The 57487-nt window shown below is 67.8% G+C and carries 45 protein-coding genes and 1 riboswitch (2 of these 46 only partly in view); of the genes, 22 read left to right on the top strand and 23 right to left on the bottom strand.

The features are described from left to right. On the bottom strand, positions 1–2122 hold the 5' portion of the coding sequence (locus ACVOJ1_RS13305; protein WP_346480529.1) for a methyl-accepting chemotaxis protein. It extends 5 nt beyond the left edge of the window; 2122 of the gene's 2127 nt are visible here — the first part of the coding sequence; the start codon lies at positions 2120–2122; the stop codon falls past the left edge of the window. A gap of 235 nt (positions 2123–2357) precedes the next feature. Between ACVOJ1_RS13305 and ACVOJ1_RS13300 the strand changes: the two genes are divergently transcribed. Beyond that, positions 2358–3317: a L,D-transpeptidase family protein gene (locus tag ACVOJ1_RS13300; RefSeq protein WP_193396768.1), complete on the top strand. Its 960-nt coding sequence runs from the start codon at positions 2358–2360 to the stop codon at positions 3315–3317. Positions 3318–3321: 4 nt separating this feature from the next. Next, positions 3322–3963 carry a M23 family metallopeptidase gene (locus tag ACVOJ1_RS13295; protein WP_164151601.1) on the top strand — a complete coding sequence of 214 codons (642 nt, stop codon included), beginning with the start codon at positions 3322–3324 and terminating at the stop codon, positions 3961–3963. Positions 3964–4301: 338 nt separating this feature from the next. On the opposite strand, the gene ACVOJ1_RS13290 is transcribed toward ACVOJ1_RS13295, so the two are convergent. The 5 genes from ACVOJ1_RS13290 to hflK form a co-directional block, all read right to left on the bottom strand. Then, on the bottom strand, positions 4302–4658 hold the full coding sequence (locus ACVOJ1_RS13290; RefSeq protein WP_340043882.1) for a hypothetical protein: 357 nt from the start codon (positions 4656–4658) through the stop codon (positions 4302–4304). 150 nt (positions 4659–4808) lie between these two features. After that, on the bottom strand, positions 4809–6101 hold the full coding sequence (locus tag ACVOJ1_RS13285; RefSeq protein ID WP_053518619.1) for an adenylosuccinate synthase: 1293 nt from the start codon (positions 6099–6101) through the stop codon (positions 4809–4811). Positions 6102–6377: 276 nt separating this feature from the next. Beyond that, positions 6378–6563 carry a DUF2065 domain-containing protein gene (locus tag ACVOJ1_RS13280; protein ID WP_053518621.1) on the bottom strand — a complete coding sequence of 62 codons (186 nt, stop codon included), beginning with the start codon at positions 6561–6563 and terminating at the stop codon, positions 6378–6380. A 65-nt stretch (positions 6564–6628) separates the two neighbouring features. Next, positions 6629–7492, bottom strand: coding sequence for a protease modulator HflC (gene hflC / locus ACVOJ1_RS13275; protein WP_053518623.1), 864 nt, complete (start codon positions 7490–7492; stop codon positions 6629–6631). Beyond that, positions 7489–8622 carry an FtsH protease activity modulator HflK gene (gene hflK / locus ACVOJ1_RS13270; RefSeq protein ID WP_164151596.1) on the bottom strand — a complete coding sequence of 378 codons (1134 nt, stop codon included), beginning with the start codon at positions 8620–8622 and terminating at the stop codon, positions 7489–7491. Before hflK ends, hflC begins: the two co-directional genes overlap by 4 nt. A 151-nt stretch (positions 8623–8773) precedes the next feature. On the opposite strand from hflK, the gene ACVOJ1_RS13265 reads away from it, so the two are divergent. Both ACVOJ1_RS13265 and pilH read left to right on the top strand, forming a co-directional pair. Beyond that, complete coding sequence (locus tag ACVOJ1_RS13265) at positions 8774–9769, top strand: YhdH/YhfP family quinone oxidoreductase (protein WP_346480528.1); 996 nt, start codon at positions 8774–8776, stop codon at positions 9767–9769. Between the two features lie 88 nt (positions 9770–9857). Next, positions 9858–10229: a twitching motility response regulator PilH gene (pilH, locus tag ACVOJ1_RS13260; RefSeq protein ID WP_053518630.1), complete on the top strand. Its 372-nt coding sequence runs from the start codon at positions 9858–9860 to the stop codon at positions 10227–10229. 118 nt (positions 10230–10347) lie between these two features. Here pilH and ACVOJ1_RS13255 read toward each other — a convergent pair whose 3' ends face one another. Then, a complete protein-coding gene (locus tag ACVOJ1_RS13255; protein ID WP_053518631.1) occupies positions 10348–11232 on the bottom strand; it encodes a DnaJ C-terminal domain-containing protein in 885 nt (294 codons plus the stop codon). A gap of 261 nt (positions 11233–11493) precedes the next feature. Between ACVOJ1_RS13255 and ACVOJ1_RS13250 the strand changes: the two genes are divergently transcribed. Together ACVOJ1_RS13250 and ACVOJ1_RS13245 are read left to right on the top strand one after the other, a co-directional pair. After that, positions 11494–11976 (top strand): peroxiredoxin, encoded by a 483-nt coding sequence (locus ACVOJ1_RS13250; protein WP_065182640.1) that lies wholly within the window; start codon positions 11494–11496, stop codon positions 11974–11976. Between the two features lie 29 nt (positions 11977–12005). After that, positions 12006–12581: a ferritin-like domain-containing protein gene (locus ACVOJ1_RS13245; protein ID WP_065182639.1), complete on the top strand. Its 576-nt coding sequence runs from the start codon at positions 12006–12008 to the stop codon at positions 12579–12581. 43 nt (positions 12582–12624) lie between these two features. Here the strand turns inward: ACVOJ1_RS13245 and pbpC are convergent, their stop codons facing one another. The 7 genes from pbpC to prpB form a co-directional block, all read right to left on the bottom strand. Continuing rightward, positions 12625–15006 carry a penicillin-binding protein 1C gene (pbpC, locus tag ACVOJ1_RS13240; protein WP_346480527.1) on the bottom strand — a complete coding sequence of 794 codons (2382 nt, stop codon included), beginning with the start codon at positions 15004–15006 and terminating at the stop codon, positions 12625–12627. 49 nt (positions 15007–15055) lie between these two features. Beyond that, a complete protein-coding gene (locus ACVOJ1_RS13235) occupies positions 15056–19963 on the bottom strand; it encodes an alpha-2-macroglobulin family protein (protein WP_346480526.1) in 4908 nt (1635 codons plus the stop codon). 179 nt (positions 19964–20142) lie between these two features. Beyond that, the gene (locus ACVOJ1_RS13230; RefSeq protein ID WP_193396762.1) at positions 20143–21603 is read right to left on the bottom strand and encodes a bifunctional 2-methylcitrate dehydratase/aconitate hydratase; all 1461 of its coding nucleotides are present in this window, start codon (positions 21601–21603) and stop codon (positions 20143–20145) included. A gap of 55 nt (positions 21604–21658) precedes the next feature. Further along, a complete protein-coding gene (gene prpF / locus ACVOJ1_RS13225) occupies positions 21659–22843 on the bottom strand; it encodes a 2-methylaconitate cis-trans isomerase PrpF (protein ID WP_346480525.1) in 1185 nt (394 codons plus the stop codon). 51 nt (positions 22844–22894) lie between these two features. Next, on the bottom strand, positions 22895–25513 hold the full coding sequence (gene acnD / locus ACVOJ1_RS13220; protein ID WP_346480524.1) for a Fe/S-dependent 2-methylisocitrate dehydratase AcnD: 2619 nt from the start codon (positions 25511–25513) through the stop codon (positions 22895–22897). 98 nt (positions 25514–25611) lie between these two features. After that, complete coding sequence (gene prpC / locus ACVOJ1_RS13215) at positions 25612–26769, bottom strand: bifunctional 2-methylcitrate synthase/citrate synthase (protein WP_346480523.1); 1158 nt, start codon at positions 26767–26769, stop codon at positions 25612–25614. Positions 26770–26805: 36 nt separating this feature from the next. Further along, positions 26806–27699: a methylisocitrate lyase gene (gene prpB / locus ACVOJ1_RS13210; RefSeq protein WP_053518670.1), complete on the bottom strand. Its 894-nt coding sequence runs from the start codon at positions 27697–27699 to the stop codon at positions 26806–26808. A 155-nt stretch (positions 27700–27854) separates the two neighbouring features. Between prpB and prpR the strand changes: the two genes are divergently transcribed. Further along, positions 27855–29438 (top strand): propionate catabolism operon regulatory protein PrpR, encoded by a 1584-nt coding sequence (prpR, locus tag ACVOJ1_RS13205; RefSeq protein WP_193396775.1) that lies wholly within the window; start codon positions 27855–27857, stop codon positions 29436–29438. Between the two features lie 47 nt (positions 29439–29485). On the opposite strand, the gene aacA is transcribed toward prpR, so the two are convergent. Together aacA and pdxH are read right to left on the bottom strand one after the other, a co-directional pair. Further along, complete coding sequence (gene aacA / locus ACVOJ1_RS13200; protein ID WP_262100865.1) at positions 29486–29953, bottom strand: aminoglycoside 6'-N-acetyltransferase; 468 nt, start codon at positions 29951–29953, stop codon at positions 29486–29488. Further along, positions 29950–30549, bottom strand: a complete 600-nt coding sequence (gene pdxH, locus ACVOJ1_RS13195) for a pyridoxamine 5'-phosphate oxidase (protein WP_263175306.1) — start codon at positions 30547–30549, stop codon at positions 29950–29952. The genes aacA and pdxH overlap by 4 nt, the downstream gene beginning before the upstream one ends. 40 nt (positions 30550–30589) lie before the next feature. On the opposite strand from pdxH, the gene ACVOJ1_RS13190 reads away from it, so the two are divergent. Then, positions 30590–31417, top strand: a complete 828-nt coding sequence (locus tag ACVOJ1_RS13190; RefSeq protein WP_065182630.1) for a kinase — start codon at positions 30590–30592, stop codon at positions 31415–31417. Positions 31418–31423: 6 nt separating this feature from the next. Here the strand turns inward: ACVOJ1_RS13190 and ACVOJ1_RS13185 are convergent, their stop codons facing one another. Beyond that, entirely contained in the window at positions 31424–31627 is a 204-nt protein-coding gene (locus ACVOJ1_RS13185; protein WP_053518657.1) for a dodecin family protein, read from the bottom strand. Positions 31628–31725: 98 nt separating this feature from the next. Here ACVOJ1_RS13185 and ACVOJ1_RS13180 point away from each other — a divergent pair, with 98 nt between their 5' ends. The 5 genes from ACVOJ1_RS13180 to mdtD all read left to right on the top strand — a co-directional run bounded on the left by ACVOJ1_RS13180 (position 31726) and on the right by mdtD (position 36307). Next, positions 31726–32268: a shikimate kinase gene (locus ACVOJ1_RS13180; RefSeq protein WP_065174808.1), complete on the top strand. Its 543-nt coding sequence runs from the start codon at positions 31726–31728 to the stop codon at positions 32266–32268. Beyond that, positions 32265–33377: a 3-dehydroquinate synthase gene (gene aroB, locus ACVOJ1_RS13175; RefSeq protein WP_128987990.1), complete on the top strand. Its 1113-nt coding sequence runs from the start codon at positions 32265–32267 to the stop codon at positions 33375–33377. Before ACVOJ1_RS13180 ends, aroB begins: the two co-directional genes overlap by 4 nt. 79 nt (positions 33378–33456) lie before the next feature. After that, on the top strand, positions 33457–33696 hold the full coding sequence (locus ACVOJ1_RS13170; protein WP_053518663.1) for a WGR domain-containing protein: 240 nt from the start codon (positions 33457–33459) through the stop codon (positions 33694–33696). Between the two features lie 36 nt (positions 33697–33732). Continuing rightward, complete coding sequence (gene hemE, locus ACVOJ1_RS13165; protein ID WP_065182628.1) at positions 33733–34806, top strand: uroporphyrinogen decarboxylase; 1074 nt, start codon at positions 33733–33735, stop codon at positions 34804–34806. 91 nt (positions 34807–34897) lie between these two features. Further along, the gene (gene mdtD / locus ACVOJ1_RS13160) at positions 34898–36307 is read left to right on the top strand and encodes a multidrug transporter subunit MdtD (RefSeq protein WP_065182627.1); all 1410 of its coding nucleotides are present in this window, start codon (positions 34898–34900) and stop codon (positions 36305–36307) included. Between the two features lie 21 nt (positions 36308–36328). Here the strand turns inward: mdtD and ACVOJ1_RS13155 are convergent, their stop codons facing one another. Beyond that, on the bottom strand, positions 36329–39859 hold the full coding sequence (locus ACVOJ1_RS13155; RefSeq protein WP_065182626.1) for a hybrid sensor histidine kinase/response regulator: 3531 nt from the start codon (positions 39857–39859) through the stop codon (positions 36329–36331). Positions 39860–39955: 96 nt separating this feature from the next. Next, on the bottom strand, positions 39956–43504 hold the full coding sequence (locus tag ACVOJ1_RS13150; protein ID WP_263175314.1) for a sensor histidine kinase: 3549 nt from the start codon (positions 43502–43504) through the stop codon (positions 39956–39958). 164 nt (positions 43505–43668) lie between these two features. Between ACVOJ1_RS13150 and ACVOJ1_RS13145 the strand changes: the two genes are divergently transcribed. From ACVOJ1_RS13145 to ACVOJ1_RS13135, 3 genes are read left to right on the top strand one after another with little or no spacing between them, the layout of a single operon-like run. Continuing rightward, complete coding sequence (locus tag ACVOJ1_RS13145) at positions 43669–44313, top strand: YceI family protein (RefSeq protein ID WP_053519879.1); 645 nt, start codon at positions 43669–43671, stop codon at positions 44311–44313. Beyond that, positions 44310–44882, top strand: a complete 573-nt coding sequence (locus tag ACVOJ1_RS13140) for a cytochrome b (protein ID WP_065182624.1) — start codon at positions 44310–44312, stop codon at positions 44880–44882. The genes ACVOJ1_RS13145 and ACVOJ1_RS13140 overlap by 4 nt, the downstream gene beginning before the upstream one ends. 3 nt (positions 44883–44885) lie before the next feature. Next, on the top strand, positions 44886–45458 hold the full coding sequence (locus ACVOJ1_RS13135) for a YceI family protein (RefSeq protein WP_053519881.1): 573 nt from the start codon (positions 44886–44888) through the stop codon (positions 45456–45458). 69 nt (positions 45459–45527) lie between these two features. On the opposite strand, the gene ACVOJ1_RS13130 is transcribed toward ACVOJ1_RS13135, so the two are convergent. Beyond that, positions 45528–45713 carry a thioredoxin domain-containing protein gene (locus ACVOJ1_RS13130; protein WP_053519891.1) on the bottom strand — a complete coding sequence of 62 codons (186 nt, stop codon included), beginning with the start codon at positions 45711–45713 and terminating at the stop codon, positions 45528–45530. Positions 45714–45854: 141 nt separating this feature from the next. Between ACVOJ1_RS13130 and ACVOJ1_RS13125 the strand changes: the two genes are divergently transcribed. Together ACVOJ1_RS13125 and ACVOJ1_RS13120 are read left to right on the top strand one after the other, a co-directional pair. Beyond that, complete coding sequence (locus ACVOJ1_RS13125; protein WP_053519882.1) at positions 45855–47237, top strand: L-serine ammonia-lyase; 1383 nt, start codon at positions 45855–45857, stop codon at positions 47235–47237. A 74-nt stretch (positions 47238–47311) separates the two neighbouring features. After that, positions 47312–48307, top strand: coding sequence for an alpha/beta fold hydrolase (locus ACVOJ1_RS13120; protein ID WP_065174805.1), 996 nt, complete (start codon positions 47312–47314; stop codon positions 48305–48307). A 190-nt stretch (positions 48308–48497) separates the two neighbouring features. Here the strand turns inward: ACVOJ1_RS13120 and ACVOJ1_RS13115 are convergent, their stop codons facing one another. From ACVOJ1_RS13115 to metX, 3 genes are read right to left on the bottom strand one after another with little or no spacing between them, the layout of a single operon-like run. Then, on the bottom strand, positions 48498–49565 hold the full coding sequence (locus ACVOJ1_RS13115; protein ID WP_346480522.1) for a homoserine dehydrogenase family protein: 1068 nt from the start codon (positions 49563–49565) through the stop codon (positions 48498–48500). Beyond that, on the bottom strand, positions 49562–50797 hold the full coding sequence (locus ACVOJ1_RS13110; protein ID WP_262218583.1) for an O-succinylhomoserine (thiol)-lyase: 1236 nt from the start codon (positions 50795–50797) through the stop codon (positions 49562–49564). The genes ACVOJ1_RS13115 and ACVOJ1_RS13110 overlap by 4 nt, the downstream gene beginning before the upstream one ends. Continuing rightward, on the bottom strand, positions 50794–51825 hold the full coding sequence (gene metX / locus ACVOJ1_RS13105; protein ID WP_197571440.1) for a homoserine O-succinyltransferase MetX: 1032 nt from the start codon (positions 51823–51825) through the stop codon (positions 50794–50796). Before metX ends, ACVOJ1_RS13110 begins: the two co-directional genes overlap by 4 nt. Before the next feature lie 77 nt (positions 51826–51902). Next, a riboswitch (SAM riboswitch) is annotated at positions 51903–52021 on the bottom strand. A gap of 135 nt (positions 52022–52156) precedes the next feature. Between metX and ACVOJ1_RS13100 the strand changes: the two genes are divergently transcribed. From ACVOJ1_RS13100 to ACVOJ1_RS13085, 4 genes are all read left to right on the top strand, one after another. Continuing rightward, positions 52157–53041, top strand: coding sequence for a M23 family metallopeptidase (locus ACVOJ1_RS13100; protein ID WP_262218580.1), 885 nt, complete (start codon positions 52157–52159; stop codon positions 53039–53041). A gap of 66 nt (positions 53042–53107) precedes the next feature. Beyond that, on the top strand, positions 53108–54712 hold the full coding sequence (locus ACVOJ1_RS13095) for a peptide chain release factor 3 (protein WP_053519888.1): 1605 nt from the start codon (positions 53108–53110) through the stop codon (positions 54710–54712). Positions 54713–54825: 113 nt separating this feature from the next. After that, positions 54826–55464 carry a PAQR family membrane homeostasis protein TrhA gene (gene trhA / locus ACVOJ1_RS13090; RefSeq protein ID WP_053519889.1) on the top strand — a complete coding sequence of 213 codons (639 nt, stop codon included), beginning with the start codon at positions 54826–54828 and terminating at the stop codon, positions 55462–55464. A gap of 85 nt (positions 55465–55549) precedes the next feature. Next, positions 55550–57487, top strand: the 5' portion of a protein-coding gene (locus ACVOJ1_RS13085) for an AsmA family protein (RefSeq protein WP_193396752.1). The gene runs 36 nt beyond the window's last position; the window shows 1938 of its 1974 coding nt (coding positions 1–1938); the start codon lies at positions 55550–55552; its stop codon lies off the right edge, out of view.

Raw genomic sequence — 57487 nt, 5'->3', positions numbered from 1 at the left:
CCGCGCGTGCTGCCACCGTGCGGACTGCACCGCTCTGCTCGATATGGAACACCGCGACCGACGCGGTCAGCGTATTGGCCTGCTCTTCCAGCGCGCGGCTGGCGGCAGTGGCTTCTTCCACCAGTGCGGCATTCTGCTGGGTCACCTGATCCATCTGCACCACCACCTGATTGACCTGTTCGATGCCGGCCGCCTGTTCCTTGCTCGCCGCAGCGATGTCACTCATCAGCTGGTTGGTGCGTGCGCTGGCCTGTGCCAAGCGGGCAATGGCCGCTTCCGACTCGACCGTGACCGCCAGACCGCTCTGCACCTTGCCTGCCGCCTCTTCGATGAGTTCCTTGATCTCCTTGGCGGCGATGCCCGCACGCTGCGCCAGCGTGCGCACTTCACTGGCGACCACGGCAAAGCCGCGGCCCTGCTCACCCGCGCGGGCAGCTTCCACCGCAGCGTTCAAGGCCAGGATGTTGGTCTGGAAGGCGATGCCATCGATGACCGTGGAGATTTCCGAGATGCGCGCCGAGGACTGATCGATCTCTCCCATCACAGATGCCATCTGTGCCATTGCCTGTTCGGTGGCCCGCACCGCCGCGCCGGCAGCGTGTGCCTCGCTGTCGGCCTGGCGGGCCAGCTCGGCATTCTGGCGGACGGTCGAGGTGAGTTCTTCCATCGATGCCGCCGCTTCTTCCAGGTTGGCGGCCTGCTGTTCGGTACGGCGGGACAGGTCGCTGTTGCCGGCGGCGAGCTCCTGCGCGGCATTGTTGATGCTGTCGGCAGCGTCCTGGATGCCGCGCACGATGCCGGTCAGCTGGGCCGTGGTGGTGTTGGCATCGTCGCGCATGCGGGCGAACACGCCGTCGTAGTGACCGTCCATGCGCGCAGTGAGGTCGCCCCCGGAGACCGCGCGCAGCACATCGGAGACGTCGGCGATGCTGGCCTGCGAACTGGCCATCATGCCGTTGAGCTGCTCGACCATCGCCCTGAACTGATACTGGAACGCACTGGCATCCCCACGCACGCTGAAATCTCCGGCGCGCGCCGCGCGGACCAGGTCGTCAATCTGGGTGTTGACTGCCAGCAGGCTCTGTTTCACTGCGGCCAGGGTGCGGGTCAGCGTACCCTTCTCGCCGGGATAGTCCGGAAGGTCGCGGCTGAGGTCGCCGATGGCATAGCGCTGCATGACCTCGGCCATCAGCAGTTCCACCTGCACGTGTGATTCCACCAGGCTGTTGGTGGCCTGCACCATGCGCCCGAAATCGCCCGGAAACGCGCTGGCGTCCATGCGGTAGCGGATCGCACCCGCCTCGTGCTGCTCGGCCATGTGCATCTGCGCCCCGATGGCGGCCTGCACGCTCTGCCGCACGCTGGCCATCGCCTCGCCCAGCCGGGTCAACTCGTCACGGCCGCCGAGGCGGAATTCCTGGTCCAGCTGGCCCTTGGACAGGCGCTCGGCCAGGTTCACCGCGCGTGCCAGCGGACCGGTCAGGCTGCGACCGATCATCACCGAGGCGGCAATGCCGACCAGCAGGGCCACGCCTCCCAGCACCAGCAACTGCAGCAGACTGCGTTCACCCAGGCGGATCGCCTCGGCGGCGGCCTCGCGGCTTTCCTTCTCTTCGAAGTCGACTCCCTCGGACAACGCCTTGTTCCAGCCGTTGGCCGCTTCCTGCACCGGCCCCAGGGTCAGTGCCACGGCAGCGGGGTAGTCGCCCTGCTCCATCAGTTCGCTGGTCTGCTTGTTGAGCGGGCGCGCAAGGGCGCGCTTGGCCGCGATGGTTTCAGCGATGGCCTTGCCCTCTGCATCGCCCGGCAGTGCCTGATAGGCGGACCAATCCGCCTCGTAGCGCTTGACCAGGTCGGCAATGCGCTTCTCGTCGCTGCCGCGGTCTTCGCCCTGGCGGATCAGCATTTCGCGACGCACTACCATCATCTGGTTGTTGGCATCGAGCATCTGCGACAGCAGGCGTACCTTGGCCACACTGACGTCGACCACCTGCTGCATCGCGCGCTTCTGCACGGCACTGGCGGTGGCGCCGGTGGCCACCACGGCCGCGACCAGCAGCAGCAACAGGCCAAAGCCCAGCCCAAGACGCCAGGCAACCCTGACATTCCTCAAGTAATCCATGGGTACATCCAAAACGGGGGGATGCGCCCGTATCGGCCGCGCCACCGGCAATCTTGATCGGCAACAAGCACGGGCGTCGGCAGCCGTTCACCTTGGTGAGGCCCCGCCCCGTACTTCTGCGACAAGGGCCTGAGCCACGCCGGGGCTGCCCTGCTCATGCCGGCATCAGGTTGCTTTCACGGAGGCTGCGCAGCCTCTGCGGGCAGGGTGGAGCTGCCATCTGCCGGAGATCTCCATGCCCGTGTACCGCCCCGCCCTGCTCGCCCTGTCCTTGCTGGTGTCGCCCGCCTTCGCGCAGGTACCGCCGCCGGCCCAGCTGCCGGAGCCCATTGCCGAGAAGGCCGGACCCGATACAGCAGCCCGCTCGCCGCTGCACGCCCAAGTGTTGCTGGATCGCGCCAATTTCTCCCCGGGCGAGATCGACGGTGAAGTCGGCAGCAACCAGCATCGGGCCGTGGCCGGCTTCCAGGCGGCACACGGCCTGACGGTGAGCGGAGAGCTGGACGACAGCACCTGGGAGGCTCTCCAGGCCGAGACGATCGCGCCGCTGGCCAGCTACACGCTGACGGCCGAGGATGTTGCCGGTCCGTTCCAGTCCATTCCCAAGAAACCCGCCGCACAGGCAAAGCTGAAGTCGCTGGGTTACAGCAGCGTCGAGGAAGCGCTCGGTGAACGCTTCCACGCGTCCCCTGCCCTTCTGAAGTTGCTCAACCCCGGCGTCGATCTGGCCAAGGCCGGCAGCCGCATCCAGGTGCCCAACATCGCCCCCGCGACATTGCCGAAGGCGGCGAAGATCGTGGTCGACAAGTCCGATTCCACTCTTCAGTTGCTGGATGCGCAGGGCAAGGTGATCGCACAGGTGCCGGTTTCGTCCGGCAGCCAGCACGATCCGCTGCCGATCGGTGAATGGAAGATTCTCGGCGTCCATCGCGACCCGCCGTTCCACTACAACCCCAAGCTGTTCTGGGATGCGCGCAAAGGCGAGAAGAAGGCCACGCTGCCGCCCGGTCCGAACAATCCGGTCGGCCGGGTCTGGATCGATCTGTCCAAACCCCACTATGGCCTGCACGGAACGCCGGTACCCGGGCATGTCGGCAAGACCGAATCGCATGGCTGCGTGCGCATGACCAACTGGGATGCACTGCGCGTGGCCGATGCGGTGGATACCTCCGTCCCCGTGGTGATGCAGGAGTGAGCCGATGCGACTTTCGCAGTTGATCGTGCTGGGCGTGCTGGTGGGTGTGGGAATGGGCTGGTGGCTGCGCCGCGATGCGGGTGAGCCAGTAGCGGTTGCCCGGCCTGCAGCACCACCTGCGGTGGCTGCGGCGCCGGAGGTTGCGGCTGCGACGCCGCGTGTGGGCGCTGCGGCCCCCACGGCGGTGCCGCCGTCCAGCGCCACCGATGCGCCAAGCGGCCTGCTGCTGCCGGTGCAGGGCGTACTGCCTTCGCAGCTGCGCGATACCTTCACCGATGCCCGCAGCGAAGGGCGCGTGCATGATGCAATCGACATCATGGCCGACGCAGGAACTCCGGTGCTGGCAGTGGCCGATGGGACGGTGGAAAAGCTGTTCGACAGCAAGCGTGGGGGGCTGACGATCTACCAGTTCGAGCCGAGCGGGCACTGGTGCTACTACTACGCCCACCTGCAACGCTATGCCGATGGCCTGGCCGAAAAGCAGGTGATCAAGCGTGGCGAGGTGATTGGCTACGTAGGCAGCACCGGCAACGCCAGCGCCGAGGCCCCGCACCTGCATTTCGAAGTGCACGTGCTGGGGCCGGAGAAGCAGTGGTGGAAGGGGGAATCGATCAATCCGTACCCGCTGTTGCAGGCGGGAGGGTAGCGCGTGTGCCGCGTGGGAGAGCCAGTCGCAGTGATGCCCGATTTGGGCACGATCCTAGCCGTATTGGGTATCTGACAAGTACCCCGCCGGGCATGGCCCGGTGCTACCGGCGTCGCCACCGCCGCAGCGCGATGCTGGCGGTCGCCAGCCCGCCACCAGCAAGCAGTAACAGCAGTGCCAGGGGCTGCCAGAAGAAGAACGGCCACAGACCTCCAGCACGGTCAGCCGGAGCCCGGCACGCCCGAACGCGCGCCAGCGCGGAAGTCAGTCTGAAGCGCGTGAACCCACCCGATACCTCGCCAGATGGCGAGGCCAGGCATCGCACATGCGGAAGGGGGTCAGGCCGGCCTGACTTCTCTGCAGACCAGCTCGGCAAGTTCGCGGCAGGCGAAGAACAGCCCTTCCACCCCACCTTCGTCCAGGTGCCTGCGCGGCGTCGCCATGGTGGCGCAACGGTTGGCCGCATGCAGCATCTCCACCGCGGTGAGGATGCCCACGGCCGCACGGTCGATCCGCGCCAAGGACTGACGTCGTCCGTCGGACAGGTTCTCCTCCGGCCACAACATGCCATCGGAGCCCTCGCCATCACGGATGCGGGTGAGGCAGCCCTGGAACGTGCTGAGATCGTCGGCGGGATTGGCGTCGTCGTTGATGGGCTCAACAACATGGAACGGCGGGGTCTTGCGAGCGGTCATGGTGTCGGCTTCCGTGGCTGTACTTGACAGCGCCACCGCCGACAGATGAAACCGGCCCAAACTGAAGCGCCGCGACCCCACAGGGAGTCGCGGCGCTCTTTTTTCAATTGAACAGCGTTACCACCACGCCGGACATGGCCCGGCGCTACCTCAGGCGAACGGATCCTGCAGGACCATGGTGTGGTCGCGATCGGGGCCGGTCGAGACGATGCTGATCGGGCAGCCCGCCAGCTCCTCCAGCGAACGCAGGTAGGCGCGCGCGGCCGGCGGCAGGTCATCCCACTGGGTGATGCCGTGAGTGTTCTCGCTCCAGCCCGGGAACTCCAGGTACACCGGGGTGCACTCTTCCCAGCCCTGCGCGTCCAGCGGTGCGTACTCGGTACGCTTGCCGCGGTATTCGTAGGCGATGCAGACCTTCAGCTTCTCCATGCCGTCCAGCACGTCCAGCTTGGTGATGCACAGGCCGCTGATGCCGTTGATGGCCACGGCGCGCTTGAGCGCGACGATGTCCATCCAGCCGCAGCGACGCGGGCGGCCGGTCGAGGCGCCGTACTCGGCACCGCGGTCGCGGATGCCCTGGCCGATCTCATCATCCAGTTCGGTCGGGAACGGACCGCCGCCGACGCGGGTGGCGTAGGCCTTGGCGATGCCCAGCACGTAGTCGATCGCATCGGCACCCACGCCGGCGCCGGCCAGTGCGCCGCCGACGGTGGTGTTGGAGCTGGTGACGTACGGATAGGTGCCGTGGTCGATGTCCAGCAGCGCGCCCTGCGCGCCTTCGAACAGCACGCGCTTACCCTGCTTGCGCAGGTCGTGCAGGATGCCGGCGACGTCGGACTTCATCGGCTCGACGTACTCGCCGAAGGCCAGTGCCTCGTCGTAGGTCTTCTGGAAGTCGATCGCGTCGGTGTTGAGGTACTTGGTCAGCACGAAGTTGTGGTAATCCAGCGCGGTGCGCAGGAGTTCTTCCAGCTGCTTGGGGTAATGCAGGTCGGCGATGCGGATGCCGCGACGTGCCACCTTGTCTTCGTAGGCCGGGCCGATGCCACGCCCGGTGGTGCCGATCGCCTTGCCGCCGGCAGCGCGTTCGCGCGCCTGGTCCAGGGCGATGTGGTACGGCATGATCAGCGGCGCGGCCGGGGAGATCTTCAGGCGCGAACGCACTTCCACGCCGGAGGTTTCCAGCTCGGCGATTTCCTTCTGCAGCGCGGCCGGCGAGATCACCACGCCGTTGCCGATCAGGCACAGTGCGTCGTCGCGCAGGATGCCGGACGGGATCAGGTGCAGGACGGTCTTCTTGCCGTTGATGACCAGCGTGTGGCCGGCATTGTGGCCGCCCTGGAAGCGCACGACCGCGCCGATTTCCTCAGTGAGCAGATCAACGATCTTGCCCTTGCCTTCATCGCCCCACTGGGCACCCAACACTACGACAGACTGACCCATGACGGGCTCCTCGATTTGTTGCGGCCATCGGGGCCGCGGACGGGTAAACCGTGGCGGGGGTGGCCAGCGCGGTCATGGCGGCTCCAAACGGGGAGCGGCCGGCGATGGATGGCCCAGACACGGAAAAAGCCGAACGGGGGAGGCCCGTCCGGCTTTTGTGCATTATCCGGGTTTCCGGGGTCGGGTGCCACCTTTCCGACGGACGGCTTCACCCAGCGGTCAGGGGCCCGAAACGGGGTCAGATCCCTTTCCTGCGGAAAGGAATATGACCCGCTGCTAATGCCGTGCCCACCATAGCAGGCTCAGGCCGGCCAGCAGGATCAGGCCGCCAAAGCTGCGCAGGGCCGGTCCAGGCAGGTCCAGCAGGCGCTCGGCCATGCGCTTCCAGGCCAGCGGGGCCGCGAACAGGAACAGGCCTTCCAGCACCGCGACCAGGCACACGGCCGCGAACAGGTCTTTCATCGGGAACTCCAGAAATGGCACGGGGCCCGGCATCTGGCCGGGCCCCGTGGGTAGTGCGTGCGACCTCAGCGATCGCTCTTGAGGTACTGCAGGAACGGGTCGTTCTTGTCGAGCACGATCACGCCGTTGCCATCGGTCATGGAGCCACGGTAGGCCTCCAGGCTGCGGTAGAAGGCGTAGAACGCCGGATCGGCAGAACCGGCCTTGCCATAGATGCGCGCGGCATCGGCATCACCTTCACCGCGCAGGCGCTGGGCATCACGCTCGGCTTCGGCGATCAACACGGTGCTGTCGCGGTCGGCCTGGGCGCGGATCGTCAGCGACTGTTCCTCACCTTCGGCGCGCAGCTTGGCGGCCTCCTGCTTGCGCTGGGCGCGCATGCGCTCATACACGTCGTTGATGACCTGGCTGTCGGTCGGCAGATCGACCTGCTTGATGCGCAGATCGATCATCTGCATGCCCAGCCCCGCCACCGCCTCGTTGATGCCCTTCAGCTGCTCGGCGATCAGCTCGCTGCGGTCGCCGGACACCAGCTGCTGCAGGGTGCGCGAGTTGATCTGGTTGCGCAGCGAGTCGGTGATGATCGGTGCCAGGCGGGCATTGGCGATGCGCGGATCGCCGCCGGTGGCACGGAAGTAGTCACCCACGTTGGAGATGTAGCCGATCGCGAAGAAGTCGACGCTGACGTCCTTCTGCTCGGCGGTGAAGTAACGCGCAGGGGCGGTATCAAGCACCTGGAAGCGGCGGTCGAAGACCTTCACCGTTTCCACGATCGGCAGCTTGAAGTGCAGGCCCGGCTTGATGTCCGAGCGCACTACCTTGCCCAGGTTCAGGACCATGGCGGTCTGGTCCTCGCGGACCACGTACACCGAGCCCAGCAGGCCCAGCACCACCGCCACGATCACGGCGATCCAGATTGGACTCTTCATCGGCTGCCCTCCTCACGGCCGCTCGGTCGCCCGGTCGGGCGGCCCGTGGGCCGGCCCGGGTCACGGGAAGGTTCCGCCGCCGTGGTACCCGGCAACGAAGGCATCACCACGTCCGGATTCGGCACGCCGGCGGCCGACGTCGCAGGACGGGTATCGCCGGTCATCGGCACGTAGATCAGCTGGCGGCCATCGCCACCGATCACCTTGCGGTTCTCGCTCAGCACCTGCTGCACCGTTTCCAGCCACAGGCGCTTGCGGGTCACGTCCGGCGCATCCTTGTACTGGGCCTGCAGCAGGCTGAAGCGCTGTGCATCACCCTCGGCCTTGGACACCACGGCCTGCTTGTAGCCTTCGGCGGTGGTACGGGCGCGCGAGGCCTGGCCTCGTGCTTCCGGCACGACCTTGGCGGCGTAGGCCTGGGCTTCGTTGATCAGGCGTTCCTTGACCTGCTGCGCACCGTTGACCTCGTCGAAGGCCGGCTTCACTTCCTCCGGCGGACGGGCGTCCTGCAGGGTCAGGCCGGTCACGGTCAGGCCGGTCTTGAACGCGCGCAGCAGCGCCTGCAGGCGCTCCTCGGCAGCCACGGCCAGCGGGCCACGGTTGTTCAGCACGGCGTTGAGATCGGCACGGCCGACTTCCTCGCGCACGGCACTCTGGGCCGACTGTTCCAGCACCTGGTTGGCATCGACCGTGCCGAACAGGTACTGCTGCGGATCATCGATGCGGTACTGGACGTTCAACGACACGTTGACGATGTTCTCGTCGCGGGTCAGCACCGGGACCTGGATCGAGAAGGTCTTGATCTCGGTCGCGTTGACCTTGGTGACCGACTCGATCGGCCACGGCAGCTTGAAGTTCGGTCCGGGCTGCAGGATGCGCGAGAACTGGCCGAAGCGCAGCACCACGCCACGCTGCTGCTCGCCGATCAGCTGGAAGCTGGAGAACAGCACCAGCAGCACCAGGGCTGCCACCACCCAGCGGACGATGCCGCCATCGAACAGATCCTTCAACGGCCCGGGCAGCCCGCCCCAGCCACCACCATTGCCACCGCCGCGCGACCCGAACGGCCCGCGTCGATTGTCCTCGGGGCCTTGTCCGCCCTTGTTGCCGCCGGGTGTATTCCAGGCCATGCACGCTCCATCAAGATATGGGCTGCGGCGCGGGCCCTTCCCGCGGCGCCAGCCGTGAACCATCACCGATCATACAAGATGGGGCGGATCGGCAGGATCGAAAGGGGGCGAACGGGGTAAGGTGGCGTTTTCCTCGAAGTCAGGCACGCCGATGGTCCCCACCACCCCGTTCACCGCCTTCCGCATCGAAAGCGACGACGCCGGCTACCGCAGCGGACTGACCCGGCTGGGGGTCCACGACCTCAACCCCGGGCAGGTGCTGATCCGCGCCCGGTGGTCCTCGGTCAATTACAAGGACGCCCTGGCCGGCACCGGCAAGGGCCGGATCCTGCGCCGCTTCCCGCTGGTGGGCGGCATCGATGTGGCCGGCACGGTCGTGGCCTCCACCGACCCCGCCTGGCGCGAGGGCGACGCCGTGCTGGCCACCGGCTGCGGCCTGAGCGAAACCCGCGACGGCGGCTACAGCCAGTACGTGCGGCTGGAGTCGAGTGCGGTGATCGCGCAGCCGCCCGGGCTCAGCCCGCGCGAGGCGATGGTGCTGGGCACGGCCGGTTTCACCGCCGCGTTGGCGCTGCTGCGCCTGCAGGACAATCGGCAGACCCCGGATCTGGGCCCGCTGGCGGTGACCGGCGCCAGCGGTGGCGTGGGTGCCCTGGCGCTGTCGATCTTCAGCCGCGCCGGCTATACCGTGCACGCCGTCAGCGGCAAGCCGGAGCAGGCCCGCTTCCTGCGCGACATCGGCGCCAGCGAGGTTCTGCCACGCGAGGCGTTGGCCGATACCGGCCCGTTGCAGACCGGGCGCTTCGGCGGGGGCCTGGACAATGCCGGCGGCGACATGCTGGCCAGCCTGCTGGCGCAGACCGTGCCCTACGGCAGCGTGGTCAGCGCGGGCCTCGCCGCCAGCCCGAAGCTGGACATGACGGTGATGCCCTTCATCCTGCGTGGCGTATCGCTGTTGGGCGTTTCTTCGGCCAACGCGCCACGCGCCCTGCGCGAAACCGTTTGGGCGCGGTTGGGCGACGACTGGAAGCCGCAGCATCTGCAGCAGATCTGTACGGCGGAAGTCGGCCTGGAGGCGCTGCCGGAGGTGTTCGAGCGCATGCTGGCCGGCGGCTCGCTGGGACGCACGGTGGTACGGATCGACTGAACGTTGCAGGCAGGCGACGGACGGCAGGCGCCGCCCTCCCGCCGGTAATCCGCCCGCACTACACTGCGGGCATTACCTGGGGAACAACATGGCACGCATTCTGATCGTCGACGACTCACCGTCGCAGCTGTTGGGGATACAGCGCATCGTCGAGAAGCTCGGGCACCAGATCCTGACCGCCACCGATGGTGCCGCCGGGGTGGAGGCCGCCCGTGCCGAGCTGCCCGATCTGGTGCTGATGGACGTGGTCATGCCCAACCTCAACGGTTTCCAGGCGACCCGCACCCTCGCCCGCGACGAGGCGACCCGGCACATCCCGGTGATCCTGGTGACCACCAAGGACCAGGACACCGACCGTATGTGGGGCATGCGCCAGGGCGCCAAGGCCTACATCACCAAACCGTTCTCGGAAGATGAGCTGTCCGAGGTGCTGGAGCGGGTGTTCGCCGGGCAGGGCTGAAGCCGCAGCATGCGCGGGTAGCCCCGGGCCATGCCCGGCGAGCGCAGCGGGTCAGGAGCCGCCGGGCATGGCCCGGCGCTACCCCTGGGTTGATTCACCGAGGGCGCTGCACAGGACGTCAGATTGATTCGCCGAAGGCTTTGGCCAGGTTGCGGTATGCCTTCTTCTGCGCTTCGTCGGTGGCGGCCGGGGCAATGATCTCCAGCTCGACGATCTGATCGCCGTCGGGATTGCCCGGCAGGCCGCGGCCGCGCAGGCGAAGCTTGCGACCGGCTTCGGAATCGGCCGGAATCTTCAGCTCCACCGCGCCGCCCAGCGTGGGCACGCTGATGCTGGTGCCCAGCGCTGCCTGCCAGGGCGTGACCTGCAGCGAATACAGGATGTTGCGGCCATCGACCTCGAACTGCGGGTGTGCGGCGTACTCCACCTCCAGCAGCAGGTTGCCACCGTGGTTGCCCTGCCCCGCCAGACGGATCACCTGGCCGGGACGGATGCCCTTGGGCACGCGCACATCCAGCTGCCTGCCGTTGACGGTGATGCGCAGGCTGTCGCCGTTGTAGGCAGCCTCCAGCGGCACCGACAGCTTGGCGCGGGTATCGCGGTTGGGTGCATGCCCCTGGCTGCTGAATCCCGGGCCCGGTCCCTGGCCACCGCGCTGGCGGGCGAACAGGCTCTCGAAGAAGTCGCTGAAGCCGCCATTAGGGCCACCACCGCCGAACACTTCCTCGAAATTGAAGCCACCGCCACCGTAGTTCGGCGGCACATTGAATTCCTCGCCCGGCCGGTAGCCCTGCGCGCGCAGCTGGTCATAGGCCGCGCGCTTTTCCGGGTCGCGCAGCGCCTCATAGGCTTCATTGACCGCCTTGAACCTGTCTTCGGCCCCGGCCTCCTTGCTGACGTCCGGGTGGTACTTGCGTGCCAGCCGGCGGTATGCGGTCTTGATCTCCGCATCACCCGCACTCGGTTCCACCCCCAGGGTGGCGTAATAATCCTTGAATTCCATCCAGCTACCTCGATTCGCTTCGGCCGCGCCGGTGGCGCCGCCCCGGGTTCATTCTACGCGCCGGCGATGCTACGCCGCCCCTCGTGCGGCCCCGGTGAGGCCGACTGATCCTGCGCAATGCGCCTGCCATCGGCCTGCGCCACGCTGTGGCTGGAACCCTGGCGCGTGCCCCCTGAAGATGGGGCCTGCACGCGGGGTTTCCAATGTCTTGACGCCCCTGTCCCATCCCGCCCACTAGCCTGCCCCAGCAAGGAGTCCATCATGACCATCCATGTCGGCGACCGCATTCCGGAAGTGACCCTCAAGCGCATCCGCGAGGGCATCGAGACGCTCGATACGCACTCGCTGTTCGACGCCCGCAAAGTGGTGCTGTTCGCCGTGCCCGGCGCCTTCACCCCCACTTGCTCCGCCCGCCACCTGCCCGGCTTCGTCGAGAAGTTCGAGGCGTTCCGCCAGCGCGGCATCGAGGTCTACTGCATGGCGGTCAACGATCCGTTCGTGATGAAGGCCTGGGCCGCTGACCAGCACGTACCCGAGGGCCTGCTGATGCTGTCCGACGGCAATGCCGAACTGACCCGCGCGCTGGGCCTGGAACTGGATGCCAGTGCTTCGGGCATGGGCATCCGCTCGCGCCGGTTTGCCCTGTACGTGGACGACGGCGTCGTCCGCGCGGCCTGGATCGAGCAGCCCGGGCAGTTCGAAGTGTCCTCGGCCGAGTACGTGCTGGAGCACCTGCCCACCTGATCTTCCACCGCAAGAGGAAACGGCCAGCCATGTCCAATACGCCAGCCAACGCCAACACGTCTGCCCACCCGCTTCCCGGCATCAGCGACCGCAAGGTCCTGCGCGAACGCGCGCGGCGCAATCTTGAAGATGGCGCGATCACCGAAAGCTACAGTGCCGACCGCAAGGCCGTGATCAAGCTGCTCAACGACGCCCTCGCCACCGAGTATGTCTGTGTGCTGCGCTACTACCGGCATTACTTCACCGCCAAGGGGATGCTGGCCGATGCGGTCAAGGCCGAGTTCCTTGAGCATGCGCAGCAGGAACAGGCGCATGCTGGCAAGCTGGCCGAACGCATCGTCCAGCTCGGCGGCGAGCCGGACCTCAATCCGGACACGCTGAGCGCGCGTTCGCATGCCGAGTACAAGGAGGGCAGCGACCTGCGCGACATGGTCCGCGAGAATCTGGTCGCCGAACGCATCGCCATCGACAGCTACCGCGAGATGATCGACTTCATCGGTGATCGCGACACGACCACCAAGCGCATCCTCGAGGAGATCCTGGCGCAGGAAGAAGAGCACGCCGATGAGTTCGCCGACCTGCTGGACGGGTGGATCGGGGAATAGCGCTGCGCGTATCGGATATCGCGTGCCGGCGGTGGGCCGGCACCTACCGGAGGACGTTGAAACGCACCTGCGTCCACGCGCCATCGGCAGCCAGCGCGGTCAGCGTATGGCTACCCGGTTCGGCGAACTCGCGCTGCATCAGCTGAGATCCCCGGGTCTGTGCGATCCAGCGGCCATCCAGCAGCCAGTCCACTGCCTGCTCGCTGCCCAGCGCGCGCAGCTGCAGGCGCACGCCGTGTTCGGCATTGGGCGCGCGCGCCAGCGTGGCCCCGTCATTCAGACCGTCCACGTGCAGCGCCACGCTGGCCTCACGGCCATCGTCGCGGCAGTCCGGTGACAGCGCCGGCAGCTGCGACAGCTCCCGGGTCGCCTTCGGCAGCCACGGCGACAGCAGCGCCGGCCAACGGGCGATTTCGCGCGCCACCTCCTCATGAGGCAGACGACAATCGGCCGAGACGCGTAGACCGGTGCGTGCATCTGCCAGGTAGCGCTGACGGCCCGGTTGCCAACGCCGGGCTTCGCGCTCGGGGAACGTGAGCGGCACGGCGCCGTCGAGCAGGTACGCCGGCATCCGCCGCTGGCACACGGCCGGCGGCAATCCTTCGGCGCGTTCACCGGTCGGCCAGCAGATGTCGCCCTGGCTGACGCTGGCCGGCATCGGTACCGCCGCCGAATCGCCACGCTGGCGCGGCAGACTGTCGACCACCTCGAACATCAGCGGCAGTGCGGTGACCGCGCCGTACTGGCCCGGCAGGGGCGTGCCGTCGGGCCGCCCCACCCATACGCCCACGGTGTAATGCCGCGTGCTGCCGATGGCCCAGGCATCGCGGTAGCCGTAACTGGTCCCGGTCTTCCAGGCAACGCGGGGGCGCCCTCCCACATCGAAGGTGCCCACGCCGTACCCCGGACGCGGGTTCGACTCCAGCATCTCGCGTACGATCCAGCTCGCCCCCGGCGAGGCCAACCGCCGCTCGATCATCGGCTCGTCATCGGTGTAGCGCACGCGGCCGGCGATACCGTTGCGGTTCAGTGCGGCGAATGCCCCGACCAGATCTTCCAGCCTCGCGCCGGTGCCACCGAGTATCAGCGAGAGATTGGGGGGGCTGCCCGCGGGAAAACGCAGCTGGATGCCGGCGTGTGACAGGCGCGCGGCAAAGCGCGCGGCGCCGACCCGCTGCAGCAGGTCCACCGAGGGTACGTTGAGCGACAGACGCAACGCACTGGAGGCGCCGATCGGGCCATTGAACGCCATGTCGAAGTTGCCCGGACGGTAGCTGCCGAAGCTCTGCGGCGCGTCCACCAGCAGGCTCTCCGAGTGGATCAGGCCGTCATCCAGCGCCATCGCGTACAGGAACGGCTTGAGGGTCGAACCCGGCGAGCGCCAGGCCTGCACCATGTCGACGTGGCCCAGGCGCTGGCGGTCGCCGAAGGACAGCGTTCCCACGTAGGCGCGCGCCTGCAGGGTCTGGTTGTCGACCACCAGCAGTGCCGCCGACGTCCGCTCCGGCAGGCTCGAGAAATAGCTGGCCACACGCTCTTCCAGTGTACGCTGCAGGCCGATGTCGATGCTGCTCCGGATGCGCGCCTGGCCGGGGTGTGCCGCATGCAGCCGCTGCGCCAGCAATGCCGCATGCAGCGGCGGTCGCAGCGACCGCGCCACCACGTTCTCGATGCGTGCATCCTCCACCTCATCCGGTGTCCACGCCCCCCGTTCGGCCATGCGTGCCAGCACCTTGTCACGTGCCTTCTGCGCTGCTTCCGGATGGCGGTCCGGGCGCAGGCGGCTGGGTGCCTGTGGCAGCACCGCCAGCAACGCGGCCTCGGCATGTGACAGCTGCGCGGCCGGCTTGCCCAGGTAGGCCCAGCTGGCAGCCTCCACGCCCTCGATGGTGCCGCCGTAGGGCGCACGCTCCAGATACAGGGCCAGGATCTCCCGCTTGGAAAGATGCACTTCCAGCTGCAGGGCCCGCAGCACCTGCTTGAGCTTGCCCCACGGGGTACGCGAATGCGGGTCGAGGATGCGTGCCACCTGCATGGTCAGGGTCGAGCCACCGGAAACGATGCGGCCGCCGCGCAGCAGCTGGCCGCTGGCACGCAGGATCGCCAGCGGGTTGATGCCCGGATGGCGCCAGAACCAGCGGTCCTCGTAGGTCAACAACGCCTGCAGGTACAACGGCGAGACGCTGTCGATCGAGGCCGGATAGCGCCACACGCCCTCGGCATCGGCGAACGCACGCAGTGGCGTGCCATCGGCAGCCACCACCAGGGTGCTGGTGTCGCGCTGCTTCGGCAGTGGCGGCGGGAAAACGACGTCCAGTACCAGCAGCAGCGTCAGCAGACCCGCCGTTCCCCAGCGCAGCCACGGCCACAGCGGCCGCAGCCGGCGGCGCAGGTCCGCCTGCCGGGTCGTCATCGCGTTCTTCATTGCAGGTTGCCAGCAGGACGGGCCGCGCCGTCGCGGCCCGTCCGCGCGGTCACGGCTGCACCACCGTGATCGTGGTCGGGTTGCTGCGGCCGACGCCACGCAGCTGCGGCCGGTACATGTCTTCCACCAGCGGCGGAGGCACCGAGTAGGTGCCCGGGGTCACCGCACGCACCAGGTAGAACACATTGGCCTTTCCGCCGCGCGAGAGCTTGAGCGCTGCCACGTAGCGGTCGTCGCGGAACTCCTCATGCTTGGTATCGGCCGCGTCACCGCGGTCGCTGATGCTGATGCCATCGACGACCACGTCCGCCCACTGCTTCGCATCGCCCAGGTTGAAGTTCTCGATCTCCAGGCCGGCCGGCAGCAGATCGGTCAGCAGCGCATCCGGCATGGTGGTGTCGGCACTGACGGTGACCCGCACGATCAGCGCTTCGCCTTCCTTCAGCGGGCGCGGCGACCACGGCTTGCCGTCGGTACCGAAGTAGCTGCGCTCGACACCGATCACACTGTTGTCCGGCGCGGGCGCACTGCGCGGGATGCCCGCCACATCGATGCTGGCGAACATCGGCGGCTGGCCCTGCGGAGTGAAGCGCACTCCGCTGGCCAGTTCGCTGGCGCTGAAGGTGCGGCCGAACAGCTTGCGCTCGCTGATCGATTCACTGTTGCCACCGATGACCAGCTCGCCGGCCACCAGCGCCTTCTGGTTGGCCGCCAGCGCCTTGCCGAGGCGGGCGATGGCGACCTGCTCCTGCGTGCTCAGCCACATCCAGCCGGCGTTGCGGCGCGCATCCAGGGCGCGGCCGAGATCAACCGCACGCGCATCCCATGCCGACTTCGCCAGCTTGTTCTCGTGGGTCAGCGCGATCATCAGCGCATCATCACGGATCGCGCTGCCGTAGTCGCCGAAGTACGACGGCCGCTCGCTGCTGGACTTGGCGAAGGCAGCTTCCAACGCGGCCTGGCCACGCTTGGCGTCGCCCTGCAGCGACAGCGCCACGCCCAGGTGGACCAGCGACAGGCCGCCAACCGCCTTGCTGCGCTCGTTGTCGTACAGCGTACGCAGCGTACCCAGCGGCGCACGGTTGACCCGGGCCAGCACGTAGCCGGAATACGCCTGGTTGGCGAACTTCAGTTTCTCGCGCTCGTCCTGCCCGTAGAACGGGTTGCCGCCGGACAGCAGATCCTCGCTGAGACGGTTCAGTGCCTTCTGCAGCACGTTGTCCGGTACGGCGAAGCCGGCATCCCGGGCATCAAGCAGGAACTCGGCGATGTACGGGGTCAGCCACGGGTTCACATAACCATCGTCGCCCCACATCGAGAAGTTGCCGTTGGCCACCTGCATCGACGCCAGGCGGCCGAACGCGCCCTCCATGCGTTCGCGGCGGGTCTTGGCATCCAGGCCGTCTGCGCCGAGCATCGACGACGTGGCCTGATCCAGGATCAGCGCAGCGTAGCCCTTGCTGGTGGTCTGCTCGGCGCAGCCATACGGGTAATTCAGCGCGCCCTGCAGAGCACTGGCAAACGGAATCGGGGGCAGCGGGCTGACCAGCAGGCGCGCATTGACCGACTCGGACATCAGGCCATCGGCCAGACCGCTGTCGAGGCTGACCGCCGCCAGCGGGTCGAGCGTGCGTACCTGCGAGCGCAGCACCTGCGGCCATGCCGCACGCACCGGCAGGTCGTAGCGGCGGTCGGCCTTGAAGCCATTGCCTTCCACCCGCACCCGCACCTTGGCCACGCTGTGGCCTTCGCGTGCCGACAGCGGGAAGCTCAGCGTGGTCTTCGCATCGGCGTTGAGCTGCACGCTGCGGCTGCCCTCGCCCAGGGCCAGCGGTCCCTCGCTGTCCACGCGCACGTTGAACTGGCCGGGCTTGCCGGTGAAGTTCTGCACGTCCAGCGTCACGGTGCTGCGGTCGCCCGGGGCGAGCACGCGCGGCATGCTGGCCTCGGCCAGGATCGGTGCGCGCACCACCGTTTCCACGTCGCGCTTGCCGTACTGGTCATCGCTGTACACCAGCGCCGACACGCGCAGCGTGCCGTTGAAGTCCGGCACCTTGAGGCGGATGCGGGCATTGCCCTTGGCATCAAGCTGTACCGGGCCGGAGAACAGATCCACGGTCTGCACGCGCGCGGTCGGCCGCTTGGCCTGAGGCAGGGACTGCAGCGCCATGTCACCGCCGAACTTCAGCTTGCCGGCGCCGCCGTCGAAGCTCTCGATCACCCGGCTGTAGATGTCATAGGCATCGATGCCGAGGCGGCGCTGGGCGAAGAAGTGCGCGCCGGCATCGGGCACGGGGAAACGGGTGATGTTGAGGATGCCCACATCCACCGCCGACACGGTGACGTGCGCAGCCTTGCCGGCCAGCTGCGGTGCGCTGACCGTCACCGGCAGATCCTGTTCCGGGCGCATCTGCTTCGGCGCCACCAGGCCGACGGCCACGGTGCGGCCCCTGCGGTCCATCGGTACGTGCACCACGCCGACAGCGCGCGCCGGGGTGATCTTGCTCGGCGCACTGCCGCCCCGGAACACCAGCGCGGTGATGTAGACATCGTGGCGCTCCCAGTCAGCGGTGACCGGGATGTTGAAGGTGGCACCGGGTTTGGCGTCGATGTCCTGCACGTACAGCATGCGATCGGTCTCGACCATCAGGATGCCCTTGCCGGCATGCGGCGGCGTCACCGTCACCTGCAGCGTATCGCCCGCCTTGTAGCCGGTCTTGTCCAGGCCCAGCTTGACCTTGTCCGGACGCGCATCGAGACCGCGATTGTCATCGCCCCAGCTCCAGCCGGCACGGAACGGATAGCGGCTGGTCAGGCCGGTGCCCGGATCGAACACGTCCACCCGGTACTCGCCCCACTCGACCGGGACATCGAACGCCACCGCGCTGCTGCCGGCATCGACCGTGCGGGTTTCCCTGTTCTCGAACCGACGGGTGAAATCGTAGTCCCAACGGTTGTCGTTGAAGGTCCAGTGATAGTCACGCAGCTCGCGCACCAGGGTGATCTTCAGGCCCTTGGCCGGCTGCGGCCGGCCGGCCGCGTCCACGCGCACCAGTTCGAAGCGTGCGTTGCTGTTGGAGTCGGCACCATCGCCGGGGTTGAACAGCGGACGCACGCCGACCAGTGCATTGGCCGGCCACATCACCCGCTTCAGGGTGCGGGTCACGGTCCGCCCACCGGTCTCGTACAGGCTGCCGGACAGCACCACCGCGATCGGCGCCTTGGCCTTGGCCGCTTCTTCCGGCAGCGTCACGTCCTCGCGCAGCTGGCCGTTGGCCGGCAGCGTCGTGTCGATCACGTCCTTGGCCTCGCGCGGAAGCTGCAGGGTCGGGTCGCCGAAGAAGTAGCCCGGCAATCCCTCGACCGGCTGCTGTTCGGCTGCCACGGCCAGGCGCGCGGTGAAGCGGTTGCCGTCAGCCGGCGCGCCGTACAGATACGCGCCATCGGCCTGCAGACGAAGATCTTCGCCCGGCTTGAGCGTCTTCTGCGGGCTGTCCAGGTCCAGCTTCATCCGTTCGGGCAGGAACTCTTCGATGCGCAGGGTCATGCCCTGGATCGCTTCCTTGCTGGCCGGATCGGTACGGAACTCCACCTGCCAGCGTCCTGTCGGCGCCTCGGCCGGGATGACCTGCTCGAAGGCGATGTAGCCCTGCTCGCCCGGCTGCAGGCGGGTCTCGCGGAAGGTCTTGCCGTCGGGCTGCTTCAGGCGCAGGAACACCGGCTGCGACTTGACCGGCTTGCCATCATTGTCGCGCAGCAGCGCGGACAGGCGCACGGTCTCGCCCGGCCGATAGAGGTCGCGGCCGGACCATGCGTAGACATCGAACCAGGCATTGTCACGACCGGCAACGGCAAACTCGCTCAGGTCCAAGGCCGGCTGGTTGAAGGGCAGGAAGCTGGTGTCGCGACCACTGCTGGCCACCAGCACGTGGGTGGCGTCGAGCGTGTAGTTCAGCAGCGCATTGCCGTTGCCATCGGTACTGCCCTTGAGCACCACCTCGCCTTTGCCGTCGAGCACGCGCAGCTCGACGTTCTTCAGCGGTGCTCCGTCCTTCAGTCCGGCGGTGTGGACGAACAGCTTGTCCTTGTAGGCGCGCGTGTGCAGGCCGATGTCGCTGACCGAGAAGAACGCGGTGTCGAACTCGCCCTCGTAATCGCCCGTGCGCTTGAGCAGTGCGAAGTACAGGCCCGGCTCCTGCAGCTCCTTGATGTCCTGGGTTGGCAGGTAGGTCAGCACCCGCTCGTTCTGCTTGCCGCCGAGGATGAAGCGGTTGACGTAGACCGGCTCGGCCAACGCATTGATCGGGCTGCGCTCGTAGTCGCTGCTCAGTTCCCAGCTGCCACGACGGCCGCCGCGCTGGTACTGGCTGAAGAAGGTCGGCAGATCCTTCTCGCGCACGCGCAGGAATTCGACGTCGACCTCGGGAACATTCACGGAGACAACCGGCAGGCCGCGGCTGTCCTTGGCCGGCAGCACGCTGCCCTGCGAGGCGAAGCCGGCCACCGGCTTCAATTCGCCACTGAACACCTTCTGTTTCAGCTCCTTGCCCAGCCGGCTGCCATCGGCGGCCAGCAGGTCCGGCGATACCACCAGGCTGAACTCCTTGCCGGCTTCGACGAACGGATAGCGCAGGGTCAGTCCGTCATCGGACAGGGTCCAGCTGCTGTCGTCGGTGCCGACCTTCTCCTCGAAGCGCACCAGCGTGTCGAAATCCTGCGTGCCGACCAGCGGGCGCGAGAACTCCAGCGCCAGCGACAGGCCGTCATTCTTCTGGTCCGGGTAGGCGCGCAGCAGGGTGAAATCCTTCACCTGCTCGGCCTGGGTGGTAATGGCCTCGCCACTGGCCTTGGGCAGCTGCCCGCTATCGTTGCGGCAACCGGCCAGACCCAGCAACAGGCCTCCTGCCAGTACCGCCGCCGCCCATCCCCACCGCTTGCGCCGTGCCGGACCGCTCATGTCGTCACTCCTTGATCGAGGCGGCCATTATAGGCGCGCCGCGTCAAGGTGTTGGCGCGGATCCGGCAGGAATACATCGGAACGGTAGCGCCGGGCCATGCCCGGCGGTCCCGGTAGCGGCCAACCTTGGTTGGCGTTGGGCCCGTGCCAACCAAGGTTTGCACCTACCAAGGCGCGCCCTACCCCGGCCGGTACAGATCCACGTAGTCGGTCACCGGCATGGCCGCCAGCGCCACCGGGTCCAGCGAGGCCGCCAGGATGCGCTGCTGCTGGGTGGTGGGGAACCGATGGGCCAGATGCCGCCGGAACTTGTCCATCAACAGGGGCATGCCCTCGTCGCGTCGCCGGGCGTGGCCGAGCGGGTACTCGACCAGGACCTCCGGCAGTTCGCTGCCGTCGTTGAAGCGGACGGTCAGGCCGTTGGCGATGCTGCGCTTGTCCGGGTCCAGGTAATCCGCGCTGAGCTGCGGGTCTTCGTGGCAGGTCATTCGCGCGCGCAGCGCATCGATGCGGGGGTCAGCAGCGACATCGTCCTCGTAGTCCTCAGCCACCAGCCGCCCATGCAGCAGCGCGATGGCGACCATGTACTGCACGCAGTGGTCGCGGTCGGCCGGATTGTGCAGCGGGCCGCGCTTGTCGATGATGCGGATGCAGGCCTCCTGCGTGCGGATGGCGATATGCGCGATGTCATCGACGCTGCGCCCGCCTGCCCGCAGCTGCGCGTGCAGCGCGACCGCGGCCTCCACTGCGGTCTGGCCGTGGAACTCGGCGGGAAAACTGATCTTGAACAGCACGTTCTCCATCACGTAGCTGCCCAGCGGCCGCCCCAGCGTCACCGCCTGACCATGCATGGAGACCGCTTCGAAGCCCCAGGTGGGAGCGCTCAACACGCTGGGATACCCCATCTCGCCGCTGGCCGCCATCAGCGCCAGGCGCACGCCGCGACTGGTGGCATCGCCGGCGGCCCAGCTCTTGCGCGAACCGGTGTTGGGCGCATGCCGGTAGGTCCGCAGCGCCTGGCCATCGACCCAGGCCAGCGACAGCGCATTGAGCATGCGCTCGCGATCCAGGCCAAGCAGGCGGGCGACCACGGCGGTGGTGGCGACCTTCACCAGCACAACGTGGTCCAGCCCGACCCGGTTGAAGGAATTCTCCAGGGCCAGCACGCCCTGGATCTCGTGCGCCTTGATCATCGCCACCAGCACATCGTGCACGGTCGGCGGTGGACGACGCAGGGCCGCGGCATTGCGGCCCAGCCAATCGCAGACGGCCAGGATGCCGCCGAGATTATCCGACGGATGACCCCACTCGGCGGCCAGCCAGGTGTCGTTGAAGTCGAGCCAGCGCACCATCGCGCCGATATTGAACGCTGCCTGCACCGGATCCAGCACGTAGTGCGTTCCCGGCACGCGCGCGCCGTTGGTCACGCTGATGCCCGGCACCAGGGGCCCGAGCAGCTTGCTGCAGGCCGGGAAGGACAGCGCTTCCAGGCCGCAACCGAGGGTGTCCAGCAGGCAGTAATGCGCGGTCTGGAATGCCAGTGGCGAGTCGATGCGCACGTCGCGCACGTAATCGACGATGTCCTCCAGCAGCGCATCCCACGCGGCACGTTCGTTGGACGGGGTGTGGCTGTCGGACATCGTCTGTTCTCCGCTGACGCCGGACCACGCCCGGCGCTACCGCCATGGTCCCGCGTTACAAGGTGTCGGCCGGTACCCGCACGCTGCCTTCCATCAATACACGGGCGCTGCGGCTCATGATGGCCTTGGTCACTGTCCACTGGCCGTCAACGAGACCGGCCTGGGCGCCCACGCGCAGCGTGCCGGACGGATGCCCGAAGGTCACCGCCTCGTGCTGGCCACCGCCGGCGGCACGGTTGACCAGCGTGCCCGGAATCGCAGCAGCGGTACCGATCGCCACAGCGGCAGTGCCCATCATCGCGTGGTGCAGCTTGCCCATCGACAGCGCACGCGCATGCAGATCGATGGCCGATGCCGGGATTGCCTTGCCGCTGGACGATACATAATCCTGTGCCGGTGCCACGAACGCCACTTTCGGCGTGTGCTGGCGGGTCGCCGCCTCTTCCAGCGTCGAGATCAGGCCCATGCGCAGCGCACCGTGCGCACGGATGCTCTCGAACTTCTGCAGGGCGGCCTTGTCGTCGTTGATCGCCGGCTGCAGCTCGGTACCGCTGTAGCCCAGATCGGCCGCATTGAGGAAGATGGTCGGGATGCCGGCGGTGATCATCGTCACCTCGAAACTGCCCACGCCCGGCACATCCAGGGTATCGACCAGGTTGCCGGTCGGGAACATCGCGCCCGCGTCGCCATCATCGGAGGGATCTATGAACTCAAGCTGGATCTCGGCAGCCGGGAAGGTCACGCCATCCAGCTCGAAATCACCGATCTCCTGCACCTCGCCATTGCGCATCGGCACGTGGGCGATGATGGTCTTGCCGATGTTGGCTTGCCAGATGCGCACGGTGCACAGGCCGTCGCGCGGCACCCGGGCCGGATCGATCAGGCCGTTGGCGATGGCGAACGGACCCACCGCAGTGCTGAGGTTGCCACAGTTGCCGCTCCAGTCGACGAACGCGGTGTCGATCGAAACCTGGCCGTACAGATAGTCCACATCGTGATCGGGCACGGACGCACTGGAGATGATCACACACTTGCTGGTGCTGGACGTGGCCCCGCCCATGCCATCGGTGTGCTTGCCATAGGGATCGGGCGACCCGATCACGCGCATCAGCAGCGCATCACGTGCCGGGCCCGGCACCTGTGCGGCTGCGGGCAGGTCCTGCAGGCGGAAGAACACGCCCTTGCTGGTGCCACCGCGCATGTAGGTGGCGGCAATGCGGAGTTGCGGAAGAAAGCTCATGGAACGGTTCCTTGCAATGAAAGACGGCCCGTTGCCGGGCCGTCGGTTGTCTCATGCCACCCGGGCACCTTCGAGGAAATCCTGGGCGAAGCGCTGCAGTACACCGCCCGCTTCGTAGATCGCAACTTCCTCGTCGCTGTCCAGGCGACAGGTGACCGGCACGATGATGTCCTGCCCATCGCGGCGGTGGATGACCAGGGTCAGGTCGGCGCGCGGCGTGCGCTCGCCCACCACGTCGAAGGTCTCGGTACCGTCGATGCCCAGGGTCAGCCGGGTGGTGCCCGGCTTGAACTCCAGCGGCAGCACGCCCATGCCGATCAGGTTGGTGCGGTGGATGCGCTCGAAGCCTTCCGCCGCGATCGCTTCCACGCCGGCCAGGCGCACGCCCTTCGCCGCCCAGTCACGCGAGCTGCCCTGGCCGTAGTCGGCACCGGCGATGATGATCAGCGGCTGCTTGCGCTCCATGTAGGTCTCGATCGCCTCCCACATGCGCATCACCTTGCCCTCCGGCTCCACCCGCGCCAGCGAGCCCTGCTTCACGCTGCCGTCGTCGTTGCGCACCATCTCGTTGAACAGTTTCGGGTTGGCGAAGGTGGCGCGCTGCGCGGTCAGGTGGTCGCCGCGGTGGGTTGCGTAGGAATTGAAGTCCTCTTCCGGCAGGCCCATCTTCGCCAGGTATTCGCCGGCGGCACTGGAGGCCAGGATTGCGTTGGACGGCGACAGGTGGTCGGTGGTGATGTTGTCCGGCAGCACCGCCAGCGCGCGCATGCCCGCCAGCGTGCGTTCACCGGCCAGCGCCCCCTCCCAGTACGGCGGGCGGCGGATGTAGGTGCTCTGCGGGCGCCAGTCATACAGCGGACTGACCGCCGCCCCCTGCTCCACGCGCACGTTGAACATCGGGTTGTAGACGCTGCGGAACTGCTCGGGCTTCACCGCCGCCTTCACCACTGCATCGATCTCGGCATCGCTCGGCCAGATATCCTTCAGGCGCACCTCGTTGCCGTCGGCGTCCACGCCAAGCACGTCCTTCTCGATGTCGAAGCGCATGGTGCCGGCAATGGCATAGGCGATCACCAGCGGCGGCGATGCCAGGAAGGCCTGCTTTGCGTAAGGATGGATGCGGCCATCGAAGTTGCGGTTGCCCGACAGCACGGCGGTGGCATACAGGTCGCGGTCGATGATTTCCTGCTGGATCGCCGGATCCAGCGCACCGCTCATGCCGTTGCACGTGGTGCAGGCGAACGCGACGATGCCGAAGCCGAGCTTTTCCAGCTCCGGCAGCAGGCCGGCCTCTTCCAGATACAGCTGCACCGCCTTTGAACCCGGGGCCAGCGACGACTTGACCCACGGCTTGCGCAGCAGGCCGCGCTCGTTGGCCTTGCGCGCCAGCAGGCCGGCGGCGATCACGTTGCGCGGGTTGGAGGTGTTGGTGCAGCTGGTAATGGCGGCGATGATCACCGCGCCATCAGGCATCAGGCCCCGCAGCTGCTCGGCCTTGCCGGCATCGAGCTTGGCTGCGTTGGCGATGCCGCGCTCGGCCAGCTCGGCCACCGGCAGGCGGCGATGCGGATTGCTCGGGCCCGCCATGTTGCGGACCACGCTGGACAGGTCGAAGCGCAGCACGCGCTCGTACTGCGCCGTGGCCAGCGCATCGGCCCACAGACCGGTGCTGCGTGCGTAGTTCTCCACCAGCGCCACCTGCGATTCCTCGCGACCGGTCAGGCGCAGGTAATCGATGGTCTGCCCGTCGATGTAGAACATCGCCGCGGTCGCGCCGTATTCCGGGCACATGTTGGAAATGGTGGCACGGTCACCGATGGTCAGCGCGGCCGCACCCTCGCCGAAGAATTCAAGCCAGGCGCCCACCACGCGTTCCTTGCGCAGGAACTCGGTCAGGGCCAGCACCACGTCGGTGGCGGTGATCCCTGGCTGTGGCCGACCGGTCAGTTCCACGCCGATGATGTCGGGCAGGCGCATCCACGACGCGCGGCCGAGCATCACGTTCTCGGCCTCCAGGCCGCCGACACCGATGGCGATCACGCCCAGCGCATCGACGTGCGGCGTATGGCTGTCGGTGCCCACGCAGGTATCCGGGAAGGCCACGCCGTCCTGCACGTAGATCACCGGCGACATCTTCTCCAGGTTGATCTGGTGCATGATGCCGTTGCCCGGAGGAATCACATCCACGTTCTGGAACGCCCGCTTGGTCCAGTCGATGAAATGGAAGCGATCCTCGTTGCGGCGATCCTCGATGGCGCGGTTCTTCTCGAATGCCTGCGGATCGAAACCACCGCACTCCACCGCCAGCGAGTGATCAACGATCAGCTGTACCGGCACCACCGGGTTGACCTTGGCCGGATCGCCGCCCTTGTCGGCGATCGCATCGCGCAGGCCGGCGAGATCCACCAGCGCGGTCTGGCCGAGAATGTCATGGCACACCACGCGCGCCGGGAACCAGGGAAAATCCAGGTCGCGGCGACGTTCGATCAGCTGCGTCAGCGAGGCGGTGAGCATCGCCGGATCGCAACGCCGTACCAGGTTCTCGGCCAGCACGCGCGAGACATACGGCAGCGTGGCGTAGGCGCCGGGCTGGATCGCATCGACCGCAGCGCGCGCATCGAAGTAGTCCAGCGGGGTGCCGGGGAGGGTCTTGCGGTAATCGGTATTCATGGGCTGGCGGAATGCTTGGGGCGGGCCGGATGCCGGCGAGCGGCAATGAAGGCATCCGGCCGGCACCTGGCCGACCGGATGGATGGATCACGCGGCGGTCAGGCGCGCTTGTCGATGGCCACGAACTCGCGATCTTCCGGGCCGATGTAGTTCGCGCTCGGACGGATGATCTTGCCGTCGATGCGCTGCTCGACAATGTGCGCGCTCCAGCCGGCGGTGCGGGCGATGACGAACAGCGGGGTGAACATCGCGGTCGGCACGCCCATCATGTGGTAGCTGACGGCGCTGAACCAGTCCAGGTTCGGGAACATTTTCTTGATGTCCCACATCACCGTCTCCAGGCGCTCGGCGATGTCGTACATCTTCATGCTCGACTGCTCTTCGGACAGCTCACGGGCGACGTCCTTGATCACCTTGTTGCGCGGGTCGGACCCGGTGTACACCGGGTGGCCGAAGCCGATCACCACTTCCTTGCGCTCGACGCGAGCCTTGATGTCCTCTTCGGCCTCATCCGGGCTGTCGTAGCGCTTCTGCACCTCGAAGGCCACTTCGTTGGCGCCGCCATGCTTGGGGCCGCGCAGCGCGCCGATGCCACCGCAGATCGCACTGTACATGTCGCTGCCGGTACCGGCGATGACACGGCAGGTGAAGGTGGACGCATTGAACTCGTGCTCTGCGTACAGGATCAGCGAGGTGTGCATCGCCTTCACCCACGAATCCTGTGGCTTCTCGCCGTGCAGCAGGTGCAGGAAGTGGCCACCGATGGAATCGTCATCGGTTTCCACGTCGATGGCGCGGCCGTTGTGGCTCCAGTGGTACCAGTACAGCAGCATCGAGCCGAGGCAGGCCATCAGCTTGTCGGCGATGTCGCGTGCACCCGGATGGTTGTGGTCATCCTTTTCCGGCGCCACGCAGCCGAGCACCGACACGCCGGTGCGCATCACATCCATCGGGTGTGCCGACGGCGGCAGTTCTTCCAGCGCGGCTTTCACCGCGGCCGGGATGCCACGCAGCGACTTCAGCTTGGCCTTGTACGAAACCAGCTCGGCGCGGGTCGGCAGCTTGCCGTGCACCAGCAGGTACGCGATTTCCTCGAATTCGCTGGTGTTGGCCAGATCCAGGATGTCGTAGCCACGGTAGTGCAGGTCATTGCCGCTGCGACCGACGCTGCACAGCGCGGTGTTGCCGGCGGCAGTGCCGGACAGGGCGACGGATTTCTTCGGCTTGAAGGTCGGGGTTGCGGTCGTATCGTTCATGTTTCCCTCCGAAAACTTGATGGTGCAGGGTACTGCTTATTTCTTGGCGGCGAACAGTGCGTCGAGCTGCTGCTCGAACGCGTGGTAGCCGATGCGGTCGTACAGTTCTTCGCGGGTCTGCATGGCGTCGACCACGCTGCGCTGGTGACCGTCGCGGCGCACCGCCTGGTAGACGTTCTCCGCCGCCTTGTTCGCCGCGCGGAACGCCGACAGCGGGAACAGCTGGATGGCGACCCCGGCCGAGGCCAGCTCGTCGCGGCTGAACAGCGGCGTCGCACCGAATTCGGTGATGTTGGCCAGCACCGGCACCTTCACTGCATCGACGAAGCGGCGGTAGGTGTCCAGATCGTAGGCAGCCTCGGCGAAGATGCCATCAGCGCCCGCTTCGACACAGGCGATGGCGCGCTCGATGGCCTTGTCCACGCCGTCCACCTGGATGGCATCGGTGCGTGCGATCAGGAAGAAATCCGGATCGGTCTTTGCATCAGCGGCGGCCTTCACGCGGTCGACCATCTCACCCTGCGAAACGATCTCCTTGCCGGGACGGTGACCACAGCGCTTGGCGCCCACCTGGTCCTCGATGTGGCAGGCGGCCGCGCCGGCCTTGATCAGCGACTTCACGGTGCGCGCGATGTTGAACGCGCTGGGTCCGAAGCCGGTATCGATGTCCACCATCAGCGGCAGGTCGCAGACGTCGGTGATGCGGCGCACGTCCACCAGCACGTCTTCCAGGGTGTTGATGCCCAGGTCCGGCAGGCCCAGCGAGCCTGCGGCAACACCACCGCCGGACAGGTAGATGGCGCGGAAGCCGGCGCGCTTGGCCAGCAGGGCGTGGTTGGCGTTGATCGCACCGATCACCTGCAGCGGCGATTCGGCGGCCAGAGCCTCGCGGAAGCGGGCACCGGCGGAAGAAGGGGCGGAAGCGGTCATGCGGCAATCCATGTTGAGGAACAGGTGGACAGGCGCAAGCACCATGCCAAGCTACAAGCGATTGATTTCAAAGGCATGATCGGCTGACAGCCATGAAACATATGAAACATTGAAACAGATGTATCATGAAACACTCCCGTGCCGGTGTCCGCCCCATGTACCTGCCCCGCTCGCCCCTGCGCCATGCCGATGCCGACCCCGGTCGCCCGGTGATCTGGACGGTCAGCGTTTCGCGGCTGACCGGCCTGCTGGGTGACGTCATTCCCGAGTTCGACCGCCGCGCGCGCATCGAGCAGATCAACCTCGGCTTCGAAGAGGCAGTGGAGGTGATCGGCCAACGCCTGCGCCGCGAGCACTGCGACGTGGTGATTGCCGGTGGCTCGAACGCGGCCTGGCTGCGCAGTCGGCTCGACCTGCCGCTGGTGCCGATCCAGGCCAACGGCTTCGACCTGATGGAGGCTCTGGCGCGCGCGCGCCGCATCGCCGCACGCATCGGCCTGGTCACCCATGCCAGCGACGTGCCGGTGTTCAGCGGCTTCCAGCAGAGCTTCGGCCTGGATATCGAGCACCGCCGCTTCGTCACCCGCGAAGATGCGCGCGACTGCATCGCCGATCTGCGTGCCAACGGCATCGAAGTGATCGTCGGCACCGGGATGGCCATCGACCATGCCGAGCAAGCCGGGCTGCCGGGCGTGCTGCTGTATTCGGCCGACTCGGTACGGCAGGCCTTCGAGCATGCGCTGGAACTGACCCAGACCCTGGCACGCTCGGTGGGTCCGCGCCCCACCACGCGGCGCAGTGCCGCCCCGCGCGGCGATGCATACGCGCTGCTCGGCGACAGCGAGGCGATGGCGCAGGTGCGCGCACAGATCGCGCTCTATGCACCGCACGACAGCACCGTGCTGGTCACCGGCGAGACCGGTACCGGCAAGGAACTGGTGGCACGGCAACTGCACGCCGCCAGCGGCCGGCGCGGTCGTTTCGTCGCGCTGAACTGCGGCGCGATCAGCGAATCGCTGCTGGAAGCCGAACTGTTCGGCTACAGCGATGGCGCCTTCACGGGCGCACGTCGTGGCGGCCGGGTCGGCCTGGTCGAAGCGGCCGATGGCGGCACACTGTTCCTTGACGAGATCGGCGAGCTGCCCTTGCCGCTGCAGACCCGCCTGCTGCGCGTGCTGGAAGAACGTGAAGTGCTGCGCGTCGGCGCCACCGAACCAACACCCGTGGACCTGCGGGTGGTGGCCGCGACGCTGCAGTCGCTGGAGCATCGCGCAGCTGCCGGCAGCTTCAGGCGCGACCTCTACTACCGGCTGGCAGCACTGCGCATCGCACTGCCCCCGCTGCGTGCCCGGCGCGCTGACATCCCGCTGCTGACCCGGCACTTCTTCCGCCAGCTGCGTGGTATCGACGCCCCCCTGGACCAGGACGCGATGGCAGTGCTGGGTGCCGCCGACTGGCCGGGCAATGTGAGAGAACTGCGCAATCTGGTCGACCGCCTGCGCATCCACTGGCAGCCGGCAGACGGGATGATCGACGCTGGGCGCCTGCTGCAGCTGGCGCCGGAACTGGCGCGCGAAAGCACCCCGTCCCTGCGGCTGGAAAGCAATGGCAGGCGCCCGGCACGGGCCCAGCTGCAGGCGCTGCTGCAGGAACACCGCAATGACCGCGAAGGCATGGCCCAGGTGCTCGGCGTGTCACGCACCACCTTGTGGCGCTGGCTGCGCGCGGAAGGAATGTAGGCAGGCGCATCGCGGACCGCGCGGCGCGCCGCCAGCCAAGGTTGGCACTACCCCCGCGTGGCCGCGTCCAGCGGCATGCGGAAATAGACCACCCGCTCGGTCTCTACAAAGCCACAGGCGCGGTGTGCCGCGTGCGCCTCTACGTCCTCCAGGCGGCTGTCCGAGGCCAGCTCGCTGCAGCCCGCGTCCCGCGTCCACGCCTGCACTTCCGCCAGCAGGGCACGGCCGACAGCGCGGCCCTGCCACTGCGGCGTTACATACCAGCCTTCCAGGAACCCGACCGGCGAGGAACCGGTGCCGTTCACATAGTCGTGGCGCAGGCGCACCTCGGCGAAACCGACCGCCTCACCATCAGCCGCGCACGCCAGGAACACCGCACCTTCCGGATCGGCCAGCGATTGCGCCAGCTCCTCCAGCGGATCATCGGCGTCGGGCCACAGGCCCACGCGCAGCTGCGACCATGCAGCGGCATCGGCCGGTGTGGCCTGGCGGATCGTGGCAGCGCAGCCGCTCACGGATACAACAGGCGCTTGCTCCAGCGCCCCTCGGCGCCGGCTTCATAGCACCACCGCTCGTGCAGGCGGAACTGCGCGCCGTACCAGAACTCGATGCGGTCGGGCACCACGCGCAGGCCACTCCAGCCGTCCGGACGCGGCACGTCCTTGCCCTCGAAACGTGCCTCGACCTCGGCCACGCGCGCATCGAACTCTTCGCGCGTTGCAAGCGTCTTCGACTGCTGCGAGGCCCACGCGCCGATCTGGCTCATGCGCGGACGGCTGGCGAAATAGGCGTCTGCTTCCGCATCGGCCACCTGTTCGACACGGCCTTCGATGCGCACCTGGATGCCGGCCTCGCGCAGGCTGCGCCACAGGAACAGCAGGGCCGCCTGCGGATTGGCCCGCAGCTCCTGGCCCTTGTGGCTGTCCAGGTGGGTATAGAACACGAAGCCACGCTCATCGAAGGCCTTCAGCAGCACGGTGCGCGCCGATGGACGACCGTGCAGGTCGGCACTGGCCACGGTCATCGCGTTCGGCTCGACCTCGCGGCTCTGTTTGGCCTCGTCGAACACGGCCGCAAACGTGGACAGGGCTTCGGCGTACAGGTCGCTCATGATTGCGTTCTTCTCACACGGATTGATCTATTGTGGCGGCATGGTCGCTGCTGCGTATATGCCCCAGGTGAAAGGATTTCCCGAAACATTGGCCGAGCAGGCACTGGATGATGCGCTGGGCAGTGGCGCGGCGGTTCCAGTATTGGCGATCAGCGGGCTGCAGGGGAGCGGCAAATCGACGCTGGCCGAGCAGGTGGTGGCGCGCGCCCGGAACCGGGGCCTGAACGCCGCGACGCTGTCCATCGATGATGTCTACCTGACCCGCGCGCAACGGCAGCGGCTGGCACGCCAGGTCCATCCGCTGTTGATCACCCGGGGGCCGCCGGGCACCCACGACCTGCCGCTGGTCCACGCGCTGCTCGATGCCGCCGCCGCGCGCGAACCACTGGCGCTGCCGCGCTTCGACAAGCTGGCCGACGAGCGCCTGCCACAGGCGCAGTGGCCACGGCTGGAAAAGCCGCTGGACCTGCTGGTGTTCGAAGGCTGGTTCCTGGGCACACCGGCGCAGGAGGAATCCGAACTGGCTCAGCCGTTGAACGCCCTTGAACGTGATGCCGACAGCGATGGCCGCTGGCGCCACTGGTGCAACCAGGCCCTGGGCCGCGACTACCCGGCATTGTGGCAACGCTGTGACCGCCTGTGGTTCCTGCAGCCGCCGGACTTCTCGGTAGTACCGCGCTGGCGCTGGCAGCAGGAGCAGAACCTGCAGGCGGCCCAGCCCGGCCGGCATGGCATGACCCGGCCGCAGCTGGAGCGCTTCGTGCAGTACTTCGAGCGGGTCAGCCGGCAGGCGCTGCATGCACTGCCGGCCCTCGCCGACCGGGTGGTGGTGCTGGATGCGCAGCGCCAGATACAGGCACTGCGCTGAGGCCCCTCATTCCACCAGGAAGGTCACCCGCAGATTGACCCGCCATTCGGTGATCTCACCGCTGCCATTGGTGACCACCTTGGTCTCGTTGATCCAGGCCCCCTGGATGCCCTTCACGGTTCCGGAGACCTTCTTCAGGCCGCTGCGCACGGCATCCTCCACGCTCGTGGGCGAAGAGGCGGTGATTTCGATGACCTTGGCAACCGACATGGCCTGTACTCCGTTGAACGCGGGAATCCCCGCAGGAAGTCCCACCCTGACGTGAAGGACGTAAAGGCCGGGGCACGGAGGTGTTAGCATCAGGGCGCATGAATCCTGCTCCGAACCTGATCCTGATCGGCCCGATGGGCGCCGGCAAAACCTGCATCGGCCGCCGCCTCGCCGAGCGCTTCACGCTGGACTTCGTCGATGTCGACCAGTCCATCGTCGACGCCGCCGGAGCCAGCATTCCCACGATCTTCGAGCACTCCGGCGAAACCGGCTTCCGCAGCCTCGAGCGCGACGCGCTGGCCCGCCTCCTGCAGGGCCACGGCCAACTGGTCTCGACCGGCGGCGGAGCGGTACTGGACCCGGACAACCGGGCATTGATCGCCCGCCGTGGCTTCGTGGTCTACCTGCGGGTCAGCGTGACCGCGCAACTGGAACGGCTGGCCCGCGACAAGGCCCGGCCGTTGCTGCAGCGCCCCGACCGCGAGCAGGTGCTGCATGACCTGGCCGCCCATCGCGATCCGCTGTACCGCGAACTGGCCGACCTTACCCTTGATACCGACCCGTACACCGCTGCCGACGCCACCGCCCAGCTGGTCGTCAAGCTCGCCGCGCAATGGCAGCGCCAGGACCTGATCGCATGACTTCCCCCACTCCGCTGCAGGTCGCCGTTGGCGGTGACCGCCCTTACACCATCTCCATCGGCGCCGGCGTCCAGAGCGATGGCCCTGCCCTCGCCCGCCACGTGCGGGGGCGCCACGTCCTGCTGCTCAGCGACAGCGACGTCGCCCCGCTGTACCTGGCGCGGCTGAAGCAGACCCTGCTGGCCGCGCGTCCGGACCTGGTCGTCGGCGAACACGTGCTGGCTGCCGGCGAAGCCTCCAAGACCCTGGCCGAATTCGGCCGCGCCATCGAAGCGCTGGCAGCCCTGGGCGCCACCCGCGATGCCTGTGTGTTCGCGCTCGGTGGGGGCGTCGTCGGCGACCTGGCCGGCTTCGCCGCAGCCTGCTGGATGCGGGGCATCGACTGCGTGCAGCTGCCGACCACGCTGTTGGCGATGGTCGATTCGTCGGTGGGCGGCAAGACTGCCGTAGACATTCCTGCCGGCAAGAATCTGGTCGGTGCCTTCCATCCGCCGCGCGCGGTGGTGGCCGATACCGGCGTGCTGGCCACCCTGCCGCCGCGCGAACTGCGCGCGGGGCTGGCCGAAGTGGTGAAGTACGGCGCACTGGGCGATGCGGATTTCTTCGACTGGCTGCAGCACCACGCCGACGCGCTGTCCGCTGGCGAGGACGTGGTGCTGGCCGAAGCCATCGCCCGCAGCTGCAGGCACAAGGCCGCCATCGTCGAGCGCGATCCGTTCGAGAAGGGGGAGCGTGCCCTGCTGAACCTCGGCCACACCTTCGGCCATGCCATCGAAACCGAACAGGGCTATTCGGCGCCGGGCCGCGATGCGCTGAACCATGGCGAGGCGGTGGCAGTGGGCATGGTGCTGGCGGCCAGGCTGTCCACCGATCTCGGCCTGGCCGACGATGCCGACCGCGCGCGCCTGCAGGCGCTGCTGGAAAGGCTCGGGCTGCCGGTCGCGATCCCGGCCGGCCTGGATCCGCAGGCCCTGCTCGGCCGCATGCGGTTGGACAAGAAGAACGTGGCCGGTCGACTGCGCCTGGTGCTCTGGCGCGGCATGGGTCGGGCCGAGGTGGTGCCGGACGTGGATGAAGCAGCGGTATTGAAGGTGCTGGGCCAGGGTTGATCGCTTCCGCGTTCGCCGGGCATGGCCCGGCGCTACCGCGTTGCGGCCGGGGTCACCCTGGCCCCGCTACAATCGGGCCATGCATGTCTACCTGCAACATCCCGAGGCCGGTGCGCAGGCACCGCGGTTCCTGCGCCTGAGCCTGCAGCCGGATCTTTTCGGCGGCTGGGAGCTGCTGCGCGAAAGCGGCCGCGTCGGTGGCCGCTCGCAGCTGCGCCGCGAGCTGTTCCTGCAGGCCGACGAAGCCCGCCACGCCTTCGAGAAGGCGCGCGATGCCGAACTGCATCGTGGCTTCCAGATCCTTTCGCACGGCGACTGATGCCGCTGCCCACCTTCGATCCAAGGAACGTTCAACGTGACCAGCCCTCTCCGCAATGATCGCCTGCTACGCGCTCTGCGCCGCGAACCGGTGGATTGCACGCCCGTCTGGCTGATGCGCCAGGCCGGCCGCTACCTGCCGGAGTACCGCGCGACCCGGGCCAAGGCCGGCAGCTTCCTGGCGATGGCCAAGAACCCGGAGATCGCCTGCGAAGTCACCCTGCAGCCGCTGCGGCGTTTCCCGCTCGATGCCGCCATCCTGTTCTCGGACATCCTCACCATCCCCGACGCGATGGGGCTGGAGCTGTACTTCGTCGAAGGCGAAGGCCCCAAGTTCCGCCACCCGGTACGTGACGAAGCCGCCATCGCCAGGCTGGCGGTGCCGGACATGGAGCAGGACCTGGGCTACGTGATGGATGCGGTGCGCCTGATCCGCCGCGAGCTGGATGGCCAGGTGCCGCTGATCGGTTTCTCCGGCAGCCCATGGACACTGGCCTGCTACATGGTGGAAGGCGGCGGCAGCAAGGATTTCTCGCGCATCAAGGCCATGGCGCTGAACCACCCGCAGGCGCTGCACCGCCTGCTGGAGGTCACCACCGACGCGGTCATCGCCTACCTGGGCGCGCAACGCGCCGCGGGCGCACAGGCCCTGCAGGTTTTCGATACTTGGGGCGGCGTGCTGTCGCCGGCGATGTACCGCGAATTCTCGCTGCGCTACCTGCAGCGGATTGCCCAGGGCCTGGACCGTGGCGAAGGCAGCGAGCGTACGCCGCTGATCCTGTTCGGCAAGGGCACCGGCCTGCACCTGGAAGCACTGTCGCAGACCGGTGCGGATGCACTGGGCCTGGACTGGACGCTGGACCTGGACGAAGCGCTGCGCCGCACCGGTGGTCGCGTTGCCCTGCAGGGCAACCTCGACCCCACCACGCTGTACGCTTCGCCCGATGCGATCGCCACCGCTGCCGCGCGCGTGCTCGATACCTACGCCGCCGGCAATGGCGGGTCGCGCGAGGGCCACGTGTTCAACCTGGGCCATGGCATGTCACCGGACATGGACCCGGCCCACGTGCAGGTACTGGTCGACGCGGTGCACGCGCACAGCCAGCGCTGAGCAGTGCGCATGCGGTTGCGGCGCGGTGTTGATCGCGCCGTGACCCGCAGTGCGCGATCATGGCGCCCCCACGTTGCACCGGCCACAACCCATGTCCACATCGCCATCGACCTACAACCGCCAGCGCCCCCTGCTGTGGCTGGTGTCCCTGGCGATCTTCATGCAGATGCTGGACTCGACCATCGTCAACACGGCGCTGCCGGCGATGGCGGCCAGCCTGGGCGAGAGTCCGCTGCAGATGCAGTCGGTGGTGTTCAGCTATGCACTGGCGGTCGCCACGTTCATTCCCGCCTCCGGCTGGATCGCTGACCGCTACGGCACCCGGCGCACCTTCCTGGTGGCGATCATCCTGTTCACCCTCGGCTCGCTGGCCTGCGCGCTGGCCCAGCACCTGCATCAGCTGGTGGGTGCCCGCGTGCTGCAGGGCATCGGCGGTGCGATGCTGCTGCCGGTCGGCCGCCTGGCGGTGATGCGTTCGGTGCCGCGCGAGGACTTCCTGCGTGCGATGAGCTTCATCGCCATCCCCGCCCTGATCGGCCCCTTGATCGGCCCGACGCTGGGCGGCTGGCTGGTCGAGATCGCCTCCTGGCACTGGGTGTTCCTGATCAACCTTCCGATCGGCGTGATCGGCTTCATCGCTGCGATGAAGATCATGCCGGACCATTACGCCAGCCACCGCACCCGCTTCGACCTGCGCGGCTACATCATGCTGGCCTTTGCGATGGTGGTGCTGTCGCTGGCGCTGGACGGCATCTCCGGGCTGGGTACGCCGCACGCGCTGGTGATGCTGATGACCGTGGCGGGGCTGGCCGCACTGGTGGGCTATTGGCTGCACGCGGCCAACTCGACCGCGCCGTTGTTCTCGCTGGCGCTGTTCCGTGTGCCCAGCTATCGCATCGGCATCCTCGGCAACCTGTTCTCACGCATCGGCAGCAGCGCCATGCCGATGCTGATTCCGCTGCTGCTGCAGGTGGGCCTTGGCCTGGGACCGATGAACGCCGGACTGATGATGGTACCGGTGGCCGCGGCCGGCATGGTCTCCAAGCGGCTGGCGGTGAAGCTGGTCGAACGCTACGGCTATCGGCGCGTGCTGATGACCAACACCGTGCTGGTGGGCCTGGCCATGGCCAGCTTCATCCTGATGACGCCGGGCCAGCACCTGGGCTGGCGCCTGCTGCAGCTGGCCTTCTTCGGTGCGGTCAATTCGCTGCAGTTCACCGTGATGAACACCGTGACCCTGCGCGATCTGGATCGGGAGTTCGCCAGTTCGGGCAACAGTCTGCTGTCGATGGTGATGATGCTGGCTGCCGGCTTCGGCGCGGCGGCGGCGGGCAGCCTGCTGGCCGCCTTCGGCACGCACCTGGAGGGCCACGGCGCAACGGCGGCGTTGCACGCCACGTTCCTGTGCGTGGGCGCGATCACACTGACTTCGACGATGATCTTCTGGCAGTTGCCGGACACCAAGCCCGAACCCCGCCAGGTCGAACACGTCGCGGAGTAGCCTGCCGGACTGTGCCCGGCCTCAGCGCCCCAACACCTTGGCGATGGCCTCCACCAGCAGCTCGCCCGTGACCGGCTTGCGCAGGAAACCGCCGATCCCGGCCGCTTCCACCTGCTTCTGCAGGTCCGGGTCCGTGCGCGCGGTCACCGCCAGCAACGGCAGCGTGTACCCCTGGTTGCGCAGATGCTCGGCCAGCTCGAAGCCGCTGAGGCCCGGCAGGTCCAGGTCAAGCAGGGCCACATCGAAATCACTCCCGCTGATCTCGCGCAGCGCCGCCAACGCATGCCCGGCATGCACCACCTCATGGCCGCGCGCACTCAGAAGACCCTGCACGACATCGGCCACCGTCGCGTCATCCTCCACCAGCAGCACGCGCAGGGGGGGCATGTTCGCTACTGCATCCTCGCTCCGCGCGGCGCTGTCCGCATCGGCGTCGGCGTCCACTTCCAGCGGCAGGGGCAGCATCACTCCAAAGCAGGTTCCGCGCCCTAACTGGCTTTCGACCTGGATCCGGCCCTGCATCGCCTGCGCCAGCTCGCGGCAGATCGCCAGCCCTAGGCCACTGCCACCATACTGCGCCGCGGTACGTGCACCGTCAGCCTGCTCGAACCGGCGGAACAGGCGCAGCTGCTGTTCCTGGCTGATGCCCGGCCCGGTGTCACGCACTTCGAACTGGAGTGCACGCATCGCCTCATCGCACCGGGCATGCAGGGTGATGGTGCCACGGCTGGTGAACTTCACCGCGTTGGACAGCAGGTTGAGCAGGATCTGCCGCACCCGGATCGCATCGCCGGTGGCCTGCAGGCCGGGCGGCAAGCGATTGTCCAGGACGAAACGCAGTCCCTTCTGCGCGGCCAGCGGCCCCATCAGCGCGGCCAGGTCCTGCAGCAGGCAATGGAGCGCGAACGGCCGGGACTGCAGTTCCAGGCGTCCGGATTCGATCCGCGCCAGGTCCAGCGCATCGTTGACCAGATGCAGCAGATGCTCGCCCGCCTGGCGGATGGACTGGGTGTAGCCGCGCTGCTGAGGATCCAGCGGCGAGGACAACAGCAGCTCGCTCATGCCCATCACACCGGTCATCGGCGTGCGGATCTCATGGCCCAGATTGGCCAGGAAGCGCGTCTTGGCCGCCGAGGCCTGCTCGGCAAGTTCCTGCTTGTGCAACGCCAGCTGGTAGGCGTGGCGACGCTGCAGGCGGCGACGGTACAGCCATGCAAACCAACTGGTCAGCAGCAACGCGATCGACGTCAGCACCAGCAGGCCCGACAGGCTGCGCCACCACGGCGGCTGCACGCGGAACTCCAGGGTCTGCACCCGCGACCAGACGTGGTCGGCCGAGCGCGCCTGCACTTCCAGCCGATAGCTGCCCGGCGGCAGCCGCGAGAACAGGCGTTCACCGGCGGGCCCGACCTCGACCCAGTCCGGGTCATAGCCGGCCAGGCGGTAGCGATACGAATTGGAGGCCGAATCGGCGAAGGACAGCAGGCGCGCCACGATGCGCAGATCGCGGTCGCCGTCGGCGATCAGCAACGGTGCGTCGTGGGTCAGGTCCAGCACCTGCTCGTTGCGGCGCACCTCCACCCGCTCGATCACCAGCGGTGCGCGGCGCACCGAAGGCCGCACCTGTTCCGGATCGAACACCACCACGCCGGCCGGGGTTCCTGCCACCAGCCGTCCCGAAGACGTCGCGATCAAGGTATGCGCGCGGAACTCCTGGCTGGGCAGGCCATCGTGCACGCCATACAGGCGCACGCTCTGGCCGTCCGCGCCGACCCGCACCAGGCCGCGTGCGCTGGTGGCCCAGGCCACACCCTGCGCATCGACCACCAGACCGGTGGCGGAAACCGCCGGATATCCCTGTTCGGCACCAATGACCCCCTGCCGCTCCAGACGCCCCTGGCTCCATCGATAGCGCGACAACCGGCCGTCCTCGGACAGCCACACCTGGCCGTCGCTGCCGGTATACGCCGCATACAGTGCCGTTGCCGGCGCGCCGGGCACCGGCTGGAAGCGCTGCTGCTCAGGCTGCCACTGCAGCAGCCCGCGGCTGCTGGCCAGCCACAGCTGGTTCTGCGGACCGCATACCAGATCCTGGTTCAGCTGGCCGGTCTGCAGTCCGTTCTGGCCATTGTCCAGTTCGAGCAGCAGCCGACCTTCCAGATCGCGCTGCTGCAGGCCGGCGGGCATCATCAACCACAGGCTGTTGCTGTCGCAGATCATCAGTGCGTCGACATCGCCCTCCATCGCGGCATCGGCAGGCGCGTCGCGTCCCCAGCGGCGCAGCTCGTCGCGTGCCGGGTCATAGCGCAGCAGCGCTCCGGACGAACCGATCCAGACCCGGCCATGGCGGTCCTCGCGAACCGAGGTCAGCCAGTGGATGCCATTGACGCCGCGCCGGAACTGCTCGATCCGGCCGGTACGGGGATTGAAGCGATCCAGCGCGCCGTGGCTGCCGACCGTCCAGACACCTCCGTTGCTGGACGCACTGGTGCCGAGTACGTAGGCGTTGCGCAGTGACGATGCATCGTCCTCCAGACGCGAGAACACCGAGAACTGCCACCACCGTGGCAACAAATGCCAGAGACCGGCATTGGTGCTGGCCAGCCAGATGCCGCCCTCGCGATCCTCGTAGGCGCCGGTCCAGTTCGGCCGCACCTGGCCGCGCGCGATCGCGCTGTACAGCGGCACCGTCTGGTACTGGCCATCGACCGCACGGCCGAGTCCGCTGCGGGTGTCCAGCCAGTAGCCCCCCTGCTCATCGCGCAGCATCATGCCCAGCACCTCGTCGCCGGCCGGCACCGACCAGGGTTGCCGCTCGAAGCGACCATCCGGCCGGCGCACGAATGCGCCGGCCAGCGTGCTGATCCACAGGCTGCCGTCAGGTTCGGCGGTCAAACCGTTGATCAGCTGGCCGGGCACCTGCTCGTCGCCGACCCGCTCGAAATCGCTGCCGGTCCAACGCGCCACGCCATGCTTGGTGCCCACCCACAGGCTGCCGTCGGGCAGCGTGGCCAGATAGGGCACCGCAGCGGCCGGCAGGCTGCGCGGATTGTTCGCCTCGGGCAGGAAGCGCTGCACGCGATCATTGCCATCCACCCGGTACAGCCCGCCTTCGTGGGTACCGAACCAGATCGAGCCATCGGGGGTGGCGGCCAGGCTCCAGATCGTATTGGTGCTCATCAGCGGCTGGCTGCTGCGGTCGAAGAACCGCAGCTGCCGGCGGTCGGCCGACATCCTTACCAGGCCGGCATTCTCGGTGCCGATCCACAAGCGGTTGCGGGTATCGACCAGTACGGTCCAGATGCGGTTGTCGCGCAGGCCATCCTCGGAGCGCCAGACCCGGTAGTTGCGGCCGTCGTATCGTGCCAGCCCGTCATTGGTGGCGATCCACAGGTAGCCGTAGCGGTCCTCCGCCATGCGGTTGACGGTGTTGGACGGCAGGCCATCGAACACCGTCACCTGCCGGGGCGTGGGCGGTACCGGCTGTGCGGCAGCGGGCGCCAGGCAGCACAGCAGAAGCATCAGCAGCATCGCCGCCCGCAGATACGCCACTGATCGCCTCCTCACGCGTTCCCAGATGGTGCCCGTCCTGCGGGCGTCGGCATGGTAAACCGAAAGTCGCGCCGTTCACGCCCGGCGCCGGCGCAATCAGCCCTCACCCTGGCGCTTGCTGCGAGCCTGCACGATGGCCGCCACCAGCATGTCGCCCGTGACCGGCTTGCGCAGGAAGCCGTCGAAACCGGCGGCCAGCACCTGCGCCTCCGCATAGGCATCGGACCGCGCGGTCACCGCCACCAGTGGCAGCTCATAGCCCATGGCGCGCAGCTGACGGGCGATCGCCGTTCCGTCCAGGGCCGGCAGATCCAGGTCGAGCAGACCGACATCGAACCCCTCGGTCGCGATCTCCGACAAGGCCCCCAGGCCGTGCAGCACGTGCACTACGTCGTGGCCACGACCGCGCAGCAGGCCGGCGATGACGTCCGCTACCGTGGCGTCATCTTCGACCAGCAGGATGCGCAGCGGCGGCAGCGGCGGTGGCGACGCCCTGTCGGAACCACTGTGGGCAGCCTGGCGGGTCCACGGCAGCGGCAGCTGCACGCGGAACCGTGCGCCCCTGCCCGGCTGGCTGTCGACATCGATGCGCCCACCCATCGCCACGGCCAGTTCCTGGCAGATCGCCAGGCCCAGACCGCTGCCGCCATAGCGCGATGCTGTCCGCGGGCCATCGGCCTGCTCGAAGCGATGGAACAGACGCTGCTGCTGTTCGGCATTGATGCCGGGGCCGGTATCGAACACCTCGAAGCACACCCCGCCGCCATCCTCCTGCAGCCGCACGCCCAGGCCGACCTGGCCGCGCTCGGTGAACTTGATGGCATTGCCGAGCAGGTTCAGCAGGATCTGGCGGATGCGCATTTCATCGCCACTGACGCTGATCGGGCCGGGCAAGGCATCCTCGCGTACAAAATCGAGCTGGCGCTGCTGCGCCATCGGCCGCATCAGCATCTGCACCTGGTCCAACAGCGCGGCAAGATCGAACGGACGCAGGTCCAGCTCCAGCCGCCCGGCTTCGATCCGGGCCAGGTCCAGGGCATCGTTGACCAGACGCAGCAGATGGCTGCCCGCCTGCTGGATCGATCCGGCATAGCTGCGCTGTACCGGATCCAGTGATGTGGCCAGCAGCAGTTCGCTCATGCCCAGTACGCCGGTCATCGGCGTGCGCACCTCATGACCCAGCGTGGCCAGGAAGTGGCTCTTGGCCTGCGAGGCCTGCTCGGCGAGCTGCTGCTTGTGCACGGTCAGCTGCCACTGCTGGCGCCTTCTCAGACGGCTGCGGATCGCCCATGCCAGCACCAGCAGCAGCAACGAGCCCAGCAGCAGGTAGCCGAAGATCGCCATGCCGCTGCGCCACCAGGGCGGCAATACCTTCACCTGCAGTTGCTGCGACGGCGTCCACGGACCACTGTCGGTGGCCGCCTGTACTTCGATCACGTAGGCACCGGGCGCGAGGCGCGACAGCGTGCGCTGGCCGTCGCCGCCCTGCTCCACCCAGTTCTGGTCATAGCCCTGCACCCGGAACCGATAGCGGTTGCCCTGCGGGTTGCCGTACGAGAGCAGCCGCGCGTCGATCTGCAGATCACGGTCATCCGGACCCAGCAGCAGCACCCCGGTGGTCGGCAGGGGTTGCCAGCCGCGCGCATCGTCGCGACGTACGCGCACCTGCGCGATCACCAGCGCGGAGGATGGCAGTGGGGTGTCGGCGGCATTGACGTCGAAACCGACCGCGCCGGTCTGGGTCACCGCGAGCACGCGGCCATCGGCGTTCACCGCAGGCGGTCGGCCGGTGAATTCGGCATCGGGCAGTCCGTCGCGCTCGGTGAACTGCCTCAGCCGCTTCGTTCTCGGATCCCAGCGCAGCAGACCGCGCGGCGTGGTGGCCCACAGGCGGCCATCGTCGGCCAAGGCCAGCCCACCCATGCTCAGGGGTGGCACACCGGCGGCAGCATCGACGCGCTGCACCAGGCGCAGGCTCATGCCGTCCCACTGGTAGCGCTCGAAGGCGCCCTGGCGGGCGAGCCACAGCTGCTGCGGATCGATCCACACCAGGTCGTAGATCGATCCCCGCGAGACGCCAGGAACCGCCTCGAAGCGCTCACCCTGCTGGCGCCAGAGGCCCATGTCCCCCATCACCCAGGCCTGCCCGCGCGGATCGAATCGAATCTGCTCGATCGGCGCATCGCCCAGGCCGCGGAATCCCTCGACGGGGAAGCTGCGCAGCACCCGGCCATCGTCCAGACGCTGCTGCACGCCGACGTTCATCACCGACACCCAGGCGGTGCCATCCGGCGCCTGCCGCATCAGGTCGATGCGCTGGCGCAGGTCGGAGCCGCCGTCGATGCGCCACTCCCGGGTTGCGCGGGTGGCCGGGTCATAGACGGTGATGCGCCCGGCGCGGCCCAGCCAGAGGCGGCCGTCCGGCCGCGGCAATACCGACCAGACCGCGCCACTGCCCAGCTCGCGATCACTGGCAAGCAGACTCAGCACGCCCTGCGCATCGATCCGGTACACGCCGTGTGCCGAACTCACGTAGTAATTCCGGCCATCGGTGGCCGCGCTGAGCAGGTACTGGCTGTCCAGCGGTTTGCCGTCGAGCTGGTTCCAGGTGGAGAAGCGGCGCCAGTCCGGCGGCAGATAGGCCAACCCCTGGCTCAGCAGGGCCACCCAGACCCCGCCTTCGTGGTCCTGCAGCAGATCGAGCACGCCGCTGTGGGCGGTCAGGAAGCCGCTGCCGCGATCGCCCTCCAGGCGCCACAGTGTCTGCGCATCACCGCGCAGCAGCCCATCCGAGGTACCTGCCCAGTAGCCTCCCTGCCGATCCGCCAGCACCAGTGCCGAGCGAAAGCGATCACTGCCGGACCAGCGTGGACGGCTGACGCGGTCCTGGGCATCGATGCGGAACAGGCCTTCATTCTGGCTGCCGACCCAGATCGATCCATCGGGGTCGCGGCTGAGACGCAGCACGCTGACCCTGCCCAGCTCGCGCGGCGCGATGGCCTCGAAGCCGTTGCCGTTCCAGCGGGCGACACCGGCCTCGGTACCGACCCACAGGCGGCCCTGCGCGTCGACCAGGCTGCTGAAGATGGTGTTGCTGGGCAAGCCGCCGGGGCGCTGCGGATCATGCTGGAAGAAGCGCAGGCTGCCATCCTCGCCGAAGCGGCACACGCCATGGCCGCTGGTGCCGATCCACAGCGCATCGTCCGCATAGGCCAGTGTCCAGAACTGGCTCTGGCATTCATTGTTCACCGTATCGAAGCTGGAGAAACGCTCGCGATCCGCGTCCAGCCGGGCGATGCCCTTGCCGTTGATGCCGACCCACACCCGGTCCAGCGGATCCACCAGCAGGGTCTCGATCTCGTTGCCCGGCAGCGAACCCGGCCGCTCCGGTTCATGCTGCCAGACCCGCAGCGTCGTGCCGTCATAGCGGGCCAGCCCACCATCGGTGGCCGCCCAGATGTACCCCTGGCGGTCCTCGGCCAGGGCCACGACCATGCGCGACGGCAAGCCCTCGGCGGCGCCGAAGCGGCGCAGTCGTGGTGTCTCCCCAGCCATGTCCAGAGTCGCGGCCACCGTGGCGCTTGCCAGCAGCAGCAGACCCGTTACTGCGATGCCTCGGCACCACAGACGCCAGCCACTCGTCATCCTGAACCCCCGATCCAGCCGCGATTGTCACACAGCCCAGGCTTCACGACTGCAACAGCCCGTTTCCAGTGGCATCGCCACCACGAACTGTTGCAGCCATGCACGCAGCGTTGTCAGGGGGCTGTGCGTATGATCGCAGCGTCCCCTCCCGGAGCCCGCCATCGATGCGACCCCGCCTGCTCCTGCTGCCGTTGCTGCTCGCCGCTGCGCCCGCCTGGGCACAGCTCGATACCTACCGGCTGGATCCGGTGCACACGCGGGTGCTGTTCACGATCGATCATGCCGGCTACTCGCAGGCCATGGGGACGGTATCGGGCAGTGAGGGCCACCTTCAGTTCGATCCCGACAACTGGCGCGAGGCAACCCTGCAGGTCGATGTGCCGGTCGCCCGGCTGGATCTGGGAGATGCCAAATGGAACCAGGCCACGCTGGCCCGCAGCCTGCTTGATGGCGAGCGGTTTCCCAGCGCCCGGTTCGTATCGTCGCGGGTCGAACCGATCGATGCGAACCACGCCCGTGTGTTCGGCACGCTGACCCTGCGCGGGGTCAGCCAGGAGGTCGCGCTGGATGTGACCCTCAATGCCATCAAACGCTATCCGTTGCCGCCGTTCCGCCGCACCGCGGGTTTTTCCGCCAGCACCACGTTGAGCCGCCGCGCGTTCGGCATCACCGCCTGGCCCGGGGTGATCGGCGACGCGGTACAGGTACGGATCGAGGCCGAGGCCTTCCTCGACCGCAGCGACAGGCCGGGAACTCCTGCCCCGGTTCCCCACTCCGACAGCAAGACGGCCCCCAAGGACCCCGCATGACCGCCAAGAACTCCCCTGCCGCCTGGGGCAGTGTCAGCCAGACCCTGCACTGGTTGATCGCACTACTGATCCTCGCCCTTGGCGTGATCGGCCTGACCATGGGCGAACTGCCCAGGACGCCCAAATACTTCTGGGTCTACACCGCGCACAAGTCGATCGGCATCACCGTGCTGGCCCTGGTGCTGCTGCGCCTGGTCTGGCGCCTCTACGCCGGTGCGCCCAAGCCGGTGCCGGGTGTGCCCAGCTGGCAGGAGCGCATCGCCAGCGCCACCCACGTGCTGCTGTACGTGCTGATGTTCGCCATTCCGCTTTCGGGCTGGCTGTACGACTCTGCCAGCGGGCTGCGGCCCTTCCGCTGGTTCGGCCTGGTCGATGTGCCCAAGCTCAGCGGACCGGATCCGCAGGTCGTCGCCGTGTCGCATGCGATCCATGAGTACGGCTTCTGGCTGCTGATCGCTGTGGTGCTGGCCCATGCCGGCGCTGCCCTTTACCACCACCTGTTCCAGCGCGACGCGACGTTGAGCCGCATGCTGCCGCGTGGCTGGCTTGCCTCTCCCCAGAAGGACTGACCGATGAATCTGAAACTGACCACCCCGGCGGCCGTGGCCGCTGCCCTGGCCGGCATGCTGGCCACTGCCCCGGCGTTGGCCGCGGACTATGCACAGGCTCCCGGCGCGGGCTCGATCCTGGTATTTGCCAGCAAGTACGACGGCGAAGTGTTCACCGGCAGCTTCCCGGGCTTCGCCACCAAGCTCAGCTTCGATCCCGCCAATCCGGCGGCCGGCTCACTCGACGTCGTGATTCCGCTGGCCGGCGCCAGGAGCGGCAACAGCGATCGTGACTCGACGCTGCAGAGCGCGGACTTCTTCAATGTCGGCAAGTTCGCCACCGCGCGTTACACCGCGAAGGGCTTCCGCGCCATCGGCAATGACCAGTTCGCCGCCGATGGCACGCTCGAGCTGCGTGGTGTCAGCAAGCCGGTGACGCTCACCTTCACCTGGAAGCCGGGCACGCAGCCGGTGCTGACCGGCAAGGCCACCGTCAAGCGCCTGGACTTCAGCGTCGGCGCCGGCGATTGGGCCGACACCAAGACCATCCCCGACGAAACCGCGATCAGCACGATCGTGAAGTTCGACGCGAAGTAAGCCACGGGCCATGCCCGGCTCCACCTTGGAACGGTGATACAGGGTGGCGCCGGGCCATGCCCGGCGGCGTCACCCCGCAGCCAGCCAGGCCCGCACCCGCGCCGCATCGAAGGGCCAGTCCAGTTCGCGGCCGCCCGCCTCGTCGCGCAGCACCGGTACCCGCGCGCCGTAGTGCGCCTCCAGCGCTGGATGGTCATCCAGGAACACCGATTCGAACTCGGGCGCGCGTGCCTTGGCCAGTTCGGCCAGGGCCATATCGCACAGGTGGCAGTCGTCACGCTGGAACAGGGTCAACACCGGCTTGCCTCGCTTGGCGGAAATGCTGCGCCGCAGCCATCGGAGGGCCCGGCAAGCCGCTAGAATAGCCGCTTGTCCGGTACCCGCAGTTTGGCATCCATGGCTGTCAGCACGTTCGACGTCTTCAAGATCGGCATTGGCCCGAGCTCTTCCCACACCGTCGGACCGATGAAGGCCGCCGAGCGGTTCATCCATCGCTGGCTGCTCGACCCCGGCCGCCTGCACGAGGTCGCACGCATCCGCGCCGACGTCTACGGTTCGCTGGCGCTGACCGGTCGCGGCCATGGCACCGACAAGGCGATCCTGCTTGGCCTGGAAGGCCAGCGCCCCAACCTGATCGATCCGGACATCATTCCGTCCACGCTGGATCGCATCCGCAGCAGCAAGCGCATCCAGCTGATGGGCCAGCATGAGATCGCCTTCGACGAGAAGCGCGACCTCGGCATGAACAAGCGGCAGAAGCTGCCGTACCACACCAACGGCATGCGCTTCACCGCGTACAACGCCGACGATGAAGTGATCGCCACGCGCGACTATTACTCCGTTGGCGGTGGCTTCGTGGTCAACCAGGACGACGCGGCCGATGACCGCATCGTGCCCGACGAAACCCCACTGCCCTATCCGTTCAAGAGCGGCGACGAGCTGCTCGCGCAGACCGCGCGCAGCGGCCTGAGCATCGCGCAGCTGATGTTCGAGAACGAGAAGTGCTGGCGCAGCGAGGACGAGATCCGCGCCCAGCTGCGCGAGATCTGGAGCGCGATGCAGTCATGCGTGACGCGCGGCATCCGCGAGGAAGGCGTGCTGCCGGGCGGCCTGAAGGTCGGCCGTCGCGCGCCGGCGCTGTACCGCGAGCTGTCGTCGAAGCCGGAAGCGGCGATGCGCGATCCGCTGACCACGCTGGACTGGGTCAATCTGTACGCGCTGGCCGTGAACGAGGAAAACGCCGCCGGTGGCCGCGTGGTGACCGCGCCGACCAACGGTGCGGCCGGCGTGCTGCCCGCGGTGCTGCATTACTTCGACCGGTTCTGCCCGGGCGCGAACGAGCAGCGCGTGTTCGACTTCCTGCTGACCTCGGCGGCGATCGGCATCCTCTACAAGGAGAATGCTTCGATTTCCGGTGCCGAAGTGGGCTGCCAGGGCGAAGTGGGCGTGGCCTGCTCGATGGCGGCCGGCGGCCTGGTTGCGGCGCTGGGCGGCAATCCAAGCCAGATCGAGAATGCCGCAGAAATCGGCATGGAACACAACCTCGGCCTGACCTGCGACCCGATCGGTGGGCTGGTGCAGATTCCCTGCATCGAGCGCAACGCGATGGGCGCGGTGAAGGCGATCAACGCCTCGCGCATGGCGATGCGCGGCGATGGCAAGCACAAGGTGTCGCTGGACAAGGTCATCAAGACCATGCGCGACACCGGCCGCGACATGCAGGACAAGTACAAGGAAACCAGCCGCGGCGGCCTCGCGGTGAATGTCATCGAGTGCTGATGACGGGCATCTGCCGGACGACACCGTCACCGCATTCCGGTTAGGCTCGGGCATCCCCTGTCACGGAATGTCCCATGCGCGTGATCGCCGCCGCATTGCTGGCCTGCCTGCCCCTCACCGCCGCTGCCGCTCCCGCCTATGGGCCGCGGCTGGAGGGCTTCGATTACGGCCATCCGGTACAGACCTTCACCCTGGAATCGCAGCAGCAACCGCTGCAGATGGCCTATCTGGATATCGCGCCGACGACCGCGCCGATCGGCGTGGTGGTGCTCCTGCATGGCAAGAATTTCTGCGCGGCGACCTGGAAGGAAACCATCCCTCCCCTGCTCGCCGCCGGTTACCGAGTGATCGCACCTGACCAGGTCGGCTTCTGCAAATCCAGCAAGCCCGAGCGCTACCAGTATTCATTCGGCCAGCTCGCCGCCAACACCCATGCACTGCTGCAGCAGCTGCAGCTCGGCGGCCTGCCCGTGCACCTGGTCGGCCATTCGATGGGGGGCATGCTGGCGGTGCGCTATGCACTGACCTATCCGCAGGACCTGCGCAGCCTGTCGCTGGTCAATCCGATCGGCCTGGAGGACTGGAAGGCGCTGGGCGTGCCGTGGCGAAGCGTCGATGCCTGGTATGCCGGCGAGCTGAAAACCAGTTACGAGAGCATCCGCCGCTACCAGCTGGACGTGTACTACGACGGCACCTGGAAGCCTGCCTATGAAACCTGGGCACGCATGCAAGCGGGCATGTACGAGGGCGACGGCAGGCAGGCGGTGGCCTGGAGCCAGGCACTTGCCTCGGACATGGTGTTCAACCAGCCGGTGGTGTACGAGCTGAAGAATCTGAAGGTGCCGACCGCGCTGTTCATCGGCCAGAAGGACCGCACCGCGATCGGTCGTGACCTGGCACCGGCAGAAGTGAAGGCACGGTTGGGCAACTATCCGGCGCTGGGCAAATCGGCCGCTGCGGCGATTGCCGGCGCGACGCTGGTCGAATTCGCCGAACTGGGCCATTCGCCGCAGGTACAGGACCCCAGGCAGTTCAATGCCGCGCTGCTGAAGGTGTTGAAAGGGCGCTGAAACTGCGGATCCGCCGGGCAAGGCCCCGCGCTACCCGGCCCAACAACACAATTGCGGTAGCGCCCGGCCAATCCCCGCCGGCGCCGCGGGTTGGGTAGCGCCGCGGGGTGGGGAGCGCCCGGCCATGCCCGGCGAGCGCAGCGGTGCGGACAACACCGGGCCATGCCCGGCGGGCGCAGCGGGACGCTGCTCATCCCACGATGCGCAGCACGTCATCCAGCAATGCGGCAGCAGTGACTTCCGCGCCCGCTCCCGGCCCCTGGATCAGCAACGGCTGGGTGCGATAGCGGTCGCTGTGGATGGCGACGCGGTTGTCGGTGCCCGCCCCTTGCGCCAGTGGATGATCGGCCGGCAGTTCACGCAGCCCCACCTGTGCGCCGTCAGCGTCGACCCGGCCGACGAAGCGCAGAACACGGCCGCTGTCCGTCGCCTGCTGCCAGCGCGCCTGCAGCGGTGCGTCCAGCTGCTCCAGTTCGGCCAATGCTTCGTCCAGCGGCAGCGCAGCCAACGCCGAGGGCACCAGTGAATCCACGTGCACCTGTGCGGCATCCAGCGCCAGTCCGCTGCTGCGCGCCAGAATCAGCAGCTTGCGCCGCACATCCTCGCCGGACAGATCCAGGCGCGGATCCGGTTCGGTGTAACCCGCGGCCAGCGCCTCGCGCACTGCAGCCGAGAACGGCGAACGGCCGTCATAGCGATGGAACAACCAGGCCAGGGAACCGGACAACACCCCCTCGATCGCGTGGATGTGATCCCCCCCGGCCACCAGCGCGCGCAGGCTGCTCAACAGCGGCAGTCCCGCCCCCACGGTGGCACTGTCGCCGTACCGGGCGCCGCTGTCGGCGCAGCTCTCGGCGATGGCCTTCGCGCGTGACAGCTGCCCGCCCCGGCCCAGCTTGTTGGCCGTCACTACATGCACCCCGCGCGCCAGCCACTGCGCATGGCGGGCGGCCACGTCTTCGCTGGCGGTGGCATCAACCACCACATCGCCACGCTCCAGCCCTTCGGCACCGGCCCACGGTGGCACGCTCTGGCCGCCACGCGGTGCGCGCCGCGCCAGTTCGAGCGGCAGGGCCAGATCGCGGTCGATGGCCAGCGCAGTACGCGAGTTGGCCAGCCACTGCACGCTGGGCAGTTCCAGGCCGCGCGCCTGCAGGGCCTGGTAGCGCTGCACGAACGCAGAGCCCACCGTCCCGGTGCCCAGCAGTGCCAGGCGACCGCCGCCCAGCGCCGGAATCTCGGCAGCCAGCGCGCTCATGCGTCCACCACCTGTTTGCGACGTGCGGCAGCGTCGATCACCGCTTCGGCGCGTGCCAGCGCCGCGCCCAGGTCGGCCAGCAGGTCGCGCTCGGCCTCGATGCCGACCGACAGGCGCAGCAGCCCTTCGCTGATGCCGGCGGCAGCACGCGCCTCAACGCTCATCGCTGCGTGGGTCATGGTCGCCGGATGCGCGACCAGGCTTTCCACGCCGCCCAGCGATTCGGCCAGGGTGAAGCAGCGCAGTCCATCGACAAACGCGCGCACGGCAGCGTGCGGATCCTCGCCGGCGCAGTCGGCCAGCTCGAACGACAGCATCGCGCCGAAGCCGCTCTGCTGGCGTGCGGCGATGGCATGACCGGGATGGTCGGCCAGGCCGGGGTAATACACCCGGGCCACGGCGGGGTGCGCGTCCAGCAGCGCGACGATCGAGGCCGTGTTCTCCTGGTGCACACGCAGGCGTGCATCCAGCGTGCGCAGGCCGCGCAGGGTCAGGAAAGCGTCGAAGGGAGAGCCGGTCAGCCCGAGTGCGTTGCCCCACCACACCAGCTGTTCGTGCAGCGCGGGATCACGTGCGATCACCGCACCGCCGACGACATCGCTGTGGCCGTTGATGTACTTGGTGGTCGAATGCAGCACCAGATCGGCACCGAAGGAGAGCGGCTGCTGCAGCGCCGGCGACAGGAACGTATTGTCGACCACCACCAGCGCCCCGGCCTTGTGCGCCGCCTCGATGACGAAGCGCAGGTCGGTGATGCGCAGCAGTGGGTTGGACGGGGTTTCCACCAGCACCAGCCGTGGCTGGGTGGCCAGGGCCTGCGCCAGCGTGCGCGGGTCGGTGAGGTCGGCGGTGACCAGTTCGAAATGCCCCTTCTTCGCCAGCGCGTTGAACAGGCGCCAGCTGCCGCCGTAGGCATCGTGCGGTACCACCAGCGTGTCGCCCGGCTGCAGCAGGGCATTCAGCACCAGGTTGATGGCGCCCATGCCGGTAGCGGTGACCACGCCACCGGCTCCGCCTTCCAGTTCGGCCAGTGCTTCGCCCAGCAGGTCGCGCGTCGGATTGCCACTGCGCGTGTAGTCGTACTGGCGCTTGTTGCCGAAGCCTTCGAAGCTGAAGTTCGACGACAGCACGATCGGTGGAGTGACCGCGCCATGGGCGGTGTCACGATCGATGCCGGCGCGGACGGCGGCAGTGGTGCGACAACAGGACGGCTCGGCGGCGTGCAGGCTCATGCGGTCTCTCCAGAAGTGCGGAAGGCGGTAGCGAGGATCGCGTCGATGCGATCGGTTTCTTTGAGGAAGGCGTCGTGGCCGTATGGGGAGCGCAGCACGCGCAGGCTGCCGCGCGGACCCAGCCCCTCGACCAGACCGACCAGGTCGGCCAACGGCACCAGCCGATCGCCTTCCACGGCCACCACCACGGTTGGCGGCAGGATGGCGGTGGGATCCACGCGGTGCAGGTCGATCGATTCGGACAGGCGCAGGTAGGCGGTCACTGGGGTGCGCGCGACGTACTGCGCGCCCGCCGCGTCGAGGTAGTCCTCGGCGGCCACACGGACGCGGCCGTTGACCACCTCGGGCGGAGCGTCGAAGCGCTCGCCGAACTCTTCCGGCGTGCGGTAGCTGAGCATCGCGAACTGCCTGGCCAGTGCCAGGCCATGGTCTTCACCGCATTGCAGCTGTCCCAGGGCGACCGCCCGGCGCTGCAACGCACGCCACGCCGCGGCATAGGGGTGCGGACGGTGCGCACCACTGGCCAGCACCAGCTGGCGCACGCGGGCGCGATGGCGGACAGCGAACTGCTGCCCGACCAGGGCGCCATAGGAGTAGCCGACAAACGCCTTCAGTGTGCGGATGCCCAGGTGATCCAGCAGCAGGGCCAGCGCGTCGGCCTGGTCGGCCGTGTCGATCGGCACGTCCAGCGCGCCATCCGCACCGATGAAGTCGAACGCCAGAACGCGCAGCTGCTGCGGATCGAGCGTGCGGCCACTGCCGACCAGTTCCTCGGCCCAGCCCTTCTCGGCGAACTGCGCGTTGGACGCCACATGGCGATGGGCGGAGATGCCGCCAGCCAGTACCACCACCGGTGCATCGACCGGTCCCACCCATTCGTAGCGAACGCGTACCGGGCACGCGCCGGCGTGGCGCATCGACAGCACCGCGGCGAACTCGCCGCGCTCGGCGTGCACGCGGTCTTCGACCGGCACGCTGACGGGGACAAAGGGTTCGGGGCGAAGCGTGGTGCTGGGGGCGAAGCTCATGGCGGGATCCGTTAGGGGAATCGGCCATCGAGCCTTCGCGGGGCTCGCGTTCGAGATGCACCTGCGGTGCATGGTTCGAACCATCTTCCGGTGGACGCCACGGTCCCCGCAGGATTTGGCACCTACGCCGGCGCTTGCGCGCCTGCGGGCTGCCCCGGCTTCAAAGGGCCTGTCCCTCTGCCGGTCTCGATGGTGGAGCCACGATGCCATCGCTTTCCGCGCATGTCAATCCCTTCATGCGGATAAAGCGATGAATACCCGGAGCGATCGCTGCGGCCCACCTTTTGCGGATCAGGTACAGTCGCGGCGGTCCCCCTGTCCGGAACGCCCGATGCCGCGCCTGCCCTTGTCCTGCCTGCTGCTGCCGTTGCTGATCAGCACCACCGCCGGAGCGGCCGACTGGCGGCAGGGCTGGGGCCTGGTGCCCTCACCGGCCCCCGCGCCCAGCACGCAGGGCATCGGCCAGGCGGCCCCCATGGCGCAACTGCGGCTGCAGCAGGTGGGCGAATACTGGCAGGCCCGGATCGACAACACCCTGGCCGGCCCATTACAGGTTGAACTGCGCGCTGGACCCGGGCGCCCCATCGAGGGCCTGCCGGTACGGTCGCTGGTGCAGGGCGACAGCAGCTTCGTGGTCGGTCACCTGCCCCCGCCCGTGGGCGGCAGCACGCTCGACGTACGCCTGCAGTCGGTACCGGGCCGTCCCGACGCCCGCGCCGAAGACGTGGCCTACCGCCTGCCGTTCGACGCCGCACGCCTGCGCGTGGACCAGGCGCCGCAGGGCCGGTTCAGCCACGATGACGAGGAGAACCGCGACGCCGTGGACTTCGCCCTGCCCGAGGCGACGCTGGTGCTGGCCGCGCGCGAGGGAACCGTGATGCAGATCCAGGACGGCTTCCGCGGCAACGGCCAGGACCGCGAGCGCGACGGCGGCAGGGCGAATTTCATCCGTGTCCTGCACAGCGACGGCAGCATGGCGCTGTACGGCCATCTGCAGGCAGGCGGCATGCGCGTCCGTCGTGGCCAGGCCGTGCAGGCCGGACAACCAATCGGCCTGTCCGGCAACAGCGGCTACAGCAGCGCCCCGCACCTGCATTTCGTGGTGCAGGTCAACCGCGGCATGGCCCTGCGCTCGGTACCCGTGCGCATCTTCACCTCCCAGGGACAGCTGCAGTTCGCCCGCCAGGGTGATACCGAGGGCGCGGCCGGGCGCTGACCGGCCACGGCCGGTATAATCAGGCGCTTATCTCTTTGAAAAGCGCCCCGGGCGGGCGCCACTGCCATGTCCGAAGTCGCCACCGAAGCGTCGCGTCGCCGCACCTTCGCCATCATCTCCCATCCTGACGCCGGCAAGACCACGCTGACCGAAAAGCTGCTGCTGTTCGGAGGCGCGATCCAGATGGCCGGTTCGGTCAAGGGCCGCAAGGCGGCCCGCCATGCCACCTCCGACTGGATGGCGCTGGAGAAGGAACGCGGCATCTCCGTCACCTCCTCGGTGATGCAGTTCCCGTACGAAGGCAAGATCGTCAACCTGCTCGACACCCCCGGCCACGCCGACTTCGGCGAGGACACCTACCGCGTGCTGACCGCGGTGGACTCGGCACTGATGGTGATCGACGTGGCCAAGGGCGTGGAAGAGCGCACCATCAAGCTGATGGAAGTGTGCCGCCTGCGCGACACCCCGATCATGACCTTCATCAACAAGCTGGACCGCGAGGGCAAGGATCCGATCGAACTGCTGGATGAAGTGGAAACCGTGCTGGGCATCCAGTGCGCGCCCGTCACCTGGCCGATCGGCATGGGCCAGCGCCTGAAGGGCGTGGTCCACCTGCTGACCGGCGAGGTGCACCTGTACGAACCGGGTCGCAACTTCACCCGCCAGGATTCGACCATCTTCCCGTCGATCGACGCTCCCGGCCTGGCCGAGAAGATCGGCGTACAGATGCTGGCCGACCTGCGCGATGAACTGGAGCTGGTGCAGGGCGCCAGCCATCCGTTCGACCTGCAGGCCTATCGCGAGGGCAAGCAGACGCCGGTGTTCTTCGGTTCGGGCGTGAACAACTTCGGCGTGCAGCCCCTGCTGGACTTCTTCGTCGAGCACGCGCCATCGCCGCAGGCACGCGCCACCACCGGCCGCGAGATCGCCCCGGAAGAGAGCAAGCTGACCGGCTTCGTGTTCAAGATCCAGGCCAACATGGACCCGCAGCACCGCGACCGCGTCGCCTTCATGCGGGTGTGCTCGGGCCGCTTCAGCGCGGGCATGAAGACCTTCCACGTGCGCACCGGCAAGGAGATGAAGCTGGCCAACGCCCTGACCTTCATGGCCAGCGACCGTGAAATCGCCGCCGAGGCCTGGCCGGGCGATGTGATCGGCATCCACAACCACGGCACCATTTCCATCGGCGATACCTTCACCGAAGGCGAGGCCGTCACCTTCACCGGCATCCCCAACTTCGCCCCGGAGCTGTTCCGCCGTGCGCGCCTGCGCGATCCGCTCAAGCTCAAGCAGCTGCAGAAGGGCCTGGCCCAGCTCTCCGAAGAGGGCGCGACCCAGTTCTTCAGGCCGCTGACCAGCAACGATCTGATCCTGGGTGCGGTGGGCGTGCTGCAGTTCGACGTGGCCGCTTACCGCCTGAAGGACGAGTACGGCGTGGAAGCCACCTTCGAGCCGGTCAGCGTCACCACTGCGCGCTGGATCCACTGCAGCAACGAGAAGAAGCTGGAAGAGTTCCGCGAGAAGAACGCACTGAACCTGGCGCTGGACGCCGCCGGCCATCTGGTCTATCTCGCGCCGACCCGGGTCAACCTGCAGCTGGCGCAGGAGCGCGCGCCCGACGTGCGCTTTGCCGCCACCCGCGAGGCCGCGCACACCCTAACCGCTGGCTGAATCCGGCCAGTCAGGACATCGGACTTCCGTGTGGAGGCGGGCGTGCATGCGCCCGCCATCGCGGCGATGATAGGGGGGCGCGGGTCCCCCTCCCCGCGAATGATGCCTACGCCATGTCCTCGACTTCCGTTGCTTCGATCCGCGAAGAAATCGCCAGTGCGCTGACCCACGGTCTCGGCGCCGTACTGGCGCTCGGTGCGGGTGCCGTGCTGATCACCCTGGCCGCCATCTACGGCGATGGTTGGCAACTGGCAGGTGCGATCGTGTTCGGCATCGCGCTGCTGCTGCTGTACACCGCCTCCACCCTCTACCACGCCATCCAGCATCCGGTTGCCAAGGGCAGGCTGAAGGTCTTCGACCACTGCGCGATCTATGTACTGATCGCCGGTACCTATACGCCGTTCACGCTGATCGGCCTGCGTGGCCCGTGGGGCTGGGGTCTGTTCGCCGCGATCTGGACGCTGGCCCTGGCCGGCGTGGTGTTCAAGCTGTTCTATACCGGCCGCTTCAAGCGCCTGTCCACCGCCATCTACGTGGCCATGGGCTGGCTGGTGATCGTCGCGGTCAAGCCCATGCTGGCCTCCATCGATGGCTGGACGCTGGGCTGGCTGCTGGCCGGAGGTATCTCCTACACGCTGGGAACCTACTTCTATCACCGCGAATCGATCCCCTATTCGCATGCGATCTGGCACCTGTTCGTGATCGGCGGCAGTGTCTGCCACTTCGTCGCGGTGACCATGCAGGTGCTGTAGATATCCGTGCCACACGCGTTCCTGTGCACACCGCGCACATGAACGCTTCGCGCTGCGTCCACCCGCGCAGGGCAACCATGGCAGCGTGAATGCGACTGCCTCCCCTGCTCCGCCGCGTCCGTCGCGCTGGCGCTTCCGCCGCCCTGGCCCGCGAGGCCAGCGCTGGCTGGCGGTGCTGGTGTTCCTGCTGGCGGCCATCCTGGTATTGATCGCGCTCTGGGACTGGAACTGGTTCAAGGGGCCGGTCGAGCGGGCGGTACAGGCGCGGACCGGCCGCGTGCTGCAGATCGGCCACCTGGATGTCGACCTCGGCCGTACCAGCACGATCCGCGCCGACACCGTCACGTTCGCCAATGCGTCATGGGCGAAGCAGCCGAACATGGCCAGTGCCGACCGGGTCGAAATCGACCTGCGGGTGTGGCCCCTGCTGCGGGGCAGCGTGCAGCTCCCCGAGATCCGCCTGACCCGTCCCGACGTGCTGCTGGAAACCGCCCCACGCAAGGGCGAGCCGGGCAACTGGGATTTCCTGGGTGACAGCCGCGGCGGCGCCACGCCCCAGCTCAAGCGGCTGCGTATCGATGACGGCCGCCTGCAGTTCATCGACGCGGCGGGTCGCACCGACATCCATGTCAATGTGCGTAGTGGCCGGCCCAGGCAGGCGGATGCCGCGCCGCCCCTGCTGGTGCAGGGCAAGGGTCGTTGGCAGGGCAATCCTTTCACCCTTCGCGGCGGCACCGAATCTCCGCTGGAACTGACCGACAGCGATCATCCCTTCCGCATCCATCTTGATGGGCGTGCAGGTGCCACCCATGCCGTCGCCCATGGCACCCTGACCAATCCCTTCCAGCTGCAGGTGCTCGACCTCGCTTTCGCGCTCAGTGGCCAGGATCTGGCCGACCTGTATCCCCTGCTGGGCATCGCCATTCCGCCTTCGCCGCCCTATGCCCTGGAGGGGCGCCTGAAGCGCGACCATAACGTGTGGCGCTACGAGCAGTTCACCGGCAAGGTCGGCGACAGCGATCTCGGCGGCAATGTGAAGTTCGAAACAGGTGGTGCGCGCCCGCGCCTGACGGCCACGCTGGAGTCCCGCCGGCTGGACTTCGACGACCTGGCCGGCTTTGTCGGCGCCCCGCCCAGAACCGGTGGCGGCGAGACCGCCAACGCCGAGCAGAAGGCCGAGGCCGCACGCGTGGCGGCGCGTACCAGGGTGCTGCCGGACACGCCGTACAATCTCGGCAAGCTGCGCGCGATGGATGCCGATGTGCGCTGGAAGGCACATCGCATCAACGCACCATCGCTGCCGCTTGACGATATGGATGCGCATCTGCTGCTGGACGATGGCGTGCTGCGGCTGGACCCGCTGAACTTCGGTGTGGCCGGTGGTGACATCCGCAGCACGATCCGCATGGATGCGCGGCAGCCGCAGATCGCCACCGCGCTCAAGGCCAGCGTGCGCGGCGTGCAGCTGGGACAACTGTTCCCGGATGCGAAGCTGGCCGAGCAGGCCAAGGGCGGCATCGGTGGCGAAATCGACCTCAGCGGCCGCGGCAACTCGATCGCCGCCATGCTGGGCAGCAGCAATGGCGATGTGGGCCTGGCAATGGGACGTGGCCACGTCGGCAATCTGGTGATGGAACTGGCCGGGCTGGACATCACCGAGGCAGTCAAGTTCCTGGTGACCGGCGACAAGCAGATTCCGCTGCGCTGCGCCTTTGCCGACTTCGGCGTACGCGAGGGATTGATGACCAGCCGCACGTTCGCCGTCGATACCACCGACACGCTGATTCTCGGCGAAGGCACCGTCAGCCTGCGCGATGAGTCGCTGGACCTGCTGCTGAAGCCACGGCCGAAGGACCGCAGCATCCTCGTGCTGCGCTCGCCGCTGCACATCGCGGGAACGTTCAAGGATCCTTCGTTCCGCCCGGACTTCAAGGCGCTCGGCGTCCGCGGTGCGGTCGCCCTGGCGCTGGGAAGCATCGCGCCACCGGCCGCGCTACTGGCCACGATCGAACTGGGCCCCGGC

The sequence above is a fragment of the Stenotrophomonas sp. STEN225 genome, from assembly GCF_056756445.1.
Note: the sequence above shows the minus strand (reverse complement) of the source record. Positions and strands in the feature narration are given on the sequence as shown.

What these genes read in the sequence shown, in the direction of transcription:
- ACVOJ1_RS13300 (WP_193396768.1), top strand. Translation starts at nt 2,358, where the DNA reads ATGCCCGTGTACCGCCCCGCCCTGCTCGCCCTGTCCTTGCTGGTGTCG.
- ACVOJ1_RS13295 (WP_164151601.1), top strand. Translation starts at nt 3,322, where the DNA reads ATGCGACTTTCGCAGTTGATCGTGCTGGGCGTGCTGGTGGGTGTGGGA.
- ACVOJ1_RS13290 (WP_340043882.1), bottom strand. Translation starts at nt 4,658, where the DNA reads ATGACCGCTCGCAAGACCCCGCCGTTCCATGTTGTTGAGCCCATCAAC.
- ACVOJ1_RS13285 (WP_053518619.1), bottom strand. Translation starts at nt 6,101, where the DNA reads ATGGGTCAGTCTGTCGTAGTGTTGGGTGCCCAGTGGGGCGATGAAGGC.
- ACVOJ1_RS13280 (WP_053518621.1), bottom strand. Translation starts at nt 6,563, where the DNA reads ATGAAAGACCTGTTCGCGGCCGTGTGCCTGGTCGCGGTGCTGGAAGGC.
- hflC (WP_053518623.1), bottom strand. Translation starts at nt 7,492, where the DNA reads ATGAAGAGTCCAATCTGGATCGCCGTGATCGTGGCGGTGGTGCTGGGC.
- hflK (WP_164151596.1), bottom strand. Translation starts at nt 8,622, where the DNA reads ATGGCCTGGAATACACCCGGCGGCAACAAGGGCGGACAAGGCCCCGAG.
- ACVOJ1_RS13265 (WP_346480528.1), top strand. Translation starts at nt 8,774, where the DNA reads ATGGTCCCCACCACCCCGTTCACCGCCTTCCGCATCGAAAGCGACGAC.
- pilH (WP_053518630.1), top strand. Translation starts at nt 9,858, where the DNA reads ATGGCACGCATTCTGATCGTCGACGACTCACCGTCGCAGCTGTTGGGG.
- ACVOJ1_RS13255 (WP_053518631.1), bottom strand. Translation starts at nt 11,232, where the DNA reads ATGGAATTCAAGGATTATTACGCCACCCTGGGGGTGGAACCGAGTGCG.
- ACVOJ1_RS13250 (WP_065182640.1), top strand. Translation starts at nt 11,494, where the DNA reads ATGACCATCCATGTCGGCGACCGCATTCCGGAAGTGACCCTCAAGCGC.
- ACVOJ1_RS13245 (WP_065182639.1), top strand. Translation starts at nt 12,006, where the DNA reads ATGTCCAATACGCCAGCCAACGCCAACACGTCTGCCCACCCGCTTCCC.
- pbpC (WP_346480527.1), bottom strand. Translation starts at nt 15,006, where the DNA reads ATGAAGAACGCGATGACGACCCGGCAGGCGGACCTGCGCCGCCGGCTG.
- ACVOJ1_RS13235 (WP_346480526.1), bottom strand. Translation starts at nt 19,963, where the DNA reads ATGAGCGGTCCGGCACGGCGCAAGCGGTGGGGATGGGCGGCGGCGGTA.
- ACVOJ1_RS13230 (WP_193396762.1), bottom strand. Translation starts at nt 21,603, where the DNA reads ATGTCCGACAGCCACACCCCGTCCAACGAACGTGCCGCGTGGGATGCG.
- prpF (WP_346480525.1), bottom strand. Translation starts at nt 22,843, where the DNA reads ATGAGCTTTCTTCCGCAACTCCGCATTGCCGCCACCTACATGCGCGGT.
- acnD (WP_346480524.1), bottom strand. Translation starts at nt 25,513, where the DNA reads ATGAATACCGATTACCGCAAGACCCTCCCCGGCACCCCGCTGGACTAC.
- prpC (WP_346480523.1), bottom strand. Translation starts at nt 26,769, where the DNA reads ATGAACGATACGACCGCAACCCCGACCTTCAAGCCGAAGAAATCCGTC.
- prpB (WP_053518670.1), bottom strand. Translation starts at nt 27,699, where the DNA reads ATGACCGCTTCCGCCCCTTCTTCCGCCGGTGCCCGCTTCCGCGAGGCT.
- prpR (WP_193396775.1), top strand. Translation starts at nt 27,855, where the DNA reads ATGTACCTGCCCCGCTCGCCCCTGCGCCATGCCGATGCCGACCCCGGT.
- pdxH (WP_263175306.1), bottom strand. Translation starts at nt 30,549, where the DNA reads ATGAGCGACCTGTACGCCGAAGCCCTGTCCACGTTTGCGGCCGTGTTC.
- ACVOJ1_RS13190 (WP_065182630.1), top strand. Translation starts at nt 30,590, where the DNA reads ATGGTCGCTGCTGCGTATATGCCCCAGGTGAAAGGATTTCCCGAAACA.
- ACVOJ1_RS13185 (WP_053518657.1), bottom strand. Translation starts at nt 31,627, where the DNA reads ATGTCGGTTGCCAAGGTCATCGAAATCACCGCCTCTTCGCCCACGAGC.
- ACVOJ1_RS13180 (WP_065174808.1), top strand. Translation starts at nt 31,726, where the DNA reads ATGAATCCTGCTCCGAACCTGATCCTGATCGGCCCGATGGGCGCCGGC.
- aroB (WP_128987990.1), top strand. Translation starts at nt 32,265, where the DNA reads ATGACTTCCCCCACTCCGCTGCAGGTCGCCGTTGGCGGTGACCGCCCT.
- ACVOJ1_RS13170 (WP_053518663.1), top strand. Translation starts at nt 33,457, where the DNA reads ATGCATGTCTACCTGCAACATCCCGAGGCCGGTGCGCAGGCACCGCGG.
- mdtD (WP_065182627.1), top strand. Translation starts at nt 34,898, where the DNA reads ATGTCCACATCGCCATCGACCTACAACCGCCAGCGCCCCCTGCTGTGG.
- ACVOJ1_RS13150 (WP_263175314.1), bottom strand. Translation starts at nt 43,504, where the DNA reads ATGACGAGTGGCTGGCGTCTGTGGTGCCGAGGCATCGCAGTAACGGGT.
- ACVOJ1_RS13145 (WP_053519879.1), top strand. Translation starts at nt 43,669, where the DNA reads ATGCGACCCCGCCTGCTCCTGCTGCCGTTGCTGCTCGCCGCTGCGCCC.
- ACVOJ1_RS13140 (WP_065182624.1), top strand. Translation starts at nt 44,310, where the DNA reads ATGACCGCCAAGAACTCCCCTGCCGCCTGGGGCAGTGTCAGCCAGACC.
- ACVOJ1_RS13135 (WP_053519881.1), top strand. Translation starts at nt 44,886, where the DNA reads ATGAATCTGAAACTGACCACCCCGGCGGCCGTGGCCGCTGCCCTGGCC.
- ACVOJ1_RS13130 (WP_053519891.1), bottom strand. Translation starts at nt 45,713, where the DNA reads ATGGCCCTGGCCGAACTGGCCAAGGCACGCGCGCCCGAGTTCGAATCG.
- ACVOJ1_RS13125 (WP_053519882.1), top strand. Translation starts at nt 45,855, where the DNA reads ATGGCTGTCAGCACGTTCGACGTCTTCAAGATCGGCATTGGCCCGAGC.
- ACVOJ1_RS13120 (WP_065174805.1), top strand. Translation starts at nt 47,312, where the DNA reads ATGCGCGTGATCGCCGCCGCATTGCTGGCCTGCCTGCCCCTCACCGCC.
- ACVOJ1_RS13115 (WP_346480522.1), bottom strand. Translation starts at nt 49,565, where the DNA reads ATGAGCGCGCTGGCTGCCGAGATTCCGGCGCTGGGCGGCGGTCGCCTG.
- ACVOJ1_RS13110 (WP_262218583.1), bottom strand. Translation starts at nt 50,797, where the DNA reads ATGAGCCTGCACGCCGCCGAGCCGTCCTGTTGTCGCACCACTGCCGCC.
- metX (WP_197571440.1), bottom strand. Translation starts at nt 51,825, where the DNA reads ATGAGCTTCGCCCCCAGCACCACGCTTCGCCCCGAACCCTTTGTCCCC.
- ACVOJ1_RS13100 (WP_262218580.1), top strand. Translation starts at nt 52,157, where the DNA reads ATGCCGCGCCTGCCCTTGTCCTGCCTGCTGCTGCCGTTGCTGATCAGC.
- ACVOJ1_RS13095 (WP_053519888.1), top strand. Translation starts at nt 53,108, where the DNA reads ATGTCCGAAGTCGCCACCGAAGCGTCGCGTCGCCGCACCTTCGCCATC.
- trhA (WP_053519889.1), top strand. Translation starts at nt 54,826, where the DNA reads ATGTCCTCGACTTCCGTTGCTTCGATCCGCGAAGAAATCGCCAGTGCG.